This is a genomic window from Nocardioides sp. Root240, assembly GCF_001428825.1.
Taxonomy (GTDB): domain Bacteria; phylum Actinomycetota; class Actinomycetes; order Propionibacteriales; family Nocardioidaceae; genus Nocardioides.
The window spans coordinates 179,889-237,559 of sequence record NZ_LMIT01000001.1; the positions used below are offsets into that span (position 1 = coordinate 179,889).

The 57,671-nt window shown below is 71.5% G+C and carries 48 protein-coding genes and 1 tRNA gene (1 of these 49 only partly in view); 11 read left to right on the forward strand and 38 right to left on the reverse strand.

Annotated features, from left to right (window positions below; translation table 11 throughout):
* Positions 1-189 precede the first annotated feature (189 nt).
* Genes ASE20_RS25970 through ASE20_RS00845 form a run of 3 tightly spaced genes read left to right on the forward strand, consistent with a single transcriptional unit; the run spans position 190 to position 2,261 of the window.
* On the forward strand, positions 190-510 hold the full coding sequence (locus ASE20_RS25970) for a binary toxin-like calcium binding domain-containing protein (protein WP_056892640.1): 321 nt from the start codon (positions 190-192) through the stop codon (positions 508-510).
* Positions 511-561: 51 nt separating this feature from the next.
* A complete protein-coding gene (locus ASE20_RS00840) occupies positions 562-1,260 on the forward strand; it encodes a class I SAM-dependent methyltransferase (protein WP_056892641.1) in 699 nt (232 codons plus the stop codon).
* Positions 1,257-2,261, forward strand: a complete 1,005-nt coding sequence (locus ASE20_RS00845) for a hypothetical protein (RefSeq protein ID WP_056892642.1) — start codon at positions 1,257-1,259, stop codon at positions 2,259-2,261. Before ASE20_RS00840 ends, ASE20_RS00845 begins: the two co-directional genes overlap by 4 nt.
* 19 nt (positions 2,262-2,280) lie before the next feature.
* Here the strand turns inward: ASE20_RS00845 and ASE20_RS00850 are convergent, their stop codons facing one another.
* From ASE20_RS00850 to ASE20_RS00875, 7 genes are all read right to left on the reverse strand, one after another.
* Positions 2,281-3,300 (reverse strand): DUF3068 domain-containing protein, encoded by a 1,020-nt coding sequence (locus ASE20_RS00850; RefSeq protein WP_056892643.1) that lies wholly within the window; start codon positions 3,298-3,300, stop codon positions 2,281-2,283.
* A 12-nt stretch (positions 3,301-3,312) separates the two neighbouring features.
* Positions 3,313-4,539, reverse strand: coding sequence for a glycosyltransferase family 4 protein (locus ASE20_RS00855; RefSeq protein WP_056892644.1), 1,227 nt, complete (start codon positions 4,537-4,539; stop codon positions 3,313-3,315).
* Positions 4,536-5,393 (reverse strand): dolichyl-phosphate beta-glucosyltransferase, encoded by an 858-nt coding sequence (locus tag ASE20_RS00860; protein WP_056892645.1) that lies wholly within the window; start codon positions 5,391-5,393, stop codon positions 4,536-4,538. Before ASE20_RS00860 ends, ASE20_RS00855 begins: the two co-directional genes overlap by 4 nt.
* A gap of 97 nt (positions 5,394-5,490) precedes the next feature.
* Entirely contained in the window at positions 5,491-5,622 is a 132-nt protein-coding gene (locus ASE20_RS25790; RefSeq protein ID WP_263969870.1) for a hypothetical protein, read from the reverse strand.
* A 52-nt stretch (positions 5,623-5,674) separates the two neighbouring features.
* Positions 5,675-7,360: a hypothetical protein gene (locus ASE20_RS00865; RefSeq protein WP_056892646.1), complete on the reverse strand. Its 1,686-nt coding sequence runs from the start codon at positions 7,358-7,360 to the stop codon at positions 5,675-5,677.
* Positions 7,357-9,126, reverse strand: a complete 1,770-nt coding sequence (locus ASE20_RS00870) for a hypothetical protein (protein WP_056892647.1) — start codon at positions 9,124-9,126, stop codon at positions 7,357-7,359. Before ASE20_RS00870 ends, ASE20_RS00865 begins: the two co-directional genes overlap by 4 nt.
* Positions 9,123-13,154 (reverse strand): alpha-(1->3)-arabinofuranosyltransferase domain-containing protein, encoded by a 4,032-nt coding sequence (locus ASE20_RS00875; protein ID WP_056892648.1) that lies wholly within the window; start codon positions 13,152-13,154, stop codon positions 9,123-9,125. The genes ASE20_RS00870 and ASE20_RS00875 overlap by 4 nt, the downstream gene beginning before the upstream one ends.
* Before the next feature lie 97 nt (positions 13,155-13,251).
* Here ASE20_RS00875 and ASE20_RS00880 point away from each other — a divergent pair, with 97 nt between their 5' ends.
* A complete protein-coding gene (locus tag ASE20_RS00880) occupies positions 13,252-14,502 on the forward strand; it encodes a lipopolysaccharide biosynthesis protein (protein WP_056892649.1) in 1,251 nt (416 codons plus the stop codon).
* 140 nt (positions 14,503-14,642) lie between these two features.
* Here ASE20_RS00880 and polA read toward each other — a convergent pair whose 3' ends face one another.
* Complete coding sequence (gene polA / locus ASE20_RS00885; RefSeq protein WP_056892650.1) at positions 14,643-17,348, reverse strand: DNA polymerase I; 2,706 nt, start codon at positions 17,346-17,348, stop codon at positions 14,643-14,645.
* 74 nt (positions 17,349-17,422) lie between these two features.
* Here polA and ASE20_RS00890 point away from each other — a divergent pair, with 74 nt between their 5' ends.
* Positions 17,423-17,848 carry a hotdog fold thioesterase gene (locus ASE20_RS00890; RefSeq protein ID WP_056892651.1) on the forward strand — a complete coding sequence of 142 codons (426 nt, stop codon included), beginning with the start codon at positions 17,423-17,425 and terminating at the stop codon, positions 17,846-17,848.
* Between the two features lie 17 nt (positions 17,849-17,865).
* Here ASE20_RS00890 and ASE20_RS00895 read toward each other — a convergent pair whose 3' ends face one another.
* Positions 17,866-18,444 carry a GNAT family N-acetyltransferase gene (locus tag ASE20_RS00895; protein ID WP_082612035.1) on the reverse strand — a complete coding sequence of 193 codons (579 nt, stop codon included), beginning with the start codon at positions 18,442-18,444 and terminating at the stop codon, positions 17,866-17,868.
* Between the two features lie 201 nt (positions 18,445-18,645).
* Here ASE20_RS00895 and ASE20_RS00900 point away from each other — a divergent pair, with 201 nt between their 5' ends.
* From ASE20_RS00900 to ASE20_RS00910, 3 genes are read left to right on the forward strand one after another with little or no spacing between them, the layout of a single operon-like run.
* Positions 18,646-19,434, forward strand: a complete 789-nt coding sequence (locus tag ASE20_RS00900; protein ID WP_056892652.1) for a transporter substrate-binding domain-containing protein — start codon at positions 18,646-18,648, stop codon at positions 19,432-19,434.
* On the forward strand, positions 19,431-20,237 hold the full coding sequence (locus ASE20_RS00905; RefSeq protein ID WP_056892653.1) for an amino acid ABC transporter permease: 807 nt from the start codon (positions 19,431-19,433) through the stop codon (positions 20,235-20,237). Before ASE20_RS00900 ends, ASE20_RS00905 begins: the two co-directional genes overlap by 4 nt.
* Entirely contained in the window at positions 20,234-20,998 is a 765-nt protein-coding gene (locus tag ASE20_RS00910; RefSeq protein WP_056892654.1) for an amino acid ABC transporter ATP-binding protein, read from the forward strand. Before ASE20_RS00905 ends, ASE20_RS00910 begins: the two co-directional genes overlap by 4 nt.
* 64 nt (positions 20,999-21,062) lie before the next feature.
* Here ASE20_RS00910 and ASE20_RS00915 read toward each other — a convergent pair whose 3' ends face one another.
* The 6 genes from ASE20_RS00915 to ASE20_RS00940 all read right to left on the reverse strand — a co-directional run bounded on the left by ASE20_RS00915 (position 21,063) and on the right by ASE20_RS00940 (position 26,786).
* Positions 21,063-21,788, reverse strand: a complete 726-nt coding sequence (locus ASE20_RS00915) for an ABC transporter ATP-binding protein (RefSeq protein ID WP_200952671.1) — start codon at positions 21,786-21,788, stop codon at positions 21,063-21,065.
* Entirely contained in the window at positions 21,772-22,578 is an 807-nt protein-coding gene (locus ASE20_RS00920; RefSeq protein ID WP_056892656.1) for an ABC transporter ATP-binding protein, read from the reverse strand. Before ASE20_RS00920 ends, ASE20_RS00915 begins: the two co-directional genes overlap by 17 nt.
* Positions 22,571-23,782: a branched-chain amino acid ABC transporter permease gene (locus ASE20_RS00925; protein ID WP_225868988.1), complete on the reverse strand. Its 1,212-nt coding sequence runs from the start codon at positions 23,780-23,782 to the stop codon at positions 22,571-22,573. The genes ASE20_RS00920 and ASE20_RS00925 overlap by 8 nt, the downstream gene beginning before the upstream one ends.
* A complete protein-coding gene (locus ASE20_RS00930; protein ID WP_225868989.1) occupies positions 23,779-24,756 on the reverse strand; it encodes a branched-chain amino acid ABC transporter permease in 978 nt (325 codons plus the stop codon). The genes ASE20_RS00925 and ASE20_RS00930 overlap by 4 nt, the downstream gene beginning before the upstream one ends.
* 124 nt (positions 24,757-24,880) lie before the next feature.
* Positions 24,881-26,002: a branched-chain amino acid ABC transporter substrate-binding protein gene (locus tag ASE20_RS00935; protein ID WP_157538366.1), complete on the reverse strand. Its 1,122-nt coding sequence runs from the start codon at positions 26,000-26,002 to the stop codon at positions 24,881-24,883.
* Between the two features lie 166 nt (positions 26,003-26,168).
* Entirely contained in the window at positions 26,169-26,786 is a 618-nt protein-coding gene (locus tag ASE20_RS00940; RefSeq protein ID WP_056892658.1) for an ANTAR domain-containing response regulator, read from the reverse strand.
* A gap of 69 nt (positions 26,787-26,855) precedes the next feature.
* Between ASE20_RS00940 and ASE20_RS00945 the strand changes: the two genes are divergently transcribed.
* Together ASE20_RS00945 and ASE20_RS00950 are read left to right on the forward strand one after the other, a co-directional pair.
* Positions 26,856-26,931 (forward strand) — tRNA-Leu (locus ASE20_RS00945).
* A gap of 239 nt (positions 26,932-27,170) precedes the next feature.
* Positions 27,171-27,722, forward strand: coding sequence for a transcriptional regulator (locus ASE20_RS00950; protein ID WP_225868990.1), 552 nt, complete (start codon positions 27,171-27,173; stop codon positions 27,720-27,722).
* Between the two features lie 8 nt (positions 27,723-27,730).
* On the opposite strand, the gene pyk is transcribed toward ASE20_RS00950, so the two are convergent.
* The 17 genes from pyk to trpC form a co-directional block, all read right to left on the reverse strand.
* On the reverse strand, positions 27,731-29,194 hold the full coding sequence (gene pyk / locus ASE20_RS00955) for a pyruvate kinase (protein ID WP_056892660.1): 1,464 nt from the start codon (positions 29,192-29,194) through the stop codon (positions 27,731-27,733).
* Between the two features lie 99 nt (positions 29,195-29,293).
* Complete coding sequence (locus tag ASE20_RS00960; protein ID WP_056892661.1) at positions 29,294-30,763, reverse strand: glutamate synthase subunit beta; 1,470 nt, start codon at positions 30,761-30,763, stop codon at positions 29,294-29,296.
* Positions 30,756-35,327: a glutamate synthase large subunit gene (gene gltB, locus ASE20_RS00965; RefSeq protein ID WP_056892662.1), complete on the reverse strand. Its 4,572-nt coding sequence runs from the start codon at positions 35,325-35,327 to the stop codon at positions 30,756-30,758. The genes ASE20_RS00960 and gltB overlap by 8 nt, the downstream gene beginning before the upstream one ends.
* Before the next feature lie 192 nt (positions 35,328-35,519).
* A complete protein-coding gene (locus ASE20_RS00970) occupies positions 35,520-36,389 on the reverse strand; it encodes a phosphate ABC transporter ATP-binding protein (RefSeq protein WP_082612037.1) in 870 nt (289 codons plus the stop codon).
* 72 nt (positions 36,390-36,461) lie between these two features.
* Positions 36,462-37,667 (reverse strand): Ig-like domain-containing protein, encoded by a 1,206-nt coding sequence (locus ASE20_RS00975; protein WP_056892663.1) that lies wholly within the window; start codon positions 37,665-37,667, stop codon positions 36,462-36,464.
* A gap of 36 nt (positions 37,668-37,703) precedes the next feature.
* On the reverse strand, positions 37,704-38,324 hold the full coding sequence (locus ASE20_RS00980; protein ID WP_056917929.1) for a hypothetical protein: 621 nt from the start codon (positions 38,322-38,324) through the stop codon (positions 37,704-37,706).
* A 26-nt stretch (positions 38,325-38,350) separates the two neighbouring features.
* Positions 38,351-39,646 carry a substrate-binding domain-containing protein gene (locus ASE20_RS00985; protein ID WP_082612038.1) on the reverse strand — a complete coding sequence of 432 codons (1,296 nt, stop codon included), beginning with the start codon at positions 39,644-39,646 and terminating at the stop codon, positions 38,351-38,353.
* A 110-nt stretch (positions 39,647-39,756) separates the two neighbouring features.
* The gene (locus tag ASE20_RS00990) at positions 39,757-40,671 is read right to left on the reverse strand and encodes a class E sortase (RefSeq protein WP_056892666.1); all 915 of its coding nucleotides are present in this window, start codon (positions 40,669-40,671) and stop codon (positions 39,757-39,759) included.
* Positions 40,668-43,475: a hypothetical protein gene (locus tag ASE20_RS00995; RefSeq protein WP_056892667.1), complete on the reverse strand. Its 2,808-nt coding sequence runs from the start codon at positions 43,473-43,475 to the stop codon at positions 40,668-40,670. Before ASE20_RS00995 ends, ASE20_RS00990 begins: the two co-directional genes overlap by 4 nt.
* The gene (locus ASE20_RS01000) at positions 43,472-45,148 is read right to left on the reverse strand and encodes a substrate-binding domain-containing protein (protein ID WP_056892668.1); all 1,677 of its coding nucleotides are present in this window, start codon (positions 45,146-45,148) and stop codon (positions 43,472-43,474) included. Before ASE20_RS01000 ends, ASE20_RS00995 begins: the two co-directional genes overlap by 4 nt.
* On the reverse strand, positions 45,145-46,233 hold the full coding sequence (gene pstA, locus ASE20_RS01005; RefSeq protein WP_235538747.1) for a phosphate ABC transporter permease PstA: 1,089 nt from the start codon (positions 46,231-46,233) through the stop codon (positions 45,145-45,147). The genes ASE20_RS01000 and pstA overlap by 4 nt, the downstream gene beginning before the upstream one ends.
* A 17-nt stretch (positions 46,234-46,250) precedes the next feature.
* Entirely contained in the window at positions 46,251-47,303 is a 1,053-nt protein-coding gene (gene pstC, locus ASE20_RS01010; protein WP_056892669.1) for a phosphate ABC transporter permease subunit PstC, read from the reverse strand.
* A 96-nt stretch (positions 47,304-47,399) separates the two neighbouring features.
* Positions 47,400-48,410 carry a prolipoprotein diacylglyceryl transferase gene (lgt, locus tag ASE20_RS01015; RefSeq protein ID WP_056892670.1) on the reverse strand — a complete coding sequence of 337 codons (1,011 nt, stop codon included), beginning with the start codon at positions 48,408-48,410 and terminating at the stop codon, positions 47,400-47,402.
* 12 nt (positions 48,411-48,422) lie between these two features.
* A complete protein-coding gene (locus ASE20_RS01020) occupies positions 48,423-49,040 on the reverse strand; it encodes an SCO family protein (RefSeq protein WP_225868992.1) in 618 nt (205 codons plus the stop codon).
* Positions 49,015-49,839, reverse strand: a complete 825-nt coding sequence (trpA, locus tag ASE20_RS01025; RefSeq protein ID WP_056892671.1) for a tryptophan synthase subunit alpha — start codon at positions 49,837-49,839, stop codon at positions 49,015-49,017. Before trpA ends, ASE20_RS01020 begins: the two co-directional genes overlap by 26 nt.
* Positions 49,836-51,050: a tryptophan synthase subunit beta gene (gene trpB / locus ASE20_RS01030; protein ID WP_056892672.1), complete on the reverse strand. Its 1,215-nt coding sequence runs from the start codon at positions 51,048-51,050 to the stop codon at positions 49,836-49,838. The genes trpA and trpB overlap by 4 nt, the downstream gene beginning before the upstream one ends.
* A complete protein-coding gene (trpC, locus tag ASE20_RS01035) occupies positions 51,047-51,835 on the reverse strand; it encodes an indole-3-glycerol phosphate synthase TrpC (RefSeq protein ID WP_056892673.1) in 789 nt (262 codons plus the stop codon). The genes trpB and trpC overlap by 4 nt, the downstream gene beginning before the upstream one ends.
* Positions 51,836-51,989: 154 nt before the next feature.
* Here trpC and ASE20_RS01040 point away from each other — a divergent pair, with 154 nt between their 5' ends.
* Positions 51,990-52,556, forward strand: a complete 567-nt coding sequence (locus tag ASE20_RS01040; protein WP_082612039.1) for a DUF805 domain-containing protein — start codon at positions 51,990-51,992, stop codon at positions 52,554-52,556.
* Positions 52,557-52,636: 80 nt separating this feature from the next.
* Here ASE20_RS01040 and ASE20_RS01045 read toward each other — a convergent pair whose 3' ends face one another.
* The 6 genes in view from ASE20_RS01045 to ASE20_RS01070 are tightly spaced (at most 49 nt apart) and all read right to left on the reverse strand, a layout consistent with a single transcriptional unit that may run on beyond the window.
* On the reverse strand, positions 52,637-53,074 hold the full coding sequence (locus tag ASE20_RS01045; RefSeq protein WP_200952672.1) for a DUF2752 domain-containing protein: 438 nt from the start codon (positions 53,072-53,074) through the stop codon (positions 52,637-52,639).
* A 4-nt stretch (positions 53,075-53,078) separates the two neighbouring features.
* Positions 53,079-53,279, reverse strand: coding sequence for an HGxxPAAW family protein (locus ASE20_RS01050; RefSeq protein ID WP_056892675.1), 201 nt, complete (start codon positions 53,277-53,279; stop codon positions 53,079-53,081).
* Between the two features lie 49 nt (positions 53,280-53,328).
* Positions 53,329-53,952, reverse strand: coding sequence for a Trp biosynthesis-associated membrane protein (locus ASE20_RS01055; protein WP_082612040.1), 624 nt, complete (start codon positions 53,950-53,952; stop codon positions 53,329-53,331).
* Positions 53,945-54,286, reverse strand: a complete 342-nt coding sequence (gene hisI / locus ASE20_RS01060) for a phosphoribosyl-AMP cyclohydrolase (protein WP_056892677.1) — start codon at positions 54,284-54,286, stop codon at positions 53,945-53,947. Before hisI ends, ASE20_RS01055 begins: the two co-directional genes overlap by 8 nt.
* A gap of 7 nt (positions 54,287-54,293) precedes the next feature.
* On the reverse strand, positions 54,294-56,105 hold the full coding sequence (locus ASE20_RS01065) for an ABC transporter ATP-binding protein (protein WP_056892678.1): 1,812 nt from the start codon (positions 56,103-56,105) through the stop codon (positions 54,294-54,296).
* Positions 56,102-57,671, reverse strand: the 3' portion of a protein-coding gene (locus ASE20_RS01070) for an ABC transporter ATP-binding protein (protein WP_056892679.1). It continues 248 nt past the right edge of the window; only the last 1,570 of its 1,818 coding nucleotides appear in the window; the start codon falls outside the window, past its right edge — the gene reads right to left on this strand; it ends in the stop codon at positions 56,102-56,104. The genes ASE20_RS01065 and ASE20_RS01070 overlap by 4 nt, the downstream gene beginning before the upstream one ends.

Consider the following 57,671-nt stretch of genomic DNA (forward strand, 5'->3'; position numbering starts at 1 on the left):
AACGACGGGCTCACCGACCAGCAGGAGGTGCAGGCCACGAACGGCTGCACCACCGGGCACACCAGCCCGCTGCGTCGTGACACCGACGGCGACGGCCTCGTCGACGGCCCCGAGGCGAAGGGAATCACCATCCGCCAGGTCGTCTTCACCAACGTCGGCCGGCCGCGTCGCGGCAAGGCGATCGGCACCGTGCGCACCAACCCCTGTGCGAAGGACACCGACCGGGACGGCCTGACCGACAGGCAGGAGGTCGTCGGCGTCCGGATCAACCAGCGGGTGCAGCGCTACAAGCGCGACGGCGGCTGGTACACGATCACCACCCGGCGGTCGAACCCGCTCAAGAAGGACACCGACGGTGACGGCCTGACCGACAAGCAGGAGGTCACGGGCAGCGCGAACCGGCGCTTCAAGATGCACCGGACCGACCCGACCGTCGCCGACACCGACTGGGGCGGCATCCGCGACGGTCGCGAGATCCGGGTACGACGCACGGACCCGACACGGATCTGAGTCCTCTCCTCCGCGTCCACGACCGCCCGGCCACGCCCTAGGGTTGGCGGCGTGGACGCGGAGGAGATCGCCCGATCGGCAGCGCTCGAGCGACGGCACTGGTGGTACGCCGCGCGGCGGGCGCTGGTCCGCCGTACCGTGCGCGACTGGCCGACCGGCCGAGCGATCGACGTCGGCTGCGGGATGGGCGGCAACACCGTCGTCCTGCGGGAGCTGGGCTGGCAGGCGGTCGGGGTGGAGTACACCTCGACCGGCGCGGAGATCGCCGCCTCCCGCGGCATCCCGGTGCTGCGGGGCGACGGACAGCGGCTGCCGGTCGCCGACGGCTCGGTCGACCTGGTGATGTCGACCGACGCGTGGGAGCACATCGACGACGACGTGGCCGTCGCGGCGGAGACCGCGCGGGTGCTGCGCCCCGGCGGCCGGGTCCTGGTCGCCGTACCTGCGGGGATGGCGCTGTGGAGCGGGCACGACGTCGCGCTCGGGCACGTGCGCCGCTACGAGCGCGACCAGCTCGCCGACCTCGTCCGCGGCGCCGGCCTGGTCATCGACCAGCTGTCGTCGTGGAACGTGCTGCTGCGCCCGGTCGTCCGCGCGCGGCGGCGCAACAAGGACGCGCCCGAGAGCGAGATGGAGGCCGTCCACCCGGTCCTCAACGCCGGCCTGCGCGCCGCGGTCGGGATGGAGCGGGTGCTCCCCCTCAAGCGGCTGCCCGGCGTGAGCCTGGTCGTCGTGGCCCACAAACCGTGACCCGCTGGGTCGCCGATCCGGGGATCGGCTGGCGGATCCTGCTGACGGCGACGCTGCCCGAGCCGGCCGGCCTCGCCGAGCGCCTGGGCGCGGTGTCCGCGCAGCAGGCGTGGCCCCCTCCCCCAGCGGTACGGCGGTCCGACGACCTCGCCACGCTCCGCGCCGGCCTGGTCGACGCCCATCCCGCTCCCCTGCTGGTCGGATCCACCGGCGACCAGCTCGTGCTCTCGGCCCATCACAGCGCGGTCGACGGCCTCGGCCTGCTCACCCTGCTCGAGCGCCTCGGTGCGGGTGAAGTGCGCTCGGGGGCCCGCGGCGTCGGCAGCCGTCCGACGAGCGGCAGCGCCGCCCGGACGACGACCCGGCGGCTGCGCGAGGCCCTCCTGCACCCGCCGGCCCGGGTCACGCCTGCTCGCGCCGCGGAGGATCCCACGGCCCCCGGCGACGTCCTCGTCGAGTGCACCGTGCCCGGCAGCCACCGCACCGCCGCCCTCGTCGACGCCGCGGCCCGTGCCGTCGTCGCCCGTGAGCGGGCGCGCGGCCGGGCTGCGGAGCACGTGGCGATCGCGGTCGGCGCCGTGCGCGAGCAGGCGGGGGCGGCCGACGGACCCGTCGCGGACCGCAGCGTGCTGCTGCGCCTGACCGACGTCGAGCGCCTCGACGCGGCCGGCATCGCGACCGCTCTCGCGCAGGCCCCCGTGCAGACCCCACCCTCCACTGCGGCAGGCGGCCACCCGCTCGTGGCCAAGGCGACCGGAGCGGCGCTGCGCGCCCTGGCGCCGAGGCTGGGCTCCACCTTGCTGGTCTCGCACCTGGGCGAGGTGATGGCGCCCGGCGTCCGGGCGCTGTCCTTCCACCCGGTCACGGCCGGCGGCACCGGGCTGTCCCTGGGCGCCGTCGGGCTCGACGGCGCCACGGTGCTCACCCTGCGCGGCCGGGCCGCGCAGTGGAACGACAACGGCCTCGAGCAATTGCTCGAGGCCGTCGTCTCCCTCCTGTGAAGAGGAGATCTGTGTCGGGTCAGGCGTTGACCAGCGGCTTCTCGTCCGCCTTCACGTCACGCTCGCTGCGCGCCTTGCGGCCGAGGAAGAGCCCGCCGACCAGCAGCGCCGCGCCGACAAGGACGAGCAGCAGCGGGAACAGCAGGCGCAGGCCGCCGAGCAGCATGGCGTTGTCCTTGGCACCGGTCTGGTCCTTGGTGCCGTTGACGAGGTCCTTGACCTGCTGCGCGGTGTACTGCACGGTGCCGTTGAAGACCGGGACGGCCACGCCGTCGTAGCGCAGCTCCTGCATGCGCTCCTCGGTGCGGTTGACGGGCGATCCGGTCTGCGGCTCGACGTAGAACGTGCGGGTCATCGAGTACCACAGCTCCGCCTCGACGTTGGCGGGGTCGGCGGCGCCGAACTTCGTGCCGGACAGCTCCTGCGTGCCGACCATGGTCGGCTCGATCGTCTGCACGAACTTGTAGACCTCGAGGCCGTCGACCTTCTCGGTGCCCTCGAACTTCGCGGGAGTGGCCTCGCCGAGGGTGCCGTCCCACACGTCGTAGGACTTCTTCTCGGTGCCGAACGGGAACTTGTAGACCTGACCCTGGCGCTCGAGCGGCGTCTCGACGCGCTCCTGGCCGTCGTAGACCGCCGTGTCCGAGGTCCACGACTCGCACGACGCGCAGTCGACGGCCGCGCCGCTGACGCCGTCGAAGGGCGCGCGCTCCTGCGTCCGCTGGAACTGCGTGCCGTCGTCCTGCATGACCGTCGTGGAGTTGACCCACACCACGACACCGTCGGGCGCCTTGGCGCCGGTGTCGGCGATGGTGAAGGACTGGATCGCCAGGTCGTGGGTCTCCGAGACCAGCGGGCCGGGCTTCTGGATCGACTCCCAGTCGAGGACCTGGGCGCCCTTGGCCTCCAGGTAGGTGGTGCCCTTGTAGTCGGCCGGAACCGTCGCGAGGGTGGGGTAGGCGTAGGCGCGGACCAGGACGGCCGCGACGATCATGAAGACACCGAGCCCGATGGCAACGGCGGCAAGCTTGCTGCGCATGGACAGCACCTCTCAGACGGCCACGCGAGCATCGCGTGGGTGGTGAAGACCGGACGGCATGGTGCCGCCGGTGAGCATCTCGGTGGTCAGCGCGCGCGCGTCGGAGCGCATCCGCGACCAGTCGGATCGTGCGGCCCACGCCCGGCAGGCGTCGGCTCGCCGGACCCGGTCGGCCGGGTCCGTGGTGGTGGCCAGGGCGCTCTCGAGCGCGTCGGCCAGACGGGCGGCGACCACGCCGAGGTCGGCGTCGTCGGGGACCAGCCAGCCGGACTCGCCCTCGAGGATCGAGTCGCGCAGGCCGGGGACGTCGCGCGCGAGCGTGGGCACGCCCCAGCCCGCGGCGTCGATGACGGCCTGCCCCCACCCCTCGGCGTCGGAGGCGCACACGTGGAGCGCCGCCCGCGCGAGCAGCCGGTCCTTGTCGGCGGCCGGCAGGTAGCCGTGGAGGACCACCCGGTCGGCGAGGCCGAGCTCGGCGGCGCGGGCGACGAGCCGATCGCGCTCGGGACCCTGGCCGATGACGTCGACCCGCAGGTCGCGGCCGGCCAGCGCCGCCCGGTCCCGGCACGCGGCGAGGGCCTCGAGCACGAGGTCGACCCGCTTGTGGGTGACCAGGCGCCCGAGCACGGCGATCCGGTCGGCGTCCTTGGCGGAGGCCTGCTCCCCGTCGTACGACGGCAGGTCGGCCCCGTTGGCGAGGATCCGGATGTCACCGGTCCAGCCCAGCTGCTGGCGCATCTCGGTCGCGGTCGACGCGGAGACGGCCGCGGTCGTGCGGCGGGCGTAGACCCGGCGCATCAGCACCCGCTCCAGCCACCGGCCGAAGGCGGCGACCGGCGCCGGGAAGTGCGCGGTGAACTGCGCCTGGTGCACGTGGTGGACCACGAGCAGCACCGGCGTGCGGCGGCGCAGCACCAGCGGCGAGAACGACGGCAGCCCGCAGGACGGGTCGATCACCGCGTCCACGTCCCGGCGGTGCCGGAGCAGCCAGCCGAGCGCGAACGGGATGAACCCGGTGCGGGTGCCGCCCCGGTGGACCTCGATGCCGTCGACCACCTCGTGCGCGGACTGGCCCGCGTCGCGGGCGGTCACGAAGCGCACCTCGGCGCCGCCGTCGCGCAGGGCGCGGGCGTACTGCCAGGCGTAGATCTCCGCACCTCCGGCCTGCCGGTGGTCGAGGTCGCGCCAGTTGACGACGACGACCCGGCGACCGGACAGCTCCGTGGTGTGCTGGGTCATCGTGGGCTCCGGGTGGGGAGCGCGGCGATGACCGGCACGGCGACGACAGCCGGCAGGGCGATCACGGCGGGCAGCGGCATGGGGGACCGCGTGCCTCGGCCGGCCGCCCTGCCGGGCTGCGCCTGGGGGGTGCGGGGGGTCGGGACGAGCCCACGGGTCGACCAGGCGATCCGGGCGAGCTCGGCGAAGGCCCCGGCGCCGTGGCGCACGGGGTCGAAGGTGGACCCGGGGACGTCGACCCAGGTCACCGGGATCTCGACGACCTCGGCACCGGCCGCGCGCAGCCGGACGAGCAGCTCGACGTCGAACGAGAAGCCCGACGTGCGCAGGCCGGCGACGACCTCGCGGACCAGGTCGCCGCGGAACATCTTGAAGCCGCACTGGGTGTCGGCGATGCCCGGCACCAGCCGGCTCGCGAGCCGGCGGTAGGCCGCGGCGCCCTTGGACCGGGTCCGGCAGTGCCGGGCCTCGGTGTCGCTGTCCGCGTGCGCGCGCGAGCCGATCGCGACGTCGGCACCCAGCAGGAGCCGCCGCCAGGCGGCCTCCAGTGCGTCGAGGCCGGTGGCGCCGTCGGCGTCCATGAAGCACACGAGCTCGGCCTCGGTCGCGAGCAGCCCGGCCCGGACCGCGGCACCCTTGCCACGGCGGGTGCAGCGCACGACCCGCACGGGCATCGCGCTCGTACTGGCCGCGCGGGCCACCTCGGCGGTGGCGTCGGTGCTCGCGTTGTCGACGACGAGCACCTCGACCCGTCCGAGCACACCACGGTGCTCGGCGACGTGCCGGCGCAGCGCGTGCAGCGTGCGCGGCAGACGACGTTCCTCGTTGAACGCCGGTATGACGATCTGCAGCATCGGACCCTCCCAAGCCGTCTGCTCAGACGCCCCCTCCCAAGGGCGTACGGCGAAACCGGGCACCGACCCCTACGGGAGACGGTGCGGCGGTCGACGACTACTGGTCCGAGTAGCTGTAGAGCTGCTCGTTGCTGACGGACTTCTGGTCGCTCTGCGCGGCGTGGACGCCGGTGACGAGCACAGCCGTCGATGCCAGGGCACCGACGATCGTCGAAATGATGATGTTCATGCGAAGGTCCCCTCCCAAAGACCAGCGCAGAGCGCCACGCCCCCCATGTCCCTCATGTGGTGTGACGCCCGTTACTCCCTGGTCGGAGTATCCCTGTGGCGCCGACCAAAAGCAAAAGAATCGCCAAACCGTGACCGAAAGACACGAGGATCTCCTGCCAACGGGCCAGGGCGGGACGGGCGGGTGTCGCGCCCGTGGCGACCGGACCGTCGGCGGCCAGGTCGAGCAGGGTGAGCCCGCCGGCGTCGTACCGGACCTCGGCGGCGGGCACCTCGACGTCGCCCATCCCCCGCTCGACGAGCACCCACCGCACGCCCAGGTCCCGCAGCGCCGCCGCGGGGTCGTCGGCCTCCAGCGCACCGGCGACGGCGACCACCCTCGGGTCCTCCGGCGGTACGACGCGGTCGGTGAGCCGGACGCTGTCGTCGACCAGCACGGTGCCGGGCAGGAGGCGCGGCGCCGGGTCGAGGACGGCACGGCGGTGGTTCCAGTCGAAGCCACGGTAGGAGCCGGCCCACGGCAGCACGACCGTCAGCTCGTCCGGCCCGACGAGGTCGGCGACGTCCGCCCACGCCTGCGGGTACGACGACCGCTCGATCTCGCCCCCGCCACCCCACGCGAGGCTCGGGAGCAGCAGCACGGGGGCGGCGACCAGCAACCCCACGGCGCTCCAGAGGGCGCCGCGGCCCGGGCGGATCGCGGCGCGCAGCTGCGTCGCCGCGTGGGCCGCGCCGACAGCGAGGACCAGCCCCAGGGGCGCGAGGAAGCGGTGCGAGTCCCGCAGCAGGGCGACACCGGGGACGACCTCGCCGACCTGCTCGAGCAGGTCGGCGCCGGCAGCGGTGGTCGGCAGCAGCGCGAGCAGGAGCGCCGTACCGCCGACGGTGAGCCAGCGCGCCCGGTCGGGCGCGCCCCGCCACAGACCCACGAGCGCGACGACGGACAGCAGGCACGAGAGCAGGACCAGCAGGGCGCTGGTGCGCTCCCCCGCCAGGATCGAGGTCTTCCAGATCCCGCCGAGCGAGAACAGGCTCGCCAGGGTCCCGGCGCCGGACTCCGCGCGGGCGGCGAAGCCGGCGAAGACGCCGTCGGTGGACACGTCGACCGCGTCCGCGGTCAGCGCCGGGACCAGCCACGGCAGGTTGGCGAGCACCGCGACGAGCGCGGCCCGCCACCAGCCCCGGCGGTCCCGGGTCAGGCCGAGGAGCACCAGCACGCCGACGGCCATCACCCCGCTGGACGGGCTGCACACCGCGGAGACGACCAGCACGACGGCGGCCGGCGCGACGTCGGTCGGGTCACGGCGCAGGCGCAGCGCGGCGAGGGCGACCCACGGCAGCAGGAGGTAGCCGAGCAGGATGGCCCACTGCCCGATCAGCAGCCGCTCGTGGACCCACGGGTTCCAGCAGAACAGCGTGATCGCGGCCGCCCGGGCGAACCAGGCCTGCTCGCGCACCAGCCGGCCCGCGCCGAGCCCACCGGCGAGGAATCCCCCCACCAGCAGGGCCTTCTGGACCAACGCCCCCGGCACGACGTACGTCGCCAGGGAGACGAGCGCGTCCATCGGCACCGCGCGCGGGAGCGCCCCGTCGAGGCCCAGCCAGGCGGACTTCCACGGCTGGTCGGGCACGAACACCATGTCGCCGACCAGCCAGAACCCGGTGCCGAGCAGCAGCGGCCCGAGCACGACGAGGGCGACCAGGCCGGTGACCGCCAGGTCGGGTCCCGGTCGTCTCACGGCTGCACCGGGAGCCCGACCGCGACGTCGGTGACGCAGACCGGCTCGTCGCCGTCGGAGGTCAGGTCGACGGAGGGGACGGTGCCGGGCAGGTCGGGCAGCACCAGCCAGACCTCGTTCGGCCCGCGCCGCGCGAGGAACTCGTCGCTCCAGTCGCCGGCCTCGACGGTGACGGTGGCCTCGGCCTGCGTGTAGTACTGCACGCGCAGCGCCAGCCGGCCCTCGACGGGCAGCACGAACGGGACGTCCTTGCGGATGCCGGTGATCTCGTAGCCGCAGTCCCCGTCGGGCCCGGGCGGCGCGTCGACGGTGCCGTCGAACACCAGCGGCCGCAGGTGCCCGTCGGGACCGATCATCCGCAACCGCGGCGACGGCTCGTCGAAGGCGGGGTTCTCGGGCAGCGGCCCGAAGATGTGGGAGAAGCGCGAGTCGTCGCCCACCAGGGGCAGCACCAGCTCGGCCGGCGCGAGCTCGTCGAACACCACCACGGTCGGGTCGAGCGCGAGGTCCCCGCGATAGGCCTCGACGAACGCGCGGTCGTCCTTGTTCTGGAAGTGCGGCACCAGCAAGGCGGTGCCGAAGCCGGCCGCGACGGCGTACGCCGCGACCAGGCCCGCGACGACGACACGGCGCCGGCGCAGGTCGGCCAGCCGGGCCAGGCCGAGCCCGGCCGGACCGCCGCGCAGGGCCAGGGCCGCGCAGAGCACCGCGGCGTGCGGGATGTCGGCGGAGTAGCGCGGGTCGAGGCCGATCACGGAGCCGAACGCGGCGCGGCCGCTCAGCAGCAGCGCGGTGTCCGCGGCGACGTACCCGAGGAGGACGGCGAGCGCCCACCGCCGGGCCGGGCCGCCTCCGCGCAGCAGCAGGACCAGCACCAGCGCCGCGAGCAGCAGGCTGACGACGGTCACCCAGGTGGCCGGGACCACCGCGCCGCCGTTGACCTCGCCGGTCCACGGGCCGCCGGCGAGCCCGGGGACGGCGCTGCGACCGAGGAAGGACCACGTCACGCCGAGCAGCTTGTCGGCGTCGGTCTCCCCGCCGACCACCTCGGTCAGCCGGGAGTGCGCGAACAGGAAGCCGCCGAGGAGCGCCACCATCGAGCCCCAGAGCCACGCGTGGTCGCGCAGGGCCGCGGTCACCTTGCGCCAGCCGGTCGCCCGGTCGGCGAGCGCGACCGCCACGCCGAACACCAGCGGCGGTATCAGGACCGCACGCTCGTGCCAGAGCAGGCCGATCGCGGTCACCAGCAGGATCGCCAGCAGGTGCCGCACCGGCCGGCCCTCCTGCTTCCAGCGGACCAGCAGCCAGACCGCGGCGAGCGAGCAGACGACGTGCGGCCACAGGAACATCGACGCGCTCCACCACAGCGTCGACACGAGCGTCAGCGGCGTCCACGCGAACACCGCGAGCAGTCCCACCCGTGCCCACCGGCCGGGCAGCAACCGGGTCAGGATCAGCCACATCAGCACGACGGCGAGCAGGTTGACGAGCAGGATGCCGACGACCAGCACCGGCCACCGGTACGGCGCCCCGTGCGCCACCAGCCACAGCGTCAGCTGCTGCAGCGGGTTCACGTGGCCGGCGAAGTCGCGGGTGAGGTAGTCCAACGTCAGGTCGGACTCGGCCGCCCGCCCGGTCATGTAGAAGTCGTCCTGGTTGAAGTACGAGCCCGCGAGCAGCCAGCCCCGGACCACCGCGGTCACCAGCAGGATGCCGAGGGCGGCCAGGCCCTGCGCGCCGCGCCAGGCGGCGAAGCGGCCGGTCATGACGCCACCTTCCGGGACTTCGTGCGGGTCCGCGACCACGACGGCGGCCCGAGCGCGAGCCCGGCGACCAGGCCCACCGCGACGGCCGCGGACAGGTCGGCCAGGTCGGCCACCACGGAGGCGCTGGTCCACGCGTCGAGCACGCCCGAGGCGACCAGCAGGGCCCCGGCGGCCGCGGGCAGCCCGACGGGACGGCGCAGCAGGCTGCCGGCAAGCAGGCCGGCGGCAGCGACCGGTCCGAGGAGCAGGGTCACCCCCACCGCGGTGACCAGCCAGAGCCGGCCGGTCCACGGTTCGGCGTCGGGCCACGCGACCGGCTCGGCGTCGTACCGGCGGCGATGGAGGAGGGTGAGCACCAGCGCGGCCAGGCCCGCGAGCAGCACCCCGCCGCTGACGGCGAGGCCGACCGGCAGCACCACGTCGTAGGTCCGCTCGGGGGCGTAGCGCAGCTCGACCTCGACCGCCCCGCCCGCCGGGAGCACCCAGCCCTGCTGCCAGCCGTCGACGCGCAACGGCTCGAGGCGGCGGCCGTCGGCCTCCGCGACCCAGCCGTCGTTGAAGTTCTCAGGCACGCTCAGCACGGTCGCGGGCCCCGCGGCGACCTGAGCGGTACGGCGACTGCTCCCCCACTGCTCGATCTCGACCGCACGTCCGGGTCCCGGCGCGGCCACGGTGTCGTCCGGCACCACGGCGAGGTCGAGGGCCTCCATCTCCGCGTTGGGTACGACGGCCAGCCGGTGCTCGCCCGCGCCCAGGTCGGTGGCGACCGGCTCCCCCGTGCCGTCGGCGTCGCAGACCTCGAGGGCCATCGGGCTGCCGTTCGCGATGTCGGCCATGGTCCCGGTCACCCGCGTCGCCAGCCGTCGCCCGTCGACCACGACCTCCGGACCGAAGCCGCAGACCGCACCGGTCGGCGCATCGGCCAGGAAGGGCTGGGTGACGTCGGCGCCCTCGAGGGCGATCTCCGGCACCACGACGTGCGACCAGCCCGCGGCCTTCTCGAAGCGGACCGTCAGCGCGCGGGTCGTGACCGGCTTCGCGAGCTCGATGGTGTCGTCCGTGTCGAGCGTGACGACCTGGTCCTCCCGGTCGTCCCCGGTGACCACGGCGGACACGGGGGCGCCGTCGACGCCGGCCGTCGGCACGCGCAGGCCGGTGATCGTGGTCGGCTCCGGCCAGCGGAAGCTCAGCGTGGGGTACAGGTCGGTGTCGTCGGACACCCACGTCGTCGACGGCTCACCGTCATGGGCGAAACGGCCAGCGACCTTGGGGTCCTGCCCGAAGGACGAGGTGGCGCCGACGGGCAGCCGGTCGCTGAACGGCGCGAGCAGGAGCGCCGCCTCGGGCGTGCTGCGGGCGACCACGTGCCCGGTGATCCGGACCCGCGCTGCGGCGTCGGTGACGAAGCTGCGGTCGAGGCCTCCCCGCTCCTCCGCGCCGCGGATCCGGGCGACGTCACAGTCGGGACGGCCCAGGGTGATCGAGCAGGCGCGGCGTCCCGGCACCGCCGAGAACACCAGCGCCGCGTCGTCCGGGGCGGTGCCGGGAAGGACGTAGGTGCGGGTCGGCCTGAGGTCGTCGATGCGCACCTCGCGCAGGCCGACCCGGGCCGCACGGGCGTCGGTGGCCGCGGAGACGACGCGGACCTCCACGCGGTCCACGGCGCTGCCGTCGAGCGGGACCACGACCGGGACGCCGTCGGCGCCGACCTTCGCGCGCACCCGCTGACGGCCGGCGACGACCTCGATCTCCCGGATCGGTACGACGAGCCGGTCGTCCGCCACCGGGGTGACGGTGACCTCGTGCACCCGCTCGGGCTCGGTCAGGTCGAGGCGCAGCCACTGCTGGTCGGCGCGGCCGATGCCGGAGCTGACCCAGCGGGTGTCGAGGTCGCCGTCGACGGCCGCCTGCGGACCGGACTCGACCGTCACCGCCCCGTAGTTGTCGGCGTAGCCCTGCGCACTGGACGCGGACACCCGGTCCAGGCCGCCGTCGTACCCGGCGACGACGGGGTGGCCGGACGGCCCGGCCGGGAAGTCGTGGACGGCCCGCTCGACGCGGAAGCCGTCGTCGGCGCCCATCAGCGCGGAGAGTGCCTCGTCGTTGTTGCCGAACGCCCGCTCGCGGCGCTGGTTGGCGTCGGTCACCACGTCGGCGGGCGGGTCCCACCCCGGCTCGCCCTCGAGCACGGTGGCGCGGGCGGGGTCGAGGACGCCGGTCGCCTGGAGCGCGAGGACGCTCTCCGGCGTGCCGCGGACGGTGAGGACGTCGTCGGCGTCCGTGGTGCGGAGCCGGTCCTCGCGGTGCGGGACGGCGAACACCTCGACGGTGGCCGCCCCGTCGGCGGTCTCGCCGAACCCGGCCAGGCGCTGGAGACCGGCCCGCGCGAGGGACACGGCGGCGCCGCCCGGGTGCGGCGAACGGGTCTGCTGGCGGAGCAGGTCCCGGCGCAGCACCACGTGGGTGATGCCGGCCCGCGCCAGCTCGTCGGCGAGGGCCTCGGTGGCGCGACCGGTCGCGATCGTCTGGTCGAGCGCCGACAGGTAGCGGATCGTCTCCCCCGGCACCAGCGGGACCTGGGTGCGGGACACGACATCGGTGCCGCCGAGGATCGCGAGCGGCTCGTCGATGGTCCAGCCCCAGTCCTGGAGCGCGAAGCTCGAGCCCGGGACGACGAGCACCCGCCCCGCGTGCTGATCGGCCAGGAAGGCCTTCGCCTGCTGCCACGGCTCGGCGATCTCGTCCCAGCCGGTCGTGCGGGACTGGTTGAGCACGAGGGGCTGGCCGAGCACCGCGACCAGGAGGAGCGGGAGCACCAGCAGCCCGCGGTGGGCGGTCTCGAGGCGCGGGCGGCGGCGTACCAGCTCCTGCGCGGCGAGCGCCACGGCCGTCGCGAAGCCGATCGCCAGCGGCAGCCGGACGACCGGGTCGATCTTGTGGACGTTGCGGAAGATCTGCAGCGGACCGTCGAGCAGCGAGCGGACCGGGTCGGCGAGGAAGGACCCGGCAGGTCCACCGTGGGCGACGGTCAGGCAGCCGAGGCCGAGGAGCACCGCGAGCAGGAGCGGGCGGCGCAGGTCGGACTCGATGCGGGTCAGGCCGACCAGACCGATCGCGGCGACCACGGCGGCGACGACCACCAGCAGCGGCTCCGTCGCGAGGTGGAAGGCCGCGGGCCACCACGGCTGGTCACCGGAGAGCAGGTAGCCCAGCCACGACGAGTCGCCGCGGACCGACTCCGACCAGCCCACCAGGGACGTGGTGTCGCCGGCGCTCTCGACGTACTCGTAGAACGGCGGGGCGTAGCGCGCGAGCACCGCGAGCGGCACCGCCCACCACAGGCAGCCGGCGGCGACGGCAGCGCCCCAGCCGAGGACGAAACGGCGCTCCGCCAGCCCGCGCCGGGCACCCCAGAGCACCAGGATCGCGGCGAGCGGCAGCGATCCCGCCGTCTCGACGGCGTTGACGCCGCCCATGCAGACGACGGCAGCACCGCTCATCAGGGCCGCGCTGCGCGCGCCGAGCCTGCCGCGCAGGTGCGGGACCACCGCCAGCACCAACCACGGCATCACCGCACCGGGCAGCGACTCGGCCGTCTGCACGCCCACCGTGCCGAGTAGGCGCGGCGAGAGCGCGTAGACCGCACCGGCGAGCAGCGCCGGCAGGTCCGCGAGGCCGACGGCCCGGGCGACCCGCCGCGCGCCCTCCCACGCGACGACCAGGACGAGCGCCGACCACAGCCGCTGGCCGACCCAGTCGGGGACGCCGAGCAGGTCGTTGAGCCAGAACCAGGTGCCCTGCGGGAAGAGGTAGCCGTAGGCCTGGTTCTGGAACTCCCCGAAGTTCGACTCCGGGTGCCACAGCGTGAACGCGCCGGCCAGGAAGTCCCCCGGCCGCTGCGTGAGCTCGGCGCGGGTGTCGTAGGTGGTCTCCCCCGGCTGCTGGAGCAGCATGAGCAGCGTCAGCAGGGCGTACGCCGTCACGGCGAGACCCCTCGCGGTCCCGCGCTGCTCCTCGGTGTCCTTCATCCCACGTCTCCCCTCGCCACCTCCCCGTGGCGTCGGTCACTTTATTCGGCTGGGCGTGGAATCTCTGGATTGCCGGGAATCGCTCTAATCTGCAGGCGTGACGACGTCCGTTCAGGTCTCCCAGTCCCGGCTGCGCCGGCTGCTGCGCAGCACGGCGGGGATCGCCATCGCGATGGCGGTCATGAACATCGGCACCTACGCCTTCCAGCTGGTCTCCGCCCGCCTGCTCGGCCCCAGCCAGTACGGCGCCGTGGCCAGCATGATGGCGCTGATGATGGTGCTCTCCGTCCTCCAGCTCGGGCTGCAGGCCACCGCCGCCCGTCGGATCTCGGCCGAGCCCGGCGACGTCGCCGCGATCGAGCGCACCGTGCTGATGACCACCTGGCGCGCCGCGCTGGTGCTCGGCCTCGTCTCGCTGGCCGCCGCACCCGCCGTGTGGCACCTGCTCCGCCTCGACGGGCTGATGCCGGCGATCCTGCTGGCCCTGTGCGTCGTACCGGTGACCGTGATGGGCGGCCAGGCCGGCGTCCTCCAGGGCGAGCGTCGCTGGCTGCCCCTCAGCACGGTCTACGTCGCGGTCGGCGTGCCCCGCGTGCTGCTCGGCGGCGGCTTCCTGCTCGTCTCGGCGACGGAGACCAGCGCCATGCTCGGCGTCCTCATCGCGTCGTGGATCCCCGTCGCGGTCGGCTCCTGGGCGCTGCGGCACCGGCCCGACGACGACGTCGAGCACCACGACACCCACGTGCGGCGCGACGTGGTCATGGAGATGCTCGGCAGCTCGGTCGCCCTGCTCGCGTTCACCGCACTGTCGAACCTCGACGTCGTGGTTGCCCGCAGCGTCCTCGACGAGCACGACGCCGGCCTGTACGCCGGCGGCCTGATCGTCACCAAGGCCGTCCTGTTCCTGCCGCAGTTCGCCGTGGTGATCCTCTTCCCGTCGATGTCCTCCGACGGCGAGAGCCGCACGGCCGTGCTCAAGGGCCTGACCTTCGTGGCCGGCCTCGGCGCGGCGGCCACCGGGGCGACGTACCTGCTCTCAGGGCTCGCCCTCGTCTTCATCGGCGGCAACGACTACGCCGGCGTGCAGGACCGGCTGTGGCTCTTCGCCGTCCTCGGCGGCCTGCTCTCGGTCCTGCAGCTGCTGGTGTACGCCGGGCTCGCCAAGCGCGGCCGGGCCACCAAGTACCTCATCGCGGCCGGCGTCCTCGTCCTCGTCGTCGCGGGCGCCACCGCCGAGACCGTGCTCGGCCTCGCCACCACGGTCGCCGCGGTCGACCTGTTCGTCGTGCTGCTGCTGATCGGGCTGCAGATGATCCGCCACAAGCGCGAGGGGACCACCGCCGGTTGAGGTGCGAGGCGCCCCGGCGCCGAGCCTCGAAACCACCCGCTCCGGTGCACCCGCTCCTCTGAAGGGCGAGTCCGAGCACCATGCCCGGAGGTTTCGAGGCTCGTCGCTGGCGCTCCTCGCACCTCAACCACCGGGTGTGGTCAGTGCGCTGCTTCGTGCCAGCTGCGGCCCGTGCCGACCGACACGTCGAGCGGGACCGTGAGGTCGGCCGCGCCGGCCATCTGCTCGCGGACCAGGGCGTCGAGCGCCTCGGTCTCGCCCTCGGCGACCTCGAACACGAGCTCGTCGTGGACCTGGAGCAGCATCCGCGAGGCCAGGCCGGCCTCGTCGAGCGCGGCCCTGGTGCGCAGCATGGCGACCTTGATCAGGTCGGCCGCCGAGCCCTGGATGGGCGCGTTGAGGGCCATCCGCTCGGCCGCCTCGCGTCGCATCCGGTTGTCGCTGGTGAGGTCGGGCAGGTAGCGGCGCCGGCCCATGATCGTCTCGGTGAAGCCGGTACGACGAGCCTCGTCGACGACGCCGGTGAGGTAGTCGCGGATGCCGCCGAAGGTCTCGAAGTACTCCGTCATCAGGCCGGCGGCCTCGCCGGGCTCGATGCCGAGCTGCTGGGAGAGCCCGAAGGCGGACAGGCCGTAGGCGAGGCCGTAGTTCATCGCCTTGATCTTGGCGCGCATCTCCGGCGTCACGGCGTCGGAGGCGACGTCGAAGACCCGCGAGGCGGTCTCGGCGTGGAAGTCGCGTCCTGAGCGGAAGGCCTCGATCAGCAGGGCGTCCTCGGAGAGGTGCGCCATGATCCGCATCTCGATCTGGCTGTAGTCGGCCGTCATCAGCGAGGCGTAGCCGGGGCCGACCACGAAGCTCTCGCGGATCCGGCGCCCCTCCTCGGTGCGGACCGGGATGTTCTGCAGGTTCGGGTCCGTGCTCGAGAGCCGGCCGGTCGCCGCGATGGTCTGGTGGAAGGTGGTGTGGATCCGGCCGTCGGGCTGGACCGTCTTGAGCAGGCCCTCGATGGTCTGGCGCAGGCGGATGACCTCGCGGTGGCGCAGCAGGTGCAGCAGGAACGGGTGCTCGGTCTGCTTGAACAGTCCCTGCAGCGCGTCGGCGTCGGTCGTGTAGCCGGTCTTGGTGCGCTTGGTCTTCGGCATCCCCAGCTCGTCGAAGAGCACGACCTGCAGCTGCTTGGGCGAGCCGAGGTTGATCTCCTTGCCGATGACGGCGTAGGCCTCCTCGGCCTCCTTGCGCACCTCCTCGCCGAAGTGCGTCTCGAGGCCCTCGAGGTGCTCGGTGTCGACCGCGATGCCGGTCTGCTCCATGCCCGCGAGGATGCCGACGAGCGGCATCTCGACGTCGGTGAGCAGCGATCGCCCGCCCGCCCGCTCGACCTCGTCAGCCAGCTCGGCCGAGAGGTCCAGCGCCGCGCGGGCCTGGACCATCGCGCTGCGGGCGATGCCGGCGGTGGCCTCGTCCTCGTCGAAGAGCATGCCCTGGTCGTCGTCCTCGGCCTGGCTGAGCTCGCGGTGGAGGTAGCGCAGCGTGAGGTCGGCGAGGTCGTAGGAGCGCTGGTCGGGCGCGACGAGGTAGGCCGCCAGCGCGGAGTCCTCGGCCACGCCGGCCAGCTGCCAGCCGTGCGCGGCGAGGGCGAGCAGCGGGCCCTTGGCGTTGTGGAGCACCTTCGGCCGGCTCGTGTCGGCGAGCCAGTCGGCCAGCGCCGCGTCGTCGGCCTGGGTCATGGCATCCACGTCGACGTACGCCGCCCGGCCGTCGGCGAGCGCGAGAGCCAACCCGCTCACCCGTCCGGTGCCGCTGCCCCAGGTGCCGCGGACGCTGACGCCGACGGTCTCGCTGCCGATCCCGGCCAGCCATCCGGCGACGGCGTCGGGGGCGAGGCTGGTGCCGTCGAGCTCGACGCCGGCCTCGACCGCGAGGTCCTCGCCGGGCGCGACCACGTCCATGATCCGGGTGCGCAGCTCGCCGCGGATCTCCAGCTCGTCGAGGAGCTCCAGGGCGGCCGCCCGGTCCCAGTCGCTGCGCGCGAAGTCGTCGATCGTGACGCCGAGTGGCAGGTCGCGGACCAGCGCGTTGAGCCGCCGGTTGCGGATCACGTCGCCGAGGTGCTCGCGGAGCGACTCACCCTTCTTGCCCGTGATCTTGTCCGCGTGGGTGATGACGTTGTCGAGGCCGTCGTAGGTGTTGATCCACTTCGCGGCGAACCCGGCGCCGACCCCGGGGACACCCGGCAGGTTGTCGGACTGCTCCCCCACGATGGCGGCCAGCTCGGGGTAGCGGTGCGGGGGTACGCCGTACTTCTCCTCCACCGCGGCCGGCGTCAGGCGGGCCAGGTCGGACACGCCCCGCATGGGGTAGAGCACCGTCGAGCGTTCGGTGACCAGCTGGAAGGAGTCCCGGTCGCCGGTGAGGATCAGCACCTCGAGCCCGCTCTCCTCGTCCGCCAGCGCCTGGGTGACCACGGTCGCGATGATGTCGTCGGCCTCGTAGCCCGGCGCCTTGAGGAACGGGATGGAGAAGCTGGTCAGCATCCGCTCGATCAAGGGCAGCTGGCTGCTGAACTCCCCCGGCGTCTTGTTGCGCTTGGCCTTGTACTCGGCGTACTCCTCCGTGCGGAAGGTCTGCCGCGACACGTCGAAGGCGACCGCCACGTGGGTCGGCTGCTCGTCACGCAGCACGTTGACGAGCATCGAGGTGAACCCGTAGACGGCGTTGGTGTTCTGGCCGGTCGCGGTCGAGAAGTTCTCGACCGGGAGGGCGAAGAAGGCGCGGTAGGCCAGCGAGTGGCCGTCGAGGAGGAGCAGACGCGGTCGAGTGGTCTCCGACACTGGCTGGGGCACCCGGCGACTCTACCGATCCCGACCGACAGCCGACCGACCGCCGGGTGGTGCGACCGCGTCGCTATCGTCGCCCCATGACGAGCAACGAGGAGATCGCCGACTTCCTGCGCGCCAACATGGGCGCCCTCAACGAGCGGATGGGCGTCGAGCTGGTCGAGATCAGCCCCGAGCGGGTCGTCGCGACGATGCCCGTCGAGGGCAACACCCAGCCCTACGGGCTGCTCCACGGCGGCGCCTCGGTCGTGCTCGCCGAGACCCTCGGCTCGGTCGCCGCGGCGCTCAACGCCGGCCCGGGCCGGTTCGCCGTCGGCACCGACATCAACGCCACCCACCACCGCTCCGCGACCAAGGGCCTGGTCACCGGCGTGGCGACCCCGCTCCACCTGGGCCGGACGATGGCGAGCTTCGAGATCGCGATCACCGACGAGGACGGGCGCCGTGTGTGCACCTCGCGGATCACCTGCGCGCTGATCGAGCGCGACCCCACCCCGAAGGGCTGACCTGCCGAGCCTGCTGGTCAGTCGGCGGCGGCGAGCCGCTCGGCCCGGGCCCGGCGCAGCGAGCGCCGGGCGGCGAGCACCTTGGTGCGACCGCTGTCGGCACCGACGGCCGAGCGCTGGGGCGAGATCCGGCTGCGCAGCAGCGTGGTGGGCGCGATCCGGTACATCACGACCGGCGCCAGGCCGAGCCGCGCCATGAACCGGTTGGCGTCACGCGAGGAGTGCGGGACGGCGGTCACGACGTGGAGGATGCCGTTCTCCTCCGCGAACGCCGTCGCGGCCTCCATCAGCGTGTGGCCGACGCCGTGGCGCCGGTAGTGGTCGAAGACCCGCGGGTGGATCGACTGCACGCACGGCTCGAGGTTGAGCGGCGAGAGGGTCGTGATCCGGAGGTAGACGGCACCGGCCAGGTTGCCGTCGTACTCGACGACGACGACGCGCTGCTCCGGGGACGCGGCGGCCGTCTTGATCACGAGCTCGAGGTCGGCGGCCTGCTCCGACCGGTCGGCCCGTCGTACGGCGTCGCTCCACAGCTCGGTGAGGGCGACGGCGTCCTCGCGTGTGGCCACGCGCGTCGTCAGCGAGTACCGACTCATCGGGTCCCTGCCTTCCTCACCCAAGACGTCACAACCCCGAGAACCGGGCCGCAGTCCCTCGGCCCGCCGGCCAAGACTACGCGGCGGGCAGCACCCACGGAAAGTGGTGATCCCTCATTCGGTGTTACATCTCGGATACGAGACTGTTTCCCGCAGGGGCGTCATTTCGCAGTGACTTTCACAACATCTAGAGTCCCCCGCATGAACAAGTTGCGCCTTCCAGTCCTGGCCGTCGTCGCCGTCGCCTCCCTCTCGCTCAGCGCGTGCGGATCGGACGACGGCGGCACCACGAAGAGCGGCGCCAACCTCGTCAAGGACGGCACCCTCTCGGTCTGCTCGGACATCCCCTATGCCCCGTTCGAGGACATCGACGAGTCCACCCCGACGGGCTACAAGGGCTTCGACATCGACATCGTGAGCGAGATCGCCGAGCGGCTGGACCTGAAGATCGCGATCCAGGACTCGGCCTTCGACCCGCTGCAGAACGGCCAGGCCCTGAACTCCGGCCAGTGCGACCTCGCCGCCTCCGCCATGACCATCACCGACGACCGCAAGAAGGCCCTCGCCTTCTCCGACGGCTACTACGACTCCAAGCAGTCCCTGCTGGTGCCTGCCGACAGCGACATCGCCGGGATCGGCGACCTCGACGGCGTCAAGGTCGGCGTGCAGAAGGCCACCACCGGCGAGACCTACACGACCCAGAACGCCAAGGGCGCCGAGGTCGTCGTGCTCCCGGGCGACCCGGAGATGTTCCAGGCGCTGAAGGCCGGTCAGGTCGACGCCCTCCTCCAGGACCTGCCGGTCAACCTGGTCCACACCACCGACGGCGCCTACAAGATCGTCGAGACCTACGACACCGACGAGCAGTACGGCCTGGCGATGGCCAAGACCAACACCGCACTCGTCGACGACGTCAACGAGGCGCTCGCCGACATGCGCGAGGACGGCACCTACGACGAGATCTACAACAAGTACTTCGAGGTCAAGTGAGGCGCAGCACCCGGCGGCGGCTCCAGATCTGGGCGCTGAACCTCGGCGTCGTCGTCGTGGCCGCCGTCCTGGTGCTGCTCGCCGACTGGGGCCGGATCCACGAGAACTTCTGGAGCGACGACGGTGTCGCGCTCTCGGGGGGCAACTGGGGCGACCTGATCACCATCGGCGCCGTCAACACCATCAAGTACACAGCGATCGCGTTCGCCGGTGGACTGGCGCTCGGCCTCGCCCTGGCGCTCCTGCGGCTCTCGCCGGTGGCCACGCTGCGCTGGCTGGCCACGGTGTACATCGAGTTCTTCCGCGGCCTGCCGGCCCTGATCGTCATCGTGTTCATGGGCTTCGGCCTGCCGATCGCGTTCCAGTGGCGCCCGCCGGGCGGCCTGGTCGGCGCGGGCCTGATCGCGCTCATCATGGTCGCGGGCGCCTACATGGCCGAGACCCTGCGTGCCGGCATCCAGGCCGTCCCGAAGGGCCAGACCGAGGCGGCGCGCTCTCTGGGCATGGGATCGATCGCGACGACCACCCGCGTGGTGCTGCCGCAGGCGTTCCGGATCGTGATCCCGCCGCTGACCAACGAGTTCGTGCTGCTCATCAAGGACACGGCGCTGCTGTCGGTCATCGGCGCGACCTTCGACCAGCGCGAGCTGACGACGATCGCCCGTGACTTCCAGTCGTCGGGCGTCTCCGCCGGCACGGCCACCAGCCTCGTGCAGGCGGCGCTGCTCTACCTGGTCATCACCCTGCCGCTCACCCAGCTGGTGTCCTGGCTCGAACGTCGACAGAGGAAGGCATCACGATGACGGCAACCGTGCTCGGCCCGAACGGCGAACCGGCCCCCGCGATCGACGTCCGCGGACTGCACAAGTCCTACGGCCACCACGAGGTGCTGAAGGGCATCGACTTCTTCGTCGACGCCGGCCAGGTGGTCTGCGTGATCGGGCCGTCCGGCTCGGGCAAGTCCACGCTCCTGCGCTGCGTCAACCGGCTCGAGGAGCCGACGTCCGGCAAGGTCCTGGTCGAGGGCATCGACATCTGCGACCCGGACACCGACCTCGACGACGTCCGTTCGCGCATCGGCATGGTGTTCCAGCAGTTCAACCTGTTCCCGCACCTGTCGGTCCTGAAGAACCTCACCCTCGCCCAGCGCACCGTGCGTGGGCGGAGCAAGGACGAGGCGGTCGAGGTCGCCCGGCACAACCTGGCCCGCGTCGGCCTCTCCGACAAGGAGGCCGCCTACCCGGCCCACCTGTCGGGCGGTCAGCAGCAGCGCGTCGCCATCGCGCGCGCCCTGTCGATGAATCCGGACATGATGCTGTTCGACGAGCCCACCAGTGCCCTGGACCCCGAGCTCGTCGGCGACGTGCTGGCGGTCATGAAGGAGCTCGCCACCGAGGGCATGACCATGATGGTCGTGACCCACGAGATGGGTTTTGCCCGCGAGGTCGGCGACAAGCTCGTGTTCATGGACGGCGGCGTGGTCGTCGAGGAAGGCCGCCCCGCGGAGGTCCTCGGCAACCCGCAGCACCAGCGCACCCAGGCCTTCCTCTCGAAGGTCCTCTGACGCCACCGCACCACGACGAAGGGCCCGGGCATCGCCCGGGCCCTTCGTCGTGTCCTGCCTGCGATCAGATGTCGCCGCCGAGGTAGGCGGCCTTCACCGCCGGGTCGACCGCGAGGTCCTGGCCGGTGCCCGAGCGCACGATCTCGCCCGTCTCCAGGATGTGTGCGTCGTGCGAGCGCTTGAGCGCCTGGGCGGCGTTCTGCTCGACGAGGAGCACGGTCGTGCCCTGCTGGTTGATCTCGGTGATGATCGTGAAGATCTGCTGGATCAGCTTGGGCGCCAGTCCCATCGAGGGCTCGTCGAGCAGCAGCAGGCGGGGGTTGGACATCAGCGCGCGGCCGATGGCGAGCATCTGCTGCTCACCACCGGACATGCTGCCCGCCGCCTGCTTCTCGCGCTCCTTGAGCCGCGGGAACAGGGTGAACACACGGTCCATGTCCTCGCGGTAGGCCGCGGTCTTGCGGTCCTTGCGCAGGAACGCACCCATGTCGAGGTTCTCCAGCACCGTCATGCCGGGGAAGCAGCCACGGCCCTCGGGCGACTGGCTGATCCCCCGCTTGACCCGCTCGTACGGCGGCAGGTGGGTGATGTCCTCGCCCTCGAACCGGACGGCGCCGCCGCGGACCTTGCGCAGGCCCGAGATGGTCTTCAGCGTCGTCGTCTTGCCCGCGCCGTTGGCACCGACGAGCGAGGTGACCGTGCCCTCCGGAACCGAGAACGAGATGCCGCGGATGGCCTCGATGTGGCCGTAGTTGACCTGGAGGCCGTCGACCTCAAGAAGCATCTTCATCCACTCCCAGGTAGGCGGCGATGACCGCCGGGTTGTCGCGGATCTCGGCAGGCGCGCCCTCGGCGATCTTCTGCCCGAACTCCAGCACCACGATCCGGTCGGTGACGCCCATGACCAGCCGCATGTCGTGCTCGATGAGGAGCACCGTGTAGCCCGCGTCGCGGACCTTGCGGATCAGCTCCATGAGCTTGACCTTCTCGGCCGGGTTGAAGCCGGCCGCCGGCTCGTCGAGGCAGAGCAGCTTCGGGTTGGTGCCCATCGCGCGGGCGATCTCGAGGCGGCGCTGGTCGCCGTAGGACAGGTTCGAGGCGAGCTCGTCGTGGCGGGCCTTGATGCCGACCATGTCGAGCAGCTCCTTCGCCCTGGCCAGCGAGGCGGCCTCGGTACGACGGTGCCGCGGGGTGCGCAGCAGCGCGTCCCAGAAGCCGACCTTGCTGTGCGCGTCGGTGCCGACCATGACGTTCTCGAGCACCGTCATCGACTTGAACAGCCGGATGTTCTGGAACGTCCGGGCCAGGCCGAGCTGGGTGATCTTGTGCTTCTTCAGCTTCGTCAGCGACGTGCCGTCGAAGCGCGCCTCCCCCGAGGTGGGCCGGTAGACGCCGGTCATGACGTTGAAGCAGGTCGTCTTGCCGGCACCGTTGGGCCCGATCAGGCCGAGGATCTCGCCCTCGTTGATGGTGAAGCTGACGTCGTCGAGCGCGGTGAGGCCACCGAACCTCAAGGTGACGTGGTCGACCTCGAGCAGGGCCTTGGCCGAGCTCGCGTCGTACGGGGAGTACTCAGACATTGCGGGGCTCCTCCTCCAGCTGCTCGTCCAGCTCGCCTTCCTCCAGTGCCTCGATCTCGGCCGCAGCCGCCTTGGCACGACGGGTCCGCCGCGGTGGCAGCAGGCCCTCCGGGCGCCAGACCGCGAGGACGGTCAGCGCCAGGCCGAAGAAGAGCAGACGGAAGTCGGCGAACTCACGGAAGCGCTCGGGCAGGTAGGCGACGAGCGCACCACCGGCGATCGCTCCCCACCGGTTGCCCGACCCGCCGACGATGACCGCCGCGACGAAGAGCATCGACAGCAGCAGCGGGAAGCTGTCGGGACTGATGTAGCCACCCTGACCACTGGCGTAGAACGAGCCCGAGAGGCCGCCGATCGCGGCACCCAGCGCGAACGCCATCAGCTTGAACTTGAAGGTCGGCACGCCCATCAGCTCAGCGGCGTCCTCGTCCTCGCGCGTCGCCTCCCAGGCGCGCCCGACCCGGCTGTTCTTGACCAGCCGGTCGCCCAGCAGGACCAGCACCAGCGCGGTCAGGATCAACCAGTAGTACGGGATCGCGTTGGTCGCGCCGAACACCAGGAAGTGGACCGAGTGCTCCTTGTCGAGGTGCGGGACCAGCCCGTCCCACTCGAGGCGCGGGATCTCGAACAGGCCGCCCGGCTTGAACGGCGGCTCGGCCGCGGGGCCGATCGTGTTCGGGTGCGGGATGTCCTTGATGCCCGCCGAGGCACCGAGCCACTCGATGTTCTTGACGCAGATCCGGATGATCTCTCCGAAACCGAGCGTCACGATCGCGAGGTAGTCGCCACGGACCCGCAGCGTCGGTGCACCGAGGATGACGCCGGTGACCATGGTGACCGCGATCGCCACCGGCAGGGCCAGGAAGAACGGCCAGGAGCCGTGCTGCGAGGTCAGCACACCGGTGGTGTAGGCGCCGGTGGCGTAGAAGCCGACGTACCCGAGGTCGAGCAGGCCGGCGTAGCCGATGACGATGTTGAGGCCCAGGGCCACCAGCGCGAACGCGGCGACCTGGAACATCACGCCGCCGAAGTCGATCTCGTTGGTCGTGATCAGCGGCGGGCGCAGCAGCGGCAGGCCGTAGAAGAAGAGCGCGACCAGGACGAGGATGAGGGCCTTCACCGCCGGGTGCTGACGCTTGTAGCCGTCCGACACCGCGTCCATGGCCTGGCCGAGAGGACTGAAGTAGCTGCCGACCCTGCTCATGCGCGTGCCTTCCCCAGGGACTCACCGAGCAGGCCGGAGGGCCGCACGAGGAGGATCAGGACGAGCAGCACGAACGCGACGACGTCCTTCCAGTTCTGGCCGAACAGCGCCGAGCCCCAGTTCTCCATCACGCCCAGGATGAGACCACCCAGGAGCGCCCCGCGCAGGTTGCCGATGCCGCCCATGACGGCCGCGGTGAACGCCTTGACGCCCAGGATGAATCCCGCGTTCTGGCGGGTCACCCCGACCTTCATCATGTAGAGCGTGGCCGCGGCGCCGGCCATCAGGCCGCCGATCAGGAAGGTGAGCTGGACCACGCGGGTCGGGTTCACGCCCATCAGCGCCGCGGACTCGGGGTCCTGCGCGACAGCGCGGATGCCACGACCGAAGCGGGTACGACGCACGAACTGGTCGAGCGCGACCATCATCAGCAGCGCGGCGACGATGATCACCAGGTCGACGTCGGAGAGCGTGTAGCCGCCGATGGTGAGGATGTCGTGCTCGCGGATCGTCACCGGGTTGGTGTAGACGTCTCGGGCCTTGCCCGGGGCGACGTAGTCCGCGAGGTTGTCGTCGAGGCCGAAGACCTCGGCGAAGCGGTCGCGCAGGCCCATGGCCTCGGCGAGCGCGAAGGACGCACCGATGGCGGAGATCAGCGCGATCAGCTTGGGTGCGTTCTTGTTCATCAACGGGCGGTAGGCCAGCCGTTCGAGCAGCAGTGCCACGCCCGCTGACAGCGCACAGGCCGCGACCAGGGCGACCAGCAGGACTGGGACGGCCTCACCGAGGCTCCAGGTCGCGCTGCCGGTGCCGTGCAGCAGGATGAAGACCCACGCGACGGCGAAGGTGCCGTACATGAAGACCTCGGAGTGCGCGAAGTTGATGAGCTGCAGCACGCCGTAGACCATCGTGTAGCCGAGCGCGATGAGCGCGTAGATCGCACCGAAGACGAGCCCACCCATGGTGTAGCTCAAGAAGTTCTCGGGGCTACCGAAAAGGTTGCCGAAGTCCAAAGGAGTTCCCTCCGCCGTTGTGCTCGACTGTGGCCGGGGGCCAGGCCCCCGGCCACAGTCAGGTCAGTCCCTCAGTGGACCCGGATCACTTGATCTCTTCGGGGTTCTCCACGTCGAGGGCGCCGTCCTTCACGAAGTAGGCGTAGATCGCCGACTCCTTGATGTCGCCCTTGTCGTCGAAGGCGATCGGGCCGCTCACGCCGTCGCCGGTGTAGGAGCCGATGAACTCGTTGATCTCCTGGCCGTCGGACGCGCCGTCCTTGATCGCGGCGAGGAAGATGTTCGTCGCGTCGTAGGCCTGCGTGGCGTAGAGACCGGACGCACCGAAGTCGGCCGGAGCCGGCGCGGCGGGAGCGGACAGGACCGCGCCCTCGGCGCCCTCGGCACCCGCGACCTTCACGAAGTTCGGGTCCTCGGAGCCGTCGCCCGACATGAAGGTGCCCTTGAAGCCACCCTGGCGCAGCTGCTTGGCGAGCAGGCCGGCCTCGGTGTAGTAGCCGCCGTAGAAGACCGCGTCGGCACCGGACGACTTCACGCCCTGGACGATGGCGGACATGTTCGTGTCACCGACCGAGATCTGGTCGGAGTCGACGAGCGCGTCGCCGAGGGAGTCCTTGACCTTGCCGGCCAGGCCCTTCGAGTAGTCCTGGCCGTCGTCGACGACGAAGACCTTCTTGGCACCGACGGTCTCGGTGAGGTACTTGGCGTCCGCCGCACCCTGCGCGTCGTCGTTGCCGATGACGCGGTGCCAGGTCGTCCAGCCCTGCTCGGTGATGGTCACGTTGGTGGCCGACGGCGAGATCGACGGGAGACCCGACTCGAAGAAGGTCTTGCCGGTGGCGAGGGACTCGCCCGAGAAGCCGGGGCCGACGAGGCCGACGATCGAGTCGTCGTTGATGATCTGCGTCGCGAGGGCCGGCGCCTTGTCGGGGCTGCCCTGCGAGTCGAACGTCTTCAGGTTGATCTTGCAGTCCGCGTTGTCGGCGTTGTACTCCTTCAGCGCCAGGTTGATGCCGTTGACCATGTTCTGGCCGAGGGCGCCGGCGTCACCGGTCAGCGCGCCGAGGAACGCGAGGTTCTTGCCACAGAGGTTGCCGCCTCCGGCGTTCGTGTCGTCGTCGCCGCTGTCGTCGGAACCGCAGGCGGTCATGGAGAGGCTGAGGGCCAGCACCGCGATGCTCGCTCCGAATACCTTGTTACGCGTCAAGACTTTCTCCCGCTTCCTTACTCGAGCCGGGGGCAGCGGTCGCTGACCTCGGACGTGTCCTGCCGCGGGAACCTACACCGGCTCAGGGGTGGGCGGAAGCAACTCGACGGCTCAGGAGCAGAATCCTGACGAATCTGTTACCTGAGAGCCGGGTCACACGGATTTTTTACGCGTTCGACGCCCCAGGGACACCGTGGGTGACCACGCCGTCGGCTACCTCGCGCATCGACATGCGCAGGTCCATCGCGGTCTTCTGGATCCACCGGAAGGCCTCCGGCTCGGTCAGCGAGAGCTGCTCCTGGAGGATGCCCTTCGCCCGGTCGACCGCCTTGCGGGTCTCCAGCCGCTCGGTGAGGTCGGCGACCTCGTTCTCGAGCTGGCGGATCTCGGCGAACCGGCTGACCGCCATCTCGATCGCCGGCACCAGGTCGCTCTGCGAGAACGGCTTCACGAGGTACGACATCGCCCCCGCCTCGCGCGCCCGCTCGACCAGCTCGCGCTGGGAGAAGGCCGTCAGCATGACCACCGGCGCGATCCGCTGGCCCGCGATCGCCTCGGCCGCCGCGATGCCGTCGAGCACGGGCATCTTGACGTCGAGGATCACGAGGTCGGGACGCAGCTCCTCGGCCAGCTCGATCGCCTTCTGCCCGTCGCCGGCCTGGCCCACGACGTCGTACCCCTCCTCGACGAGCATCTCGGCGAGGTCCATCCGGATCAGGGTCTCGTCCTCCGCGATCACCACGGTGCGGCGCGAGGGCTGGGGGGCGGCGGCGGTCTCGGTCACGGGACAAGGCTATCGGCCCGCCCGATGTCGGGGCGGGGCGCCGCCTCGGCTACGGTTTCGGGTGCAACCGCCCCGGTAGCCCAACGGCAGAGGCCCGGCTCTCAAACAGCCGTCAGTGTGGGTTCGAATCCCACCCGGGGCACCATCGCCCTTCGATGTGTCGGACCCTCGTCCGACGGTCGAGCCGTGTACTCGGAACACGTTCGACAACAGGCACGCGAGTTGCGTGCCCGTGGACTCACTTGGCAAGCCGTGGCGACGGAGCTGGGCGTCAGCGTCTCGGCCGTATTGGCATGGGACCGAGATCCCCACGCGTGGGCCCGAAGACTCAGCGAGTGCCCACGTTGCGGAGACGCACCGCTCGACAGCCCTGCGTACTCAGCATTGCTCGGCTACTACCTCGGGGACGGGCACATCGCGAGAGCCGCGCGCTACTACGCGCTGAGGGTCGCCTGCGACACGACCTACCCCGGCATCATCAACGATGTCACGGACTGCATCACGAAGGTGCGGCCAGGGGCGCGGGTGTTTCTTGTCCGCAGGCCCGGATGTATCAACGTTCAAGCCCACTGGCAGCACTGGGCGTGCCTGTTCCCTCAACACGGTCGCGGCCCGAAGCACGAACGTCCGATCGTGCTCGCGAGCTGGCAGCAGGCGATCGTCGAGGACCACCCCGGACCGTTCCTCCGCGGGCTGTTCCACTCGGACGGCTGCCGTGCGAACAACTGGACCCGCCGCACGGTCGCCGGCGAGCCGAAGATCTACCGCTACCCGCGCTGGCAGTTCGTCAACGCGTCGCAGGACATCCGCGAACTCTGCTGCTGGGCTCTCGACCTGGTCGAGATCCCGTGGCGCCCGTCCAACACCCGAACGATCAGCGTGTCCCGTCGCGAGGCGGTGGCGCGGCTGGACGAGCTGATCGGTCCTAAGACGTGAACCTTCGCCTACTTCCTCCGGTACGCCGGCGCGACCTCGTTGATCGCGTCACCCATCCGGTGGATGCGCAGCGCGTTGGTCGAGCCGGGGATGCCGGGCGGGCTGCCGGCGACGATGACGACGAGGTCGCCTTCCTTGACCCGGCCGATGCGGAGCAGCTCCTCGTCGACCTGGCGGACCATCTCGTCGGTGTGCTCGACGGTCGAGGTCTGGAAGGCCTCGACGCCCCAGGTCACGGCGAGCTGGGAACGGGAACGGGCCTCGGGGGTGAAGGCGAGGACCGGGATCGAGCTGCGCAGCCGGGCGAGGCGCCGGGCCGAGTCGCCGGACTGGGTGAAGGCGACGACGTACTTCGCGCCGACGCGCTCGGCGACCTCCTCCGCGGCCTTGGTGATCACGCCACCGCGGGTGTGCGGGTCCCACTCGATGCGGCCGAAGCGGCTGAAGGTGTCGTCGACGAGTGCGTGCTCCTCGGTGGCCGAGATGATCCGCGCCATCGTCTCGACCGTGTGGATGGGGTGCTCCCCCACACCGGTCTCGCCCGACAGCATCACGGCGTCGGCGCCGTCGAGCACCGCGTTGGCGACGTCACTGGCCTCGGCTCGGGTCGGCGCGGGGCTGGTGATCATCGACTCCAGCATCTGGGTGGCGACGATCACGGGCTTCGCGTTGCGCCGGGCGGCGACGATGATCTTCTTCTGGAGGAAGGGCACCTCCTCCAGCGGGCACTCCACGCCGAGGTCGCCGCGGGCGACCATGAAGGCGTCGAAGGCGGAGACGACCTCGTCGAGGTTCTCGATGGCCTGCGGCTTCTCGATCTTCGCGATGACGGGGAGCATGATCCCCTCCTCGCGCATGATGACGCGCACGTCCTCGGCGTCCTTGGCGTTGCGCACGAAGCTCAGCGCGATGAAGTCGACACCGAGGCGCAGGGCGAAGCGCAGGTCGGTGATGTCCTTCTCCGACAGTGCCGGGACGGAGACCGCGACGCCGGGCAGGTTGATGCCCTTGTTGTTGCTGACCTTGCCGCCGACCAGGACCTCGGTGACGACGTCGGTGCCGTCGACGACCTCGACCACCCGGAGGCGGACCTTGCCGTCGTCGATCAGCAGCGGGTCGCCGGGGGCGACGTCGCCGGGCAGTCCCTTGTACGTCGTCCCGCAGATCTCGGCGTTGCCGTCGACGTCGCGGGTGGTGATCGTCCAGCGCTGGCCGCGGGCCAGGGTCGTGGGCCCTCCGGAGAACCGCTCGAGCCGGATCTTCGGGCCCTGCAGGTCGGCGAGGATGCCGACGCCGTGGCCGCTGGCGTCGGACGCCTCGCGCACCAGACGGTAGACCTCGGCGTGGTCCGCGTGGGAGCCGTGGCTCATGTTGAGGCGCGCGACGTCCATGCCGGCGTAGACCAGCTCGCGGATCCTCCGCTCCGAGCTGGTGGCCGGGCCGAGGGTGCACACGATCTTGGCTCTTCGCACGTTCCAACCCTATCGGTGACCGACGGGTAGAAAAAGTCGAATCGACGCAAACTTCGGATGAAGTCTGCGCCGATTCGACGGAGTGGTGCAGGTGCGGGGTCAGACCACCAGCGGACGCGCGGTCGGCGGGATCGGGGCGGGCAGCCGGGTGCTGCCGGTGAGGAACTTGTCCACCCCGGCGGCGGCCGCACGGCCCTCCGCGATCGCCCACACGATGAGCGACTGGCCACGACCGGCGTCACCGGCGACGAAGACGCCGTCGACGTTGGTCGCGTAGTCGTTGTCGCGCTTGATGTTGCCGCGCTCGTCGAGCTCGACGCCGAGCTGCTCGACCAGGCCGGGCTGCTCCGGGCCGACGAAGCCCATCGCGAACAGCACCAGGTCGGCCGGGATCTCCCGCTCGGTGCCCTCGTGCTCGACCAGCTTGCCGCCCTCGAACGAGACCTCGACCAGGCGCAGCGCCCGGACGTTGCCCTCGTCGTCGCCGAGGAACTCCTTGGTGGAGACGGCGTAGACGCGCTCGCCGCCCTCCTCGTGCGCGGAGGAGACCCGGTAGGTCATCGGGTACGTCGGCCACGGCTGACCGTCGGGACGGTCCTCCGTGGGCTGCGGCATGATCTCGAGCTGGGTGATCGAGGTCGCACCCTGGCGGGTGGAGGTGCCGAGGCAGTCGGCGCCCGTGTCACCGCCACCGATGATGACGACGTGCTTGCCGTCAGCACGGATCTGGCCCTCGACCTCCTCGCCGAGTGCGACGCGGTTGGCCTGCGGCAGGAACTCCATCGCCTGGTGGATGCCCTTGAGCTCGCGCCCGGGCACCGGCAGGTCACGCGGGACGGTCGAGCCGACCGCGATCACGACGGCGTCGTAGCGGTCCTTGAGCGCGGTGCCGGTCAGGTTGCCCCGGCCCACCTCCACGCCGGAGCGGAAGACCGTGCCCTCGCGCTTCATCTGCTCGAGGCGCTTGTCGAGGTGCTTCTTCTCCATCTTGAACTCGGGGATGCCGTAGCGCAGCAGCCCGCCGGGCTTGTCGGCCCGCTCGTAGACGGCCACGGTGTGGCCGGCCCGGGTGAGCTGCTGGGCGGCGGCGAGGCCCGCCGGGCCCGAGCCGATGACCGCGACCGTGCGGCCCGAGAGCCACTCCGGCGGCTGCGGCCGCACGAAGCCGGACTCGAAGGCCTTGTCGATGATCGAGACCTCGATGTTCTTGATCGTCACCGCCGGCTGGTTGATGCCGAGCACGCACGCGGTCTCGCAGGGCGCCGGGCAGAGGCGACCGGTGAACTCCGGGAAGTTGTTGGTCGCGTGCAGGCGCTCGATCGCGCCCTCCCAGTCGTCGCGCCAGACCAGGTCGTTCCACTCCGGGATGATGTTGCCCAGGGGGCAGCCGGAGTGACAGAACGGGATGCCGCAGTCCATGCAGCGGCTGGCCTGGACGCTGATGATCGGCAGCAGTGCGCGACCGATCCCGCCCGGGTAGACCTCGTTCCAGTCGCCCACCCGCTCGTCCACCGGACGACGGGAAGCCACCTCACGCGTGTTCTTCAGGAAGCCCTTCGGGTCAGCCATGGAGCACCTCCATCACCTTGTTCGCGGTCTGGTCGTCGTCCAGCCCCTCGGCCTTCGCCTCGGCCTGGACCGCCAGGACCTTCGCGTAGTCGCGCGGCATGACCTCGGTGAACCGCGGCAGTGCGGCCTCCCAGTCGGCCAGCAGCGCCTCGGCGACCTCGGAGCCGGTCTCCTCGAAGTGCTTGCGCACGATGCCCTCGAGCTCACCGGCGTACTCGGCGCTCACCGGACGCAGGTCGACGAGCTCGCCGTTGACCCGGAAGTCCTTGAGGTCGAGCACCCAGGCGATGCCGCCCGACATGCCGGCCGCGAAGTTGCGCCCGGTCTTGCCGAGGACGACGACCCGGCCGCCGGTCATGTACTCGCAGCCGTGGTCGCCCACGCCCTCGGTGACGACGGTGGCACCGGAGTTGCGCACGCAGCACCGCTCGCCGACGCCGCCGCGGATGAAGATCTCACCCGAGGTCGCGCCGTAGGCGATGGTGTTGCCCGCGATGATGTGCTCCTCGGCCCGGAAGCCGGCAGCACGGTCGGGCCGGATCGCGATCCGGCCACCGGAGAGGCCCTTGCCGACGTAGTCGTTGGCGTCGCCCTCGAGCCGCAGCGTGATGCCCTTCGGCACGAACGCACCGAGCGACTGGCCCGCCGACCCGACGAAGGTCAGGTCGATGGTGCCGTCGGGCAGGCCCGCGCCGCCGTACTTCTTGGTGACCTCGTGGCCGAGGATCGTGCCGACGGTGCGGTTGACGTTGCGGATCTGCAGCTGGGCACGCACCGGCTCGCCCGACTCGATGGCCGCGGCCGCGAGCGGGAGGATCTCGGTGACGTCCAGCGACTTCTCCAGGGCGTGGTCCTGGGTGCCGGTGTTGCGCAGGTCCTGGTCGGGGAAGTGGGTCGCGGCGATGTCGACCTTGTGCAGGATCGGCGCCAGGTCGAGACCCTGCGCCTTCCAGTGGTTGACGGCCTCGACGGTGTCGAGCACCTCGACCTGGCCGATGGCCTCCTCGATCGACCGGAAGCCCAGCTGCGCGAGCAGCTCACGGACCTCCTCGGCGATGAACTCGAAGAAGTTGACGACGTACTCGGCCTTGCCGCTGAACCGCGACCGCAGGGTCGGGTTCTGCGTCGCAACGCCCACCGGGCAGGTGTCGAGGTGGCAGACCCGCATCAGGATGCAGCCCGAGACCACCAGCGGGGCGGTCGCGAAGCCGAACTCCTCGGCGCCGAGCAGCGCCGCGATGACGACGTCACGACCGGTCTTCAGCTGGCCGTCGGTCTGCACGACGATGCGGTCGCGCAGGCCGTTGAGCAGCAGGGTCTGCTGGGTCTCGGCGAGGCCGAGCTCCCAGGGACCGCCGGCGTGCTTGAGCGAGGTGAGCGGCGAGGCGCCCGTGCCGCCGTCGTGGCCGGAGACCAGGACGACGTCCGCGTGCGCCTTCGACACACCGGCCGCCACCGTGCCGACGCCGACCTCGGAGACCAGCTTCACGTGGACGCGGGCCGACGGGTTGGCGTTCTTGAGGTCGTGAATCAGCTGCGCCAGGTCCTCGATCGAGTAGATGTCGTGGTGCGGCGGCGGGCTGATCAGGCCCACGCCCGGCGTGGAGTGGCGGGTCTTCGCGACCCACGGGTACACCTTGTTGCCGGGCAACTGGCCGCCCTCGCCGGGCTTGGCGCCCTGCGCCATCTTGATCTGGATGTCGTCGGCGTTGGTGAGGTACTCGCTCGTGACGCCGAAGCGGCCCGACGCGACCTGCTTGATCGCGCTGCGGCGCTCGGGGTCGTGGAGACGGTCCGCGTCCTCGCCGCCCTCACCGGTGTTGGACTTGGCGCCCAGCCGGTTCATGGCGATCGCGAGGGTCTCGTGGGCCTCGCGCGAGATGGAGCCGTACGACATGGCGCCGGTCGAGAACCGCTTGACGATCGCCGACACCGGCTCGACCTCGTCGATCGGGATCGGCGTACGGCCGAACGCACCGGCGTCCTTGAACCTGAACAGCCCGCGCAGCGTCATCAGCTTCTCGGACTGCTCGTCCACGGCCGACGTGTACTGCTTGAAGATGTCGTAGCGACCGGTCCGCGTGGAGTGCTGCAGGCGGAACACCGTCTCCGGGTTGAAGAGGTGCGGCTCGCCCTCGCGACGCCACTGGTACTCGCCACCGATCTCGAGCTCGCGGTGCGCGGGCGCGATGCCGGCCGGCGGGTACGCCTTGGCGTGGCGCGCGGCCACCTCGGTCGCGATGACGTCGAGCTCGACGCCGCCCAGCTTGGAGGTGGTGCCGGTGAAGTACTTGTCGACGACCGTCTGCGAGAGACCGATGCACTCGAAGATCTGCGCACCCGTGTACGACGCCACGGTGCTCACGCCGATCTTCGACATCACCTTCACGACGCCCTTGCCGAGCGCCTTGATCAGGTTCTTGACGGCCTGCTCGGGCTCGGTCTTGACGTAGTAGCCCTCGCGAGCGAGGTCCTCGACCGTCTCCATGGCGAGGTACGGGTTGACCGCGGCCGCGCCGTAGCCGACCAGCAGGGCCACGTGGTGGACCTCGCGGACGTCACCGGCCTCGACGAGGAGGCCGACCTGGGTGCGGGTCTTCTCGCGGACCAGGTGGTGGTGGACCGCACCCGTCAGCAGCAGCGACGGGATCGGCGCGAGGTCGGCCGTGGAGTGGCGGTCGGACAGCACGATGATGCGCGCACCACCGGCGATCGCCTCCGACACCTCCTGGCAGATCTCGTCGATGCGGGCAGCCATCGCCGCACCGCCGCCGTGGACGTCGTAGAGGCCGCGGGAGACGTGGGTGATGAAGCCCGGGTGGTCGCCCTCACGGTTGATGTGGCGGATCTTGGCCAGGTCGTCGTTGGAGATGACCGGGAACGGCAGCGAGATCTGCCGGCACGAGGCCGCCGTCGGCTGGAGCAGGTTGGCCTCCGGGCCGATGGAGCCGTAGAGCGAGGTGACGAGCTCCTCGCGGATGGCGTCCAGCGGCGGGTTGGTGACCTGCGCGAAGAGCTGGCTGAAGTAGTCGAACAGCAGCCGGGGCTTGTCGCTCAGCGCCGCGATGGGCGTGTCGGTGCCCATCGAGCCGAGGGCCTCGCCACCGGTGTTGGCCATCGGGGTCAGGATGACCCGCAGCTCCTCCTCGGTGTAGCCGAAGATCTGCTGGCGACGGGTGACCGAGGCGTGCGTGTGCACGATGTGCTCACGGTCCGGGATCTCGTCGAGCTGGATCATGCCGGCGTGCAGCCACTCGCCGTACGGGTTCTCGTCGGCGAGCTGCGCCTTGACCTCGTCGTCCTCGACGATGCGGTGCTCCTCGGTGTCGACCAGGAACATCTTGCCCGGCTGCAGGCGGCCCTTGCGGACGACCGTGGCCGGGTCGAGGTCGAGCACGCCGACCTCCGAGGCCAGGACGACGAGGCCGTCGTCGGTGACCCAGAAGCGCGAGGGGCGCAGGCCGTTGCGGTCGAGGACCGCACCGATCTGGGTGCCGTCGGTGAACACGACGCAGGCGGGGCCGTCCCACGGCTCCATCATCGTGGAGTGGAAGCGGTAGAAGTCGCGCCGCTTCGCGTCCATCTCGGTGTGGTTCTCCCACGCCTCCGGGATCATCATCAGCACCGCGTGCGGCAGGCTGCGACCACCCATGTGGAGGAGCTCGAGGACCTCGTCGAAGGACGCGGAGTCCGAGGCACCGGGGGTGCAGATCGGGAACAGTCGCTCGAGGTCGCCCGGGATCGTCACCGAGTCCAGCAGCGCCTCGCGGGCCCGCATCCAGTTGCGGTTGCCCATGACGGTGTTGATCTCACCGTTGTGCGCGATGAAGCGGAACGGGTGCGACAGCGGCCAGCTCGGGAAGGTGTTCGTCGAGAACCGCGAGTGCACGACACCGATCGCCGAGGCCATCCGCTCGTCGCGGAGGTCGGGGAAGAAGTTGTCGAGCTGGTCGGTCGTCAGCATGCCCTTGTAGGCGAGCGTGCGCGAGGACAGCGACGGGAAGTAGACCTCGGTCTCCCGCTCGGCCCGCTTGCGCAGGCAGAAGGCGAGGCGCTCGAGGTCCATGCCTCCCAGAGGACCGGCACCGTGGGCACCGCCGGGAGCCTGCACGAACAGCTGCGTGAACGTCGGCATGACGCTGAGCGCCATCGTGCCGAGGATGTCCGGGTTGACCGGGACCTCGCGCCAGCCGAGGACGACCAGGCCCTCCTCGGAGGCGATCTCCTCGATCCGGGCGCGGGTCTTGGTGACCTGGCCCTCGTCGCCGGGCAGGAAGGCCGTGCCGACGGCGTACGTGCCGGCGACCGGCAGCGTGATGCCGGCGTCAGCAGCGACGGCGCGGAGGAAGGCGTCCGGCACCTGCAGGAGGATGCCGGCACCGTCGCCGGAGTTGGCCTCGGCGCCGGCGGCGCCGCGGTGGTCAAGGTTGCGAAGAGCCGTGAGCGCCTTCGCCACGATGTCGTGGCTGGCCTCCCCGGTCAGCGTCGCGACGAAGGCAACGCCACAGGCGTCCTTCTCGTGGCGCGGGTCGTAGAGACCCTGCGGCGGTGGGAACGAGTGCATGGAGGGCACCAAGGTTCTCCCGTCGGCTACGTCTGGGGGCTCCCGGCAGCGACATCGAAGCCATCGCGTCGGGGTTCCACAGAAGGTGGGGCGCAAGGGACAGCACTGGCCCACGCGGCGGAGCGCTCAGGTTACCACTTTGTGACATGGCGTTGCTCAGCGGAGGCACCCTCCGGACAGCAGGTGAGACGCTCAGCCGAAGCGGCCGTTGACGTAGTCCGCCGTGCGGGAGTCCTGCGGGTTGTCGAAGATCACGTCCGTCGGCCCCTGCTCGACGATCACCCCGGGCGCGCCGTGGGCGGCCAGGAAGAACGCGCAGCGGTCCGAGACGCGGGCCGCCTGCTGCATGTTGTGGGTGACGATCACGATCGTCACCTGCGACCCGATCTCGCGGATCGTCTCCTCCACGACGCGGGTCGAGGTGGGGTCGAGGGCCGAGCAGGGCTCGTCCATCAGCAGCACCCGCGGCCGTACGGCGAGCGAGCGCGCGATGCACAGGCGCTGCTGCTGGCCGCCGGACAGCGCCGACCCCGGCTGGCGCAGGCGGTCACGGACCTCGACCCACAGCCCGGCCCGGGTCAGCGACTCCTCGACCAGGTCCTGCCGCTCGGAGCGCTTCAGCTTCGAGCCGACCAGGCTGAGCCCGGCGAGCACGTTGTCCTGGATGGACATGGCCGGGAACGGGTTCGGCTTCTGGAAGACCATGCCGATGGCGCGCCGGGCGTCGGTCAGCCGCCGCTCGGGGTCGTAGATGTCCTCGCCGTCGAGGCGCACCTCCCCCGCCAGGGCCGCTCCCGGCACCAGCTCGTGCATCCGGTTGAGGATGCGCAGGAAGGTGGACTTGCCGCAGCCCGACGGACCGATCAACGCGGTCACCTGCCCGGCCGGCAGGTCGATGGAGACCCGGTCGAGCACCTTGCGCTGCCCGAACCAGGCGGACACCGCCTCGGCCTCGAGCCGGCCCGGCTGGACGACGGCCTCCGGGCGCGAGGGCGCGGCGGACGGCGGGGGCGGCGGGAGCTCGTCGTGGACGGCGGGCAACACCTGGGTGGCATCGGACATGGCGCTTCTCCTTCGTGGGTGGGCGGGTGCCCGGGGGATCACTCCCCCGGGCACCCGTCCGGAACTGCGGAACTACTTGACGACGAGCTTGTACTTCGCGCTCGTGCTGGCGGCGACCTTGGTGTTCCCACTGAAGACGACCTTGAGGTAGTGCGTGCCCCTGGTGCGCTTGGGCAGCACGATCGCCAGCTTGCCGAGGTTGGTCGCCTTGAGGGTGACCTTCTTGATGGCCCGGGTGCCGTCGTACACGGTGAAGGTGCCGGTGAACGTCGCCGCCGGCACGCCGGGGGCGGTGACCCGCGCCGTGATCTTCGGGTACGCCGACGCCTTGATCGTCGCCGCGGCCAGCGTGCCGGTCGTCGTGGACTTGGCCCTGACGATCGTGATGCTGCGGCCGGCCTGGCTGGCCTGGGCCTGCGCGGTGCCGCCGTAGGCCACCGTCAGTGCGTGGGCGCCGGGCGCGAGCTTGCGACCCGTGACCGGGACCGCGATCACGCCGTCGGCGTCGAGCGCCTTGGTCGCGAGCACCGTGGTGCCCTTCTTGACCGTCACCGTCCCGCCGCTGCCGGCCGAGCCGGTGACCGTCACGGTGAGGCTGAATCCCTTGCCATAGTAGGCGCTGGTCGGACCGGTGACCGCGGTCTGCGTGACGGCCGGCTCCTGGGTCGGCTCCGGTCCGGCGACGACGGCCCAGGTGTCGCCGGTGACCTTCACGAAGGCCGAGGCGTAGGCAGCGCCCACACCCTGCGTCGCCGAGCTGGTCCGCAGGCGGAGCTCGTAGATCCCGCCGAAGGTGCCCTGCCCGGCGGACGCGAAGGACGCGACCACGTCGGACAGCCGGTAGCCGCCCGCGGTCCGGACGTAGGGCTTGCCCGCGAGGGCCGCCGGAGCGCTGACCGCGCCGGCCCCCGTGAACCTGTCGGTGCCGGTCGCCTGCACGCCCGGCCAGGAGCCCGCGGCCGTGCCCGACTGCGCCGCGTGGACGAACAGCGAGGCATGGGTGTCGTCGGCGCGGACCGTGCCGCCGGCCGCCGCGAACGCCGGCAGCGCGGCGTTGACGGAGCCCGTGGTCACCTCGGCGCCGGCGGCGTCGTAGAGCTTCAGGCCGGCGGTGGTGCGGGCCGGGTCGTCGACTCCCCCCTGGTCGGCGACGTACCAGTCGAGCGTGGTGGGGTCGCCGGTGAACTGCGGCGCTGCGGCGGCGAACCCGCCGACGGTGGAGGCGACGAGTGCGAGCCCGAGGACCGCACCCCACCTCTTCCGGTTGTTGATCTTCATCGTTGTCTCCTCGAAGTCTGGGGTCGAGCAGTCGGGTCAGGAACCGTCGGCGACGGCGTGGGTGGCGTCGCTGCACGAGGCGGAGCCGCCCCGAACCAGCTCCCACCGGTCGCCGTCGACCTTGATGTCCGCCGTGTCGTAGCCGTCCGCGAGCGTCCCGAGCGCCGGCGTCCCGAGCACCAGCCGCAGCTGGACGTAGCCCTGGAAGCTGGCCGGGAAGGCCGTGACGAAGTCCGCGACGGACCAAGCGTCGGCCGTGACCCGGGTGGCCGGACGGGACGGGTCGGTGAACACGGTCGCTGCCGTGATCGCCGATCCGCTGTACTCACCGGGCGCGATGCCCTCGCGGGGCTGGTAGGCGTACAGCGTCGCCACCGCGCCGTCCCGGTCGGCGTCCGACGGCAGCGGGGTCTCCCCCAGCACGACGTCCGCGAACGGCTTGTCGCCGGTCCGGCCCTCGGTGACGGCCTTGCCGTCGGCGGAGCAGAGGGTCAGCCCGCCGGTCGAGGCCGGGTCGGCGTACGGCGCCTCCTCGCCTCCTCCGAGACGCCACACGAGCACGCCCGTGACGGCGACGGCGAGGACGACGACGGCCACGACGATGCGCGTGAGCCGCGCTCTCGTTCCCGTGCCGCTGGTGGTGAGCACCCTGGTCATGACGGTGGTCCCTGGTCCCGGCGTGCTCAGTCGACCGGGATCTCGGCGTTGTTGGTGCCGAACACGTGGTAGTCCGGCGTGACGCCGGCCGCCTCGAGCAGGGCCTGGCCGGCGGGGGTGCGCACGAACGGCAGCGGACCGTCGGGGTTGTAGAACAGAGCCTCGACCCAGTTCAGCGTGCTGCCCGGCTGCCACGGCTCGTTCGAGGTGAGGTCGGACTCGCGGACCAGCGCGTTGTAGGCGAAGTTGCCGCCGTACGGCGCCGACGCGTTCAGCTGGTCGGAGGTGCTGTCACCGTCGAGCAGCTTGATGCCGCTGGCGTCGGCGGGCGTGCGGTGCCCGGTCTCGGTGTTGTAGTTGTTGGTCTTCTGGCCGTCGAAGGTCTGCGTGTAGTAGCCCGTGTTGAGCGTGCGGTAGCGACCGCGCGGGAACGGCACGATGGCGTTCTTGGCCAGCGCACCCAGGCTGGTGATCGCGGTCGGGTCGTTCTGCTGGACCTGGATCTTGTTCGGGTTGCTGCGCAGGCTGTCGCTCGTCACCGAGACGCCCGGGTTCTGCTGCCCCACGTTCTTGACGAAGGTGTTCCACATGCCCGCGTCGGTCGGCAGGATCAGCGGGATGATCGTGTCGGACGGCGCCGGGCCGGCGTAGCCGGGGATGTCGCCCCAGGTGTCGTAGGTGCCGTTGTAGATCTTGAGGATCGTGTCGGCCGACAGGGTCGCGGGCGCGTTCGTCGTCGTCGCGGTCGCGATCAGCTGGCGGTCGGTGGCGATCTGGATCCGGTAGAGCTTGGTGCCCTGCTTCGACTGGATCAGGTTCTGGTGGGTGTCGTTGAGCGCGTCGGGGCTGCGGCCGACGTCGATCCAGTCCAGGTCGTCGTTGATGATCGCGTCGCGACCGCCGCCACCGCCGCCGGTCGGGCGGACGACCAGGTCCTGGCCGGCCCGCAGCGCGATGGTCGGGTTGAGCAGCTTGATGTCGGACTGCTTGACGTACTTGGTGTCCGCGTCGCCGATCGTGCCGTTGCCGGTGATCGTCGGCAGCAGGCGCGGGTCGGTGAACCCGCTGCGCCCCTGGGCGTCGCCCGAGGAGTCGAAGTTGATGAAGCGGAACCGGTTGCCGGCCGTGTTGTAGCCCGGCAGCTGGTGGTAGCCGTCGGCGAGGAAGTTGAAGGAGTTCTGGATGATGTCCGACCCCGTCGCGACGACGTCGTCGGGCTGCGGCGCCGGGTCGGCGTGGGCGGGGGTGAGGGTGAGCGCGAGCCCGGCGAGCGTCGCCAGGCCGAGCACCGCTGCGGAAGCAGACGTCCTGCGAATCAGCATGAAACTAACCTATCTCTAGTATTTCAGTCGACTTACTCCCGAGCGTGAGGAGGACGTTAGGCGCCGCGGCGCCGCCCGTGCCCCTCTGTCTCGGGATCCGAGATCGGGGATCAGATGAGGGCGGGCAGGAGGCGTGCTCCGATCGACGAGACCAGCCACAGGGCGGCGACGACCACGGGCGCACCCGCGATCCAGGCCGCCTTGCGGGACCAGCGGTTCCACGCCCACACGAAGCCGGCGAGGGCACCCAGCAGCACCTGCAGGGCGAGCGCGAGCTCGGCCAGGCTGAGCCGGTCCACGTGGGAGGCGAGCAGCGTCGGCTCCGGGTCCGGTGCGGAGCGCGGGCCGGCAGCGGCCGCGCCGGAGCGGAGCTCGGCGTCGACGTACACCGTGCGGGAGGGCTGCAGCCGGGACAGCCACGAGCCGGTGCCGGTCGAGGTGACCAGCGTCAGTCGACCCGCGCCCTCCCCCGGCGGCGCGGGCATCGGGTCGCCGTCGAACCGGGTCCCGGTGACGAGGTACTCGAACTCGCCCTGGGCCGTCGTGACGACGACCCGGGCACCGCGGACGATGTCGGGCAGGTCCGCGAACGGCTTGCCGTACGACGTCGAGCGCCCCGCCACCACGCTGACCCCCTCCTGCCCCGGCAGCACGGTCCCGGCTCGGTGGCCCGGTCCGTCCTGCAGCTGGCGCGAGCGGGTGCCCTCGACGACGACGAGGGACTCCACGTCGAGCGAGGGGATGTCCAGCAGAGCGACGGGAGCACCGGCTCGCACCGGCGCTCCCGTCGGTGCCGTGCCTTCGGCGAGCTGGGTGCGGAGCTCGCCGTAGAGCACGTTCTGTGCGTGGTTCTGCTCGAAGGAGCTCAGAACCAGCAGGTACAGGAGGAACCAGCCGATCAGCAGCGACAGCGCGAGCATCACGCGTCCGCCGGCGACCCGGACCTGCTCCTCACCGCGCCCCGGAGGCGGCGAGGCGTCGACCTCGCCGTCGTGCACCCGGGTGCGGGTCGGGTCGGCACTCATGAGGCCCTCCGGCGCCCACCGGAGCCGCGGGCGCCCCGGACCGAGCTCCGGGCGGAGACCAGCAGGCCCTGCAGCAGCTCGAGCCAGCGGAGCACCGAGCCCGCGACGGCACTGGCCACGGCGAGGAGCAACAGGGTCGGCAGGCCGACCCGGCCGAGCGAGGACTGCTCACCGGAGGTGAGGGAGAGCGGCGCCTCCGTGGTCGGCACGACCGCGACGACGACCGGCTTCTCCGCCACTGGGGCGGGGTCGACCGCCACCGGTGCCGGGGGCACGACGCTCCCGCCGCCGGGCTGACCGGCCGGCTCCACGACGGGCGCCGCGGCGGTCGAGAAGTCGCACGCCTTCTCCAGCGTCGGTGCCTTGCCGCTCACCTCGAGCGCCGGGACCGCACCCTCCTGGGCGCGCACGGCGTTCACCGCGTTCGCCAGGTAGGCGTGCTGCGTCGCGAAGCCGTTGTCGTCGGTCAGCGGCAGGTAGCCCGCAGGCAGCGAGCCGTTGGCCTGACCGGGCACCTGGCCCGCGCCGCCGGCGTAGCAGAGGAACTTGGCGAGCTTGGTCGCCGTCGCCTTCTCCTCGCCGCTGGTCGGGAACACCGCGTAGACCGGCATCGCGCCCGGGTACGCCGCGCGACCCTTGGCCGTCGCCAGCTCGGCATCGTCGAGCACCCAGGTGCCGGCGTCGTCGTCCGCCGCGAGCAGGCCGGCCGCAGCCTTCAGGCCGGTCGTGTCGGGCTCGACGAACGTCCGCCCCGCGGCGTCGCCGAACTGCTGCCCGGTCGCGACCGTGGAGGTCGACTGCAGCGCAGCGGTCCGCAGGTTGTAGCGGCGCGCGGCGGGCAGCGAGACCAGGCCGAGCACGAAGCGGTACCCGACCGACTGGCGCCCCTCGGTGCGCAGCGGCAGCGTGGTGGCGTCGTAGCCGTCGTACCGGCACACCGTGGCGGCTGCCGAGCTCGCGAACTGCAGGTTGAGGCCGATGGCCCCCAGTCCGGACAGCGGGTTCGCCACCAGCTGCAGGTACGGCGTCGGGCTCTTGCGGTAGCAGGCGTTGTCGTCGATGTACCACTGCGGCGCGACGTAGTCGTCGAGCAGCGGCCAGTTGTCGACCGGCAACTCGAGGCCCTTGTACGCCGGGTTGACCTTCATGCCCCACGGGTCGGGCGTGCCGTCGAGCCAGGCCCGCGCCTCGGGGTCGGCGTCGAGCCAGCGGGTCAGTGCCCAGACCAGGTCGGAGTTCGAGGAGAAGATCTGCAGTGCCGCACCGGCCTGCAGCGTCGAGCGCTCGTCGATGCCGGGGTTGAGCGCGCGGAACTCCGGGTCCAGCGTGATGTTGAGCGGGTTGTCGCCCAGACCGGGGTGGCCGTTGCGCACGAACGACACCGCCGGGTACGACGCGCTGAGGAGCTTGGCCACCAGCCGCGCATTGAGGTTGAGCTCCTCACGCCGCTGCTTGTCGCCGTCGTCGATCGAGAACGCGATGGCGAAGCCGCTGAAGGCGATCGGCGCCTGCGCGACCGGGCGCTGGTAGCCGCCCGGCTGCGGAGCGGTGCTGAACGCGCCCTTGATCTCGCCGGACTGCACGAGGGAGCGGGCGAGCGACTCGGCCTGCTGGACGTGGGTGAAGGAGTAGAGCGAGGAGGTGGTGCAGAACTTCGGGCGCCACGACGCGGTCAGCTCGTTGAGCATGACCGAGCCCATCAGCTCCAGCGGCTTCTCGGCGGACTCGACCGGGCAGACCTCGGCGGTCTGCGCGAACTCCAGCGGCACGGTGATCCGGTTGCGCCAGTTGGACGCCGACCACCACAGGTTGCCGCGCACGGCCTGGTCGGAGGTGCGGCTGGCCGCCGGCTCCCCCGCCTCGTAGGAGCCGGTACGACGGCAGGTGGCATCGCCGGTCTCGACCTGGCTCTCGGTCAGCGGCACGCCCGCCTTGGTGGTCAGCTGCGTGCCCTCGGGCAGCGTCGTGCCCCAGGCGTCGCAGCTGATCCCGACGACGGGCACCGCGACGAGGGAGCAGGCCACCTTCGCCGAGCAGCCGAGGGAGGCGTTCTCGGCCTTGGTCCAGACCGCGAAGTCGACCGAGCCCTTCCCGTCCTTGCCGGTGATCCCGTAGGTCGTGTTGCTCGGCAGGCCGCCGGACTCGGCGTCGTCGGACTCCGGCGGCAGCGGCATGCAGCCGGTGCCGGGGTCGGGTCCGCCGTAGTAGGTCGTGCCGCCGGCCGCCTTGAACGGCAACCACCGCTCGGTCGTCAGCCGCGACACCGACGAGCACGCGGCGGGCAGGTCCGCCGGCGGGCCGACGACCGCCTGCCGGTCCTTGGCCTGGGCCCAGGCGTCGAAGCGCCACGACGGCGTGTTCGAGGCCGCGGCGAGGTAGCGCTCGGGCGCGGTCTGGGTCCAGCAGGTCTCCGGCGACAGCTTGACCTGCCCCTTAGGGGCGACACTGTCCGTGTCGACGCCGCGGCACTGCAGGAGCACGAAGGGGTACTCCTGGTTGCGCGCGTCCGAGGAGCTCGGGTCGGCGGCGACCGCACCGGTCGGGTGCGCGCCCTCCCAGCTGACCTTGATCTCCTGGCGGCCGCGGAGGTTGGTGGTCTGCGAGACGCGGAGCTTGACCTTGTCGCGGCTCTGCTCGGTCTCCTTGCCGTCGGCGTCGATGAACGTGCGGACGGCGGTCACGGACTTCGTGACGCCCTCGGCAGCACCCGCGGGCGCCTGCCCGCCGGGCAGCACGACGGCGAGTCCGCCGAGGACGAAGGCGAGGGCGAACAGGATCCGCTCGGCACGACGACGGGCGCTCATCGGGTCCTCCTGCGGCCGACGAGCTGCGCCACCACCGGCGGCACGACCAGGACGCCCGCGAACAGGCCGACCACGAGCGCGGCCAGCACGGCCGGCGGACCCGAGCCGGCGTCCGGGTCGAGGGTGGTCGCGACGACCTGGACGTCGCCGGTCGTCGTACCGGTGCCGGTGCCGTCGTCGTTCACGCCCGCGACGGGTACGTCGCCCCCGGCCGCCGGAGCGTCGGGGATCCCGTCACCGTCGGTGTCGGCCGTCGCCGCACCGCCGCCGCCACCGCCGGTGCCCCCGCCCGGCGTACCGGTCTTGGGGCCGCCCGTACCGCCGGGGTTGTCGTTGTAGGTGCCGACGCCGTCGGCGCAGGGGCCCTTCGTGGGCCGGTCGCAGTCCGCCGGGAAGGGCGCAATCTTCGCGAGCAGGTTCTGCTCGGGGTGGCCGGCCACGAAGGTCGGGTTGTGGCAGTTCTTGACGTTCTTGATGATCGTGGAGTCGAAGACCACCTTCGGGTCGGCCTTCTTGAGCTTGTTGACCTGCGTGAAGCTCGCCTGCACCAGGTTGATCGGCAGCGGCGAGTAGCCGATCGGGCCGATCTCGGACTGGCCCTCGCAGATCGAGTGCTTGAGGAAGTCGACGATCGTCTGCCGCTTCGCGGTCGTCATCCGGGAGTCGTCGGCGGCGGTCGGGACGATCGCGTAGACGTACGACGAGAGCGGGTAGGTCCGCTTGTCCGGGTTGACGTAGACCTTGTCGAGCTTCTGGGTCAGGTAGTTCGGGTCGCTCGGGTCGTCGTTGATCTCCGCCTTCGTCAGCGCGACCGCGACGTTGTACTGCGTCGGGAGCGTGAAGTAGCCGGCCCTGTTGAGCAGCTTGGCGACCGGGTAGCCGGCCATCAGCGGGTAGGAGTACTCCTCCATCGCGATGGCGCCGACCGAGCCCTTGGCCTTGATGAAGTTCATGACCCCGTCGGAGCCGGTCTGCGCGCGCTGCGGGCCGCGCGCATCGCCGCAGTTGAGCGGGAAGTAGTCGGTCGGCGCGGCCTTGCCGCCGTTGCAGTCCTTCCACAGGCTCGGGTACTGGCTGGTCATCCAGGTGCTGAACTGGTTGGTGACGCCGGCGCCGTCGGCGCGCACGACCGGGATGATCGGGATCGACGGCAGCGCACGGCCGTTGTTGTCCTTGGTGACCGCGGCGTCGTTCCAGTTGGTGATCTTGTTGGTGAAGATCTTGGCCAGCGTCTCCCCCGACAGCCGCAGGTTGCGGACCCGCTGGCCACCGACCTCCAGGTTGTAGGGGAAGGCGGTCCCGCCCGCGACGACGGGCAGGTAGGCGAACGAGCGACCCAGGGACGAGTCGGTCGCGCCGGTCGTCGGGTCCTTGCCGCGGTACGGCGAGTCGGTGACGCCGAAGTCGGTGGACTTGTTGGCGTAGTCCTTGCGGCCCTGCGCCGCACCGTTCGCGGTGTAGACGACCTTCAGGCCCTTGGCGTCGACGTCGGCGACCCACTGGTTGACCGCGTTCGCGGCCCACGACGACCCGGAGCCCTGGATCAGGGCGTACGACGGCGCGGCGGCGCTGGCCGCGCCGGGACCGGCCGCGACGGCGAGGTAGCCGGCGAGCAGGATCGCGACGGCGCGAGCGCCTCGCAGAGCGGGCCGGTGGGCCAGCTTCGGGTTCATCGGTTCTTCCTTCCCCTGGCCGCCAGGCGGGCGAGCAGGAACAGCGAGAGCACGACGGCCAGCAGGACGGCGGCGCCGGCGTAGGCACGCTGCTCCATCTCCGGGCTGCCGGTGCTCACCGAGGCGTAGACGAACAGCGGGAGCGAGTTCATCGGGTTGTGGGTCGGGTCGGCGTTGAAGAAGGTCGACGCCCCCGAGGTCAGCAGGAGCGGCGAGGTCTCGCCGACGGCGCGCGCGACCCCGAGGATCAGCGCCGTCGCCAGGCCGGGCCGGGCGGTCGGCAGGACGACCTTCCAGACCGTCTGCCAGCGTCCGGCGCCGAGGGCGTACGACGCCTCGCGCAGGCCGTTCGGCACGACGCGGAGCACCACCTCGCTGGCCCGGGCCATGATCGGCAGCGCCATCACTGCGAGGGCGAGGGACGCGGCCAGGCCGCTGGTCTCCATGCCGAGGTTGACGATCCAGACGGTGTAGATGAACAGGCCGGCGACGATCGAGGGCAGCGCGGTCATCGCCTCGACGACGGTGCGCACGAGCAGGGCGCCCTTCCCGCCGACCTCGGAGATGTAGACCGCCGTGGCCACGCCGAGCGGCATCGCGATCGCGACCGCGATGCACACCTCGATCACCGTGCCGACGAGGGCGTGGGCGATGCCCCCCTTGGTGAACGGGTCGTCGGCGCGGACCCCCGCCATGTCGTCGACGAAGAAGTTCCAGTGCGTCAGCGCCGGCATGCCCTTCCACACGGTGGTGAGCACCGTGCTCAGCAGCGCCAGGCCGATCAGCGCGGGGGCGGCCATCACGACGGCGGCGACCACGCGGTCGACCACGATGCGGCGGGGATGGGTCAGCGCGGTCAGGCCGGCGTAGAAGGCGACGAAGACGACGTACCAGATCACGACGAAGCCGACGGAGCCGGAGAACGGCAGCACCTGGCTGTAGGCCACCCACGTGGTCGCGACGGACCCGAGCACGGCACCGAGCAGGGTCAGCGAGTCCTCCCGGGTGCGGTGGCCGGCCCGGCGCAGCACCTCGGTCGCCGGTGCGGGCACGGCCTCGGCGGCGGGCTCGACGGGAGCCTCCACGGCGATCTCCACGGCGGTCACAGCTCGGTCACCCCGCCTCCGCGCGAGCGGGCCACGACGACGGCGGCCATGCTGTTGACGACCAGGGTCATCACGAAGAGCAGGAAGCCGGCGGTGAGCAGCGCCGAGAGCTGGGCGGGCGAGGCCTCCTTGAAGCCGGAGGCGATCAGCGCGGAGATGGTGGCCGTGCCGGACTCCAGCACGTACGGCTTGATCTCGAACGCCTGCGAGATGACCATCACCACCGAGATCGTCTCGCCGAGGGCGCGCCCGAGCGCCAGCATGGTGCCGCCGATGACACCGCCGCGACCGAAGGGCAGCACCACCGTGCGCACCATCGCCCAACGGGTCGCACCCAGCGCGAGCGCCGCCTCCTTCTCCCCTGCCGGCGCCTCGGAGAACACCTCGCGCATGACCGAGGTGGCCATCGGGAAGATCATCATCGCCACCGCGAGGGCGGCGATCGCCGCGGAGCCGGCGTACGACGGGTAGCCCGGCGCCTGGGTCCAGATCGGGTAGTCGACGTCGGTGCGCACCTTGAAGAACGGGATCCAGCCGAGGTACTTGCTGATCCAGTGCGTGACCTCCGTGGCGCGCGGCTGGATGACGATGAGCACCCACAGGCCGAACACGATGCCCGGCACCGCCGCCATCAGGTCGACGGCGCGGACCAGCAGCGGCCGGGCCCAGCCGGGCGCCCAGTCGGTGATGTAGAGCGCGGTCAGCAGCGAGAGCGGGAAGGCGATGAGCAGCGCGATGACCGCGACCTGGATCGTCCCGAGCAGGACCGCGGCGATGCCGACGATGTCCTGGCTGGGCAGCCAGCGGTACTCGGTGAAGAACGACAGCCCGTAGTGCTGCAGCGTCGGCACCGACTGGATGCCGAGGAAGATCCCGATCCCCGAGGTGATCGCCAGGACGGTGAAGGCGAGCACCCGCACGACCTGCAGGAAGACCTTGTCCTGGAGCGAGTACCGCACGGCGATCGGCCGTGGCAGGTCCTCATCGACGCCGGTCCACGGGTCGTCGGACGACGACGCCGGGGACGGCGGAACAGCGACACGCGACATACGAGGGCACCCCTACCCGTACGCGGCCCCCGATGGCCGAACCAACTAACACTCCTAAGTGTAGTGGTTCGGCTGTATTAATTTAGAAACTTTGGTTCAGATCGTGGACGTGTCGTCCTCGGCGGTGTCCGCCTCGGGGTCTCGTGACGGTCGCTGCGCGACCTCCTCGACCTCCGGGGTCGACGCGACCTCCTCGACCTCCGGTGCGGTGCGCCCGTCGACGTACACGCTCTCCTCACGGCCGGGACGGTTGCGGAGCGACCAGGCGAAGTAGGCAGCGGCGATGACGAACAGGACGATCGAGGTCCACACGTTGAAGCGCAGGCCCAGGACGTCGTTGAGCTGGACGTCGTCGATCCGGATGTACTCGATCCAGCCGCGGCCGAGCGTGTAGGCCATGACGTAGATCGCCATCACCTTGCCGTGACCGAGGCGGAAGCGGCGGTCGAGCCAGATGATCAGCGCGAAGGCGGCCAGGTTCCACAGACACTCGTAGAGGAACGTGGGGTGGAAGTAGGCGACGTCGGGCACGATGCCGCCGTTGGCAGCGAGCGCGTCCTTGTACTGGTCGCTGGCGACGTACGCCGAGCTGAAGTGGTCCTTGTCGATCTCCAGGCCCCAGGGCAGGTCGGTCGGGCGGCCGTAGAGCTCCTGGTTGAACCAGTTGCCCCAGCGGCCGATCGCCTGCGCGACCAGGACGCCCGGGGCGAGCGCGTCGAGCATCGGCTCGAGCCTGATGCCCTTGCGGCGGGCACCGATCCACGCACCGACGGCACCCAGGCCGACGCCGCCCCAGATGCCGAGGCCGCCGTGCCAGACGTAGAGCGCGTTGACTGGGGTGCCGTCGGCGCCGAAGTACTTCTCCCAGTCCGTCGCCACGTGGTAGAGCCGCGCGCCGACGAGGCCGAACGGCACCGCCCACAGGGCGACGTCCTGCACCTCGCCGAGGGTGCCGCCGCGTGCCTGCCACCGCTTCTCGCCGATCCAGATGGCGACGACGATGCCGAGGATGATGCACAGCGCGTAGCCGCGCAGCGGGAACGGACCGATGTGCCACACCCCGTTGGCCGGGCTCGGGATGGTGGCGGTGATGAGCTGGGTGAGCACGGCGTCTTGTCCTCAGTCCTCGGTGAGCAGGGTGTGCAGGTCGGCCGCGAACTCGGTGCTCGAGGTCTCCTGGTTCCACAGGGCGATCGCCCGGTTGCTGCCGTCGATGGCGAGCGTGATCGTCGAGTGCCCGCCGAGGTCACGACCGCCGGTCGGGAGCTTCTTGCCGTCGTTGACGTAGACGTGCAGGGAGTTGCCGAGCTCGATGACCTGGTCGAGCTCGCCGGTGAGGCCGATGAAGGCCTTGTTGTACTTGTCGAGGTAGGCGCGCATCGCCTTCTCGTCGTCACGCGCGGGGTCGGTCGTCACCAGCACCACGTCGACCTGCTTGCGGTCGGCGTCGTCGAGCCGGTTCATGGCCGTGGCGAGGTTGTTCATCACCATCGGGCAGTAGTCCGCGCAGTTCGTGTAGCCGAAGAAGACCAGGGTGAGCGGCTTGTCGGTGTCGGCGACGAGCGAGTACGGCCGACCGCTGGTGTCGGTCAGCGCGATGTCGGCCGTGTCGTAGGGCTGGTCGAGCCGACTGCCCGTGAACTCCTTCTCGGTGCCGGTGCCGCACGCGGCGAGCAACAGCCCCGCGAGCGCCAGTCCGACAGATGCGGCCCTACGCACGAACAGCCCCCGCAACACCTGCGGCGAGCTCCTCGGTCAACGCCGCCAGGGCGGCCAGCCCGGCGGCCCGGTCGCCCGCGTTGTCGAGCAGGGTCCGCACGAACGCCGAGCCCACGATCACCCCGTCGGCGTACGCCGCCAGGTCGGCCGCCTGCGCGCCCGTGCTCACGCCCACGCCCACGCCGACGGGCAGATCGGCCCCGCCGTTCGGGCTCAGCGCCTTGGTGCGGGCGATCAACGGGGCGACGCCCGCGGCGGTCGCCTGCTTGGTGCCGGTCACGCCCATGATCCCGGTCGCGTAGACGAAGCCGCGCGAGGCGGCCGTGGTCAGCGCGATCCGCTCGTCGGTGGAGGAGGGCGCGACGAGGAAGACCTTGTCGAGGTCGCGCGCGTCCGCGGCCGCGACCCACTCGGGGGCGAAGTCCGGTGTCAGGTCGGGCGTGATCAGGCCCGCGCCGCCGGCGTTCGCCAGGTCCTGCGCGAACCGCTCGACGCCGTACCGCTCGATGGGGTTCCAGTAGGTCATCACGAGCGTCGGCACGCCGGTGGCGGCGACCGCCTCGACCGTGCGCAGCACGTCGGTGGTGCGCACGCCCGCCTCGAGCGCCTGCTGGGCGGCGGCCTGGATGATCGGGCCGTCCATGACCGGGTCGCTGTAGGGCAGGCCGATCTCGATGACGTCGCAGCCGGCGGCGACCATCGCCTTGAGGGCCGCGATGCTGCCGTCGACGTCGGGGAAGCCCGCCGGCAGGTAGCCCACGAGGGCGGCGCGGTCCTCGGCCCGCGCCTTCTCGAACGCGGTGCGGGTGCCGGTCACTGCTTCTCCCCCGCCTCGCCGAGGTGGAACCAGTCCATCGCGGTGCCCATGTCCTTGTCGCCGCGACCGGACAGGTTGACCAGGATCGTCTGGCCCGGGCGCTCCTTGGCGACGCGCAGCGCGCCGGCGACGGCGTGTGCGCTCTCGATCGCCGGGATGATGCCCTCGGTGCGGGCCAGCAGGGCCATCGCGTCCATCGCCTCGGCGTCGGTCACCGGCAGGTACGTCGCCCGGCCGGCCGCCGACAGCGCGGAGTGCTGCGGGCCGACCCCCGGGTAGTCGAGGCCCGCCGAGATGGAGTGGGACTCGACGGTCTGGCCGTCGTCGTCCTGCAGGACGAAGGTGCGCGCGCCGTGCAGCACGCCGATCGAGCCGGCGAAGATGGTGGCCGCATGGCGACCCGTCTCGACGCCGTCGCCGCCCGCCTCGAAGCCGTAGATCGCGACCTCGGGGTCGTCGACGAAGCCGGCGAACAGGCCGATCGCGTTGGAGCCGCCGCCGACGCAGGCCGCGATCGCGTCGGGCAGGCCGCCGAACTGGTCGAGGCACTGCTGCCGCGCCTCGTCACCGATGCCGCGCACGAAGCTGAGCACCAGGCTCGGGAACGGGTGCGGACCGGCCGCCGTACCGAACAGGTAGGCGGTCTGGTCGACGCTGGCGACCCAGTCGCGCAGCGCCTCGTTGATCGCGTCCTTGAGGGTCCGCGAGCCGCTCGTGACCGGGATCACCTCGGCACCGAGCAGCTGCATGCGGGCGACGTTGAGCGCCTGGCGCTCGGTGTCGACCTCCCCCATGTAGACGGTGCAGTCGAGGCCGAGGTACGCCGCGGCGGTCGCCGACGCGACGCCGTGCTGGCCCGCACCGGTCTCCGCGATCACGCGGGTCTTGCCCATCCGCTTGGTGAGCAGGGCCTGGCCGAGGACGTTGCGGATCTTGTGGGCGCCGGTGTGGTTGAGGTCCTCGCGCTTGAGCAGGATCCGCGCACCGGCGTGGTCGGAGAGCCGCTTCGCCTCGTAGAGCATGCTCGGGACGCCGGCGTAGTTCTGCAGCAGGTCCTCGAACTCGGCGATGAACGTCGGGTCGACCATCGCCTTCTGCCAGGCGATGTCGAGCTCGTCCAGGGCGGCCATCAGTGCCTCGGGCATGAACCGGCCGCCGAAGGCGCCGACGCCCCCGAACCAGCCGAGCTCGTCGGCGTCGTAGGTGCTCATTGCTTCTCGATCCCTGTCATCGATGCGACCGCGTCGCGCGGTGCCCCGTCCTTCACCAGTGCCTCGCCGACGAGCACCGCCCGGGCACCCTCGGCCACGAAGCGCCGCACGTCGTCCGGCCCCGAGATGCCCGACTCCGCGACCTTGACCCGGTCGTCGGGGATCATCGGCGCGAGCCGCCCGAAGGTGGCGTCGTCGACCGCGAGCGTCTTGAGGTTGCGCGCGTTGACCCCGATCAGCTCGGCGCCGAGCTCGATCGCGCGCTCGGTCTCGGGCTCGTCGTGCACCTCGACCAGCACGGTCAGGCCGAGCTCGCGCGCGTAGTCGTGCAGCCGCGTCAGGTGGTCACCCGGCAGCGAGGCCACGATCAGCAGCGCCAGGTCGGCGCCGGCCGCGCGGGCCTCGAGCAGCTGGTACTCGGTGACGATGAAGTCCTTGCGCAGCAGGGGTACGTCGACCGCGGCGCGCACCGCGCGCAGGTCGTCGAGGCTCCCGTTGAAGCGCCGCTGCTCGGTGAGCACGCTGATCGCTGCGGCACCGCCGGCGGCGTACTCGCGGGCGAGGGCGGCGGGGTCCGGGATGTCCGCCAGCTCGCCCTTGCTCGGGCTCTTCCGCTTCACCTCCGCGATGACGCTCGAACCGGCGCCGCGGAAGTGGGGCATCGGGTCGAGCGGAGCAGCCACGTCGGCCAACGCCGCACGGAGGTCGGACTCGGGCACGCGGGCCTGCCGGTGCGCGAGGTCCTCGCGAACACCGGCGACGATCTCGTCAAGCACAGTTCCCATCGCTGTCAGTGTTCCACGCGGGAGGGAACGGCCTGCACGGTGCCCGGGCTTCTGGACCACCCACGCCGCCCTGACAGGGGTTTCCGGGGCGCTCACGCGGTTAGGCTGCCTGCACCGCCCGGGTCCGACCGGGTCCGACCACAGAAGGAACGACGTGAGCTACGGAACTCCGCCGCCGCCCCCGCCAGGCGGCCAGCCGCCCTACGGGGAGAACCCCTACGGCCAGCAGTCGTTCGGCGCCCCGCCGAGCGGTGACCCCGGAACGCTGGACCTGCCCTACTACGGCATCGGGTTCGTCCCCGCCGTCCAGCGCGCCTTCCAGAAGTACGCCCGCTTCGACGGTCGCGCCAGCCGCAGCGAGTACTGGTGGTTCAGCCTGGCCCTCGGCCTCGTCGCCCTGGTCCTCTACATCCCGCTGGTGGCCGCGAGTGCCGCCGGCTCGGACGGGCTCGTCATCGTCTTCGCCCTCCTGCTCTTCGCGCTGTTCGCCGCGATGATCGTCCCGAGCATCGCGATCGCGGTCCGGCGGCTCCACGACGCGAACTTCAGCGGCTGGATGTACCTGCTCGGGTTCATCCCCGGCTGCGGAGGCATCATCCAGATCGTGCTGATGTGCCTGCCGTCGAAGCCCGAGGGTGCCCGCTTCGACCGCGCCGGCGGCGCCGGCGGTGGCGGCTACGGCCAGCCCAACCCCTACGGCCAGAGCCCCTACGGCCAGTAGGCACCTCTCGCCCGTCGAGCACGAACGACGCCCCGGACCACTGGTCCGGGGCGTCGCTGCGTTGTCGGGTCCTGGCGCCGTCAGGGGGCCAGCCAGCTGCCGGCCGGGAGGTTGCGCGCCACCGTGAAGGCGACCATCGCGGCGCCGAGCGTGATGGCGGCGTACCTCAGGGTGCGGTCGCTGGGATCCCAGGGCCGGCCCGTCCAGCGCCCGTGCGCCCAGCGCCAGAACGCATAGGCGATGAACGGCAACGACAACACGAAGAGCAGGTTGCTCGACGCGGCCGCGCCGAGCTGGAGGTTGCCGAGGTCGTTGACCGCACGCAGGCCGCCGCAGCCCGGGCACGCAAAGCCCAGGGCCGCCGTGGGGCACAGCCCCCAGCTGCCCTGGTCGTGCGGGTCACGCAGGTGCAGCGCGAGGGTCGCCGCGGCGAGGCCACCGGCGACCAGCGCGGGCGGCACCATCCGGCGCCGGCGGGTGTCCTCACCGGTGCTCGACGGAGGTGCCGTCAGCGTCACTGGATCAGTGACCGGACTCGTGCAGGCCCATCTTGACCAGGATCAGGAAGAGCGGACCCGCGGCGACGGCGATGACCGCGCCGATCCAGAACACGGGCCAGTTGATGGGCGAGAGGGACATGCCCGCGGCGCCGACCACGAAGCCGACCAGCGAGACCAGGACTGCGGTCCAGGCGGCGGGGGTGTTGCCGTGGTTGTCGGCCATGAGTGGGAACTCCTCGTTCAAGCGGGTCGGTCAGGAGGATTCTAGGGGGTCACTCGTCCGTCGGGTCGCTGCCCTCGTCCAGCGACTTCCAGAGGTCGAGGTTCGAGCGCTCGGCAGGCGGTACGTCGGGGGCCGCGGAGGCGGCGTGGTCGGCGCCCGAGGCTCCGGTCGGGGCGTCGTACCGAGTACCCATCTCGGGCCACTCCGGCACCAGGCGGACCGCGAGACCGGCGGCGACCACGGCCACCAGCGCGCACACGAGGCCGATCCAGACCCACGGCGTGCGCTCGACGTCGGCCTGGGCCGGGTTGAGGCCGATCCGGATCGCGAGCTCGCGCGTCGCCGTGTCGTCCTGGACGAACGCGCTGAGGAGGAGGACCACCCCGATGCCGGCCGCGGCGGCGAGCGCCAGCACGGCCACGACGCGGCGCACGATCCCCCGGGTCACGAGCAGCACGCCCCAGGCGGCGAGCGCGACCAGCGCCAGCGCTCCCGCGAGCGGGGCCTCGATCGAGCGGTCCTCGGCGCTGCGGGCCAGCACGCCGGCCGTGGTCAGCGTCGACTCCGGCACGGTCAGCACGGCCTTGTGACCGGCCACCGCCGCGAAACCGCTCCCGGCGATGCCGAGCAGGACCACCGGCCCGAACGTACGACGGGCGGAGGACTCAGGCACCGAGCAGCCCGTCGTCGAAGCAGGTGCGCGTGCCGGTGTGGCAGGCGACGCCCACCTGGTCGACCTTGACCAGCAGTGTGTCGCCGTCGCAGTCGATGCGGACCTCGTGGACGTGCTGCGGGTTGCCGGAGGTCTCGCCCTTGACCCAGTACTCCTGACGGCTCCGGCTCCAGTACGTCGCCCGGCCGGTCGTGAGCGTGCGGTGCAGCGCCTCGTCGTCCATCCACGCCAGCATCAGCACCTCGCCGGTGTCGTGCTGCTGCACGATCGCGGGCAGCAGCCCGTCGGTCGTGCGCTTGAGCCGTTCGGCGATGGCGGGGTCGAGGGAGGTCACCGTGCCATTATCGCGGGTCGGGCACGGCGCCCCGTTGGGCCACCCACGATGCGTGCAACCGCGCGTACGGCGTGTCGGCCTGCCGCACCAGCTCGGCGTGCGGGCCGTGCTGGACGATCCGTCCGCGGTCGACCACGACGACCACGTCGGCTGCCTCCGCGGTCGAGAGCCGGTGGGCGATGGTGACCGACGTACGGCCGCTCATCAGCCTCTCCAGCGCGCGGGCGATCCGGGTCTCGAGCTCCGGGTCGACCGCGCTGGTGGCCTCGTCGAGCACGAGCAGGTCGGGGTCGGCGAGCTGGGCGCGGAGCAGGGCGACCAGCTGCCGCTCCCCCGCCGACAGCGACTCGCCGCGCTGCCCGACCCGGGTCTCGACGCCGTCGGGCAGGCCGGTGAGCCAGTCGCCGAGGCCGATCGCGTCGGCGGCCTCCCGGATCTCGTCGGCCGTGGCGCCGAGCCGGCCGTAGCGGACGTTGGCGGCGAGGGTGTCGTCGAAGAGAAAGCCCTCCTGCGGGACGAGGACGACGCTGCTGCGCAGTGCCACCTCGCTGATCTCGCGCAGGTCGATCCCGTCGAGGAGGACCCGGCCACGGCTGGGGTCCATCAGGCGGGTGAGCAGCTTCGCGATGGTCGACTTGCCCGAGCCGGTCTCACCGACGACGGCGACCCGCTGGCCCGCGGGGATCTCCAGCTCGATGTCGGAGAGCACCTCGGAGCCACCGGGGTAGGCGAACGCGACGCCGTCGAAGCGGACGTCGATCGCGCCCGCCGGGAGGCTCTGCCCGTCGGGGCCCGGATCGACCAGGTCGGCGGGGGTGTCGAGGATGCCGATGACGCGGCGCCAGCCGGCGATGGCGTTCTGGGCGTCGGTCAGGATCTGCGTGCCCATCTGCACCGGGCCGACGAAGAGGGTCACGAGGAAGGCGAACGCGAGCACCTCACCGGCGGTGATGCCCTCGCCCCACGCGAAGCCCTGGCCCAGCCAGATGCCGACGATCAGCACGCCGGCGTTGGCGAAGCCCGCCGAGATGCCGCCCAGGCTGAACGAGAACGCGGTGAACCCCTGCGCCCTCGTGCTGGCCGTCTTGTGGGTCTCGATGGCGCGGTCGATCCGCTCCTGGGTGCGGTCCTCGATGGCGTAGGACTTCACCACCGCGGCGCCCACGACCGGCTCGGAGACAGCCGACAGCAGGATGCCGACCTGGCGTCGTACGGTGCCGTAGGCGGCGGCCAGCTTGCGCTGGAAGTAGCGCAGGCTCAGGAAGAGCGGCGCGAAGCAGACCCACACGACCAGCGCGAGCTGCCAGCTGTAGAAGACCATCACGATGGTCGCGATCAGCATCTGCCCGATGCTCACGACGAACAGCAGCCCGCCGAACACCAGGAACTGGCTGACCTGGTCGACGTCACTGGTCACCCGCGAGACCAGCGCGCCGCGGCGCTCGGTGTTCTGGGTGAGCAGCGGCAGGTCGTGGACGTGACGGAAGGCCTTGACCCGCAGCGTCGCCAGCCCACGCTCGGCGGTCGAGAACAGCCGCGCCGTCATGGCGTACGACGCCCAGCTGGTCACCACGATCGCGGCTCCCGCCGCCAGCGCGAGCCAGGTGGTGAAGGAGACGTCGGGCCCGCCGTCGCCGCGCAGGCCCTTGTCGACGGTCTGCTGGACCGCGATCGGGACGATGACCTGCCCGACCGAGGCGAGGACGGCGAGGGTCAGCGTCCAGCCGATCCCCTCGACCAGCTCGGGCGAGTGCCGGACACCGCGGCGGATGGTCTCCCAGGCGCCGATGTCCTCGCCGGTGCTCAGCTGGGTACTCATGCCGGCACCTCCTCGTCCTCGGTCTCGTAGGCGTTGACGAGCCTCGCGTAGTCGGCGTTGCGGGCGACCAGCTCGGCGTGCGGTCCGCGGTCCGCGATGGCGCCGTCGACGAGGTAGAGCACCTCGTCGGCCAGGCCGATGGTGGCCTTGCGGTAGGCCACGACCACGAGGGTCATCCCGGTGGTTGAGGTGCGAGCGCCAGCGAGCCTCGAAACCCCGCCCAGGGCGCCGAGGATGCGCGCCTCGACCTCGGGGTCGACCGCCGACGTGGCGTCGTCGAGCACGAGGAGTCGCGGGCGTCGTACCAACGCGCGGGCGAGGGCCAGTCGTTGCCGCTGCCCGCCGGAGAGGGTCGTGCCGCGCTCCCCCAGCCGGGCGTCGAGGCCGTCGGGGAGCGCCGCGACGAAGCCGTCGGCCTGGGCGGTGCGCAGCGCGGCCCACACCTCCTCGTCGGGGACGTCGAGCCCCAGGGTCACGTTGCCGCGGACCGTGTCGTCGAACAGGAACGCCGTCTGCGGCACGACGGACAGCGTCTGCGCGAGCCCGCCGCGGCGCAGCTCGCGCACGTCCGTGCCGTCGATGCGGATCGCGCCCGCGTCGACGTCGACGAGCCGGGCGAGCAGGGTGGTGAGCGTGCTCTTGCCGGACGCGGTCGCGCCGACGAGCGCCACGGTGCGACCGGGCTCGACGTCGAAGCTGAGGTCCTGCAGCAGCGGCCGTTCAGGGGTGTAGCCGAACGCGGCGTGCGCGACCTCGAGCCGCGCCCCGCCCGCGCGTGCGGGGAGCTCCTGGTCGCCGTACTCCATGGCACCGGAGGCGCGAAGCACGGCGGCGACGCGGCGGTAGCCGACCACGCTGCGCGGGAAGTCGCCCAACAGCCAGCCGATCGATCGGATCGGGAAGGCGACGACGGTCAGCAGGTAGGTCACGGTCACGACGTCGCCCGCGACGGTCGCGCCGGACACGACGCGGTGGACGCCGAGCACGAGGACGACGAGGACGGCGAGGTTCGGCAGCGCCGCGAGGGTGGGGTCGAAGGCCGCGCGGATCCGGCCGACCCTGATGTTGGCCTCGCGCAGCTCGACGGCCTTGGCCCGGAACCGGTCGGTCTCCTCCGGCTCCCGGCCGAGGGTCTTGACGACGAGGGCACCGTCGAACGACTCGTGCGCGATCTCGGAGAGCTCGGCCCGCAGCTGCTGCGCACGGGTCGCCCAGCCCTGCGCGAGGCGCTGGTAGACGACATTCGTGCCGATCACGATCGGGAAGACCAGCAGGCCGACAGTCGCGAGGGCGAGGTCGGTGAGCAGCATCTGCACCACCGCGATGACCATCATGGCGACCGTGCCGACCGCCATCGGCAGTGGCGCGATCGGGCCCCACGCAGCCTCGACGTCGGAGTTCGCGTTGGACAGGAGCTCGCCGGTGGGGTGCCTCTGGTGCCACTCCATCGGGAGGCGGAGGTACTGGCGCGTGACGGCGCGGCGGCTGTGGGCCTGCATGCGGTACTGCATGACGCCCGCCCCGAGCCGGCGCGCCACGATGCCCACCGCGCGCAGGATCGCGACC

Bases quoted from the DNA above. Each gene is read 5' to 3' on its own strand.
- ASE20_RS00850 (WP_056892643.1), bottom strand. From the start codon at position 3,300: ATGCGCAGCAAGCTTGCCGCCGTTGCCATCGGGCTCGGTGTCTTCATG.
- ASE20_RS00855 (WP_056892644.1), bottom strand. From the start codon at position 4,539: ATGACCCAGCACACCACGGAGCTGTCCGGTCGCCGGGTCGTCGTCGTC.
- ASE20_RS00860 (WP_056892645.1), bottom strand. From the start codon at position 5,393: ATGCTGCAGATCGTCATACCGGCGTTCAACGAGGAACGTCGTCTGCCG.
- ASE20_RS25790 (WP_263969870.1), bottom strand. From the start codon at position 5,622: ATGAACATCATCATTTCGACGATCGTCGGTGCCCTGGCATCGACGGCT.
- ASE20_RS00870 (WP_056892647.1), bottom strand. From the start codon at position 9,126: ATGACCGGCCGCTTCGCCGCCTGGCGCGGCGCGCAGGGCCTGGCCGCC.
- ASE20_RS00875 (WP_056892648.1), bottom strand. From the start codon at position 13,154: ATGAAGGACACCGAGGAGCAGCGCGGGACCGCGAGGGGTCTCGCCGTG.
- ASE20_RS00890 (WP_056892651.1), top strand. From the start codon at position 17,423: ATGACGAGCAACGAGGAGATCGCCGACTTCCTGCGCGCCAACATGGGC.
- ASE20_RS00895 (WP_082612035.1), bottom strand. From the start codon at position 18,444: ATGAGTCGGTACTCGCTGACGACGCGCGTGGCCACACGCGAGGACGCC.
- ASE20_RS00900 (WP_056892652.1), top strand. From the start codon at position 18,646: ATGAACAAGTTGCGCCTTCCAGTCCTGGCCGTCGTCGCCGTCGCCTCC.
- ASE20_RS00910 (WP_056892654.1), top strand. From the start codon at position 20,234: ATGACGGCAACCGTGCTCGGCCCGAACGGCGAACCGGCCCCCGCGATC.
- ASE20_RS00915 (WP_200952671.1), bottom strand. From the start codon at position 21,788: ATGAAGATGCTTCTTGAGGTCGACGGCCTCCAGGTCAACTACGGCCAC.
- ASE20_RS00920 (WP_056892656.1), bottom strand. From the start codon at position 22,578: ATGTCTGAGTACTCCCCGTACGACGCGAGCTCGGCCAAGGCCCTGCTC.
- ASE20_RS00925 (WP_225868988.1), bottom strand. From the start codon at position 23,782: ATGAGCAGGGTCGGCAGCTACTTCAGTCCTCTCGGCCAGGCCATGGAC.
- ASE20_RS00960 (WP_056892661.1), bottom strand. From the start codon at position 30,763: ATGGCTGACCCGAAGGGCTTCCTGAAGAACACGCGTGAGGTGGCTTCC.
- gltB (WP_056892662.1), bottom strand. From the start codon at position 35,327: ATGCACTCGTTCCCACCGCCGCAGGGTCTCTACGACCCGCGCCACGAG.
- ASE20_RS00970 (WP_082612037.1), bottom strand. From the start codon at position 36,389: ATGTCCGATGCCACCCAGGTGTTGCCCGCCGTCCACGACGAGCTCCCG.
- ASE20_RS00975 (WP_056892663.1), bottom strand. From the start codon at position 37,667: ATGAAGATCAACAACCGGAAGAGGTGGGGTGCGGTCCTCGGGCTCGCA.
- ASE20_RS00980 (WP_056917929.1), bottom strand. From the start codon at position 38,324: ATGACCAGGGTGCTCACCACCAGCGGCACGGGAACGAGAGCGCGGCTC.
- ASE20_RS00985 (WP_082612038.1), bottom strand. From the start codon at position 39,646: ATGCTGATTCGCAGGACGTCTGCTTCCGCAGCGGTGCTCGGCCTGGCG.
- ASE20_RS00990 (WP_056892666.1), bottom strand. From the start codon at position 40,671: ATGAGTGCCGACCCGACCCGCACCCGGGTGCACGACGGCGAGGTCGAC.
- ASE20_RS00995 (WP_056892667.1), bottom strand. From the start codon at position 43,475: ATGAGCGCCCGTCGTCGTGCCGAGCGGATCCTGTTCGCCCTCGCCTTC.
- ASE20_RS01000 (WP_056892668.1), bottom strand. From the start codon at position 45,148: ATGAACCCGAAGCTGGCCCACCGGCCCGCTCTGCGAGGCGCTCGCGCC.
- pstC (WP_056892669.1), bottom strand. From the start codon at position 47,303: ATGTCGCGTGTCGCTGTTCCGCCGTCCCCGGCGTCGTCGTCCGACGAC.
- trpB (WP_056892672.1), bottom strand. From the start codon at position 51,050: ATGAGCACCTACGACGCCGACGAGCTCGGCTGGTTCGGGGGCGTCGGC.
- trpC (WP_056892673.1), bottom strand. From the start codon at position 51,835: ATGGGAACTGTGCTTGACGAGATCGTCGCCGGTGTTCGCGAGGACCTC.
- ASE20_RS01050 (WP_056892675.1), bottom strand. From the start codon at position 53,279: ATGGCCGACAACCACGGCAACACCCCCGCCGCCTGGACCGCAGTCCTG.
- ASE20_RS01065 (WP_056892678.1), bottom strand. From the start codon at position 56,105: ATGAGTACCCAGCTGAGCACCGGCGAGGACATCGGCGCCTGGGAGACC.